We start from the raw sequence: 57,295 nt of genomic DNA, 5'->3' as shown, positions 1-57,295 counted from the left end.
TGACGCCGTGGGCCTCGTCCATCAGCCGGGCGATCACGCGCCGTTCGCCGTCGCGGAAATAGGGCTCGCCGAAGGTTTCGAAAATTTCCGGGATCGAGCGCTGGGCGGCGCGCACGATTTCCTCGTCCGCATCCACGAAGTCGCGGCCCAGCAAAGCGGCAAGCTTGCGCCCGACGGTGGATTTGCCGACCCCCATCAGGCCCACCAGCACCACGGGCCGCGTGATGCGCGCTGCCAGGGCGGCGTAATCGCGTTCATGCGGGGAGGGCGGCGCGGCGGACATTGCGGCCCGGCCTATAGATGGGCTAGGGCGGGCGCAATATGGCAAACTTGCGGCGATCCCGTCTGTCACCCGGCGGCCTTCAGGAGGCGCCTGCGCCTGATGTTCCGGCCGGGCGAGGTCGGTTGCTGCTCGCGCTCGTGGCAGCGGTCGCAGGGCTGGCGCTCGCCTGGTTCGAGGGCGGGGAAGAGCCGCTCCACCCGATTGCCGAGGCGGTGAGCCTTCCGGGGCAAGAGCAATGAGGCGGCCAGCGATCGGCTTTGGTGCAAGCGTGCTGGCCTTGGCGTTCGCCGGTGCGCTGGGGGGCGCTGGGCTGGCGGGCCTCGCTTCGGCGCAGGGCAAGCCCGAATCGCTGCTTCCGCCCGGTTTCGATGATCCCGCACCAGCCCCGACCCCGCGGCCGACGCAGGCGCCGGCACAGCCCGCTCCCGGCCCCGGTGCCCCTCCGCCGCCTGCCGGTGTGCCCGGTCTGACCCCCGGCGTTCCGGTCGATCCGGCAACGCTCCCGCCTGTCCCCACCATCACCCGCGACGATCTGGCGCGGCTGCCGAGCCTCGAAGAGCTCGAGAATATGTCGACCGAGGAGCTCGACCGGCTGCTCGGCTTGAAGCCCAAATCCGATATTCCCCCCGGCGCGCAGCGGGCGCTGACCCGTGTCGGTGTGCTGGGGGTGGATGAGGGCGGGCTGCCGCCGGTCGCGCTCGCCAGCCAGCCGGTGGCGCTGGTGCGGGCGAGCCTGCAGGGCAACAACGGCCCGCTGGTCTCGCGCTGGGGTCACATCCTGCTGCGCCGTGCGCTGGCGAGCCGCCTTGCTGCGCCGCTGGGGATGGACCCGATCGAGTTTGCCGCGCTGCGGGTCGGCCTGCTCAACCGGATCGGCGAATATGCGACCGCGCGCGCGGTGGTGCAGGATATCGACAGCGCCAACTGGTCGCCCGCGCTGACGCAGGAGGCGCTTGCCGCCTATCTTGGCAGCGGCGACATCACCGGGGCGTGCCCTGCGGTGCGCCTGCAAGGCTCCTCGCGCGAGGATGGCGAGTGGCAGATGTGGCAGGCGATCTGCAACGCCTATGCCGGCGAGGCTGCACTGGCCGCCTCGCAGCTTGATCGCGCTCTGGGCCGCGGTGTCGCGCCGCGCATCGACGTGCTGCTGGCGCGGCGTTTTGCGGGGGCGGCAGGGCGCGGGCAACGCGCGGTGCAGATCGAGTGGAAGGGGGTCGAGGACTTGAACCCCTGGCGCTTCGGCCTTGCCACGGCGCTGGGCGAGCCGGTGCCGCAGCCCTTGCTCGATGGTGCGCTGACGGCCAAGGGCGGTGCCTATTACGCCCGTTCGGCGGCGCTGCTGCCGATGCTCCCCGCAACCGCCCGCGCTCCCTATGCCGGACGCGCCGCGCGCGAGGGGATCATGTCGGCTGACGCGATGGTCGATCTCTATTCGGAGGTCTATGCCGATCCGGCAGCAAGCGGCGATCCCAAGACTCATGCCGATACCCTGCGCGAGGCCTATCTCGCCACCGAGCCTTCCGCGCGCATCGCCGCGATGGAGCGGTTGTGGGCGGCAGGTGCAGCGCTGGGCGGCGGTGACGGCTACGGCGCGCGGGTAATGACCGCCTATGCCGCCGCGCGCATTCCGGCCGAGGAAGCCCATGCGGGCGCCGCCGGTGACTTGATTGCCGCGATGCTTGCAGCCGGGCTCGATGCCAACGCCGCGCGCTGGCGCAACATCGTGCCGGAAGGCTCGTTGGGCTGGGCGCTGATCGCGCTTTCGGCCCCCAATGGCGAGGCCGTCTCGCAGGGTGCGGTCGAAAGCTTCGTCGGCGATGACGACAGCGAGGCGGCGCGCAAGTCGGCGTTTCTGGTGGCGGGGCTGGCCGGGCTCGGACGGCTCGATCAGGGCGATGCCGAGACGCTCGCGGGCGATCTCGACTTCGATCTTGGCCGCCAGACCCGCTGGACGCGGGCGATTGCGCGCGCGGCAGAGGTCGGCAATCCGGTGCTGGTGGTGCTGCTGGCCGGGCTGGGGATGCAGGGGGCGAGCTGGTCGCAGATGACCCCGCTCCACCTCTACCACATAACCTCGGCATTGAACCGCGTGGGCCTTTCCGCCGAAGCCCGGATGATCGCCGCCGAGGCGGTCGCGCGGGGGTAATGTCCGCCGCGACCGAGGCGTTCCTTGCCATGCTCGCCGCCGAGCGAGGGGCGGCGGCCAATACGCTCGCCGCCTACCGCCGCGATCTGGCGCAGGCCGAGGAAGCGGTTGGCGATCTGGCCAGTGCTGATCGCGATGCGGTGGCCAGCCTTGCAGGCGAATGGGCTGATCTTGCCCCTGCGAGCGTTGCGCGCAAAGCCTCGTCGCTCAGGCAGTTCTTCGGCTTTGCCATCGACGAGGGCTGGCGCCAGGACGATCCCTCGGGCGCCTTGCCCGCACCGCGCAGCCGCCGACCGCTTCCCAAGGTGCTGGGGCATGAGGCCATCGCCGCGCTGTTCGCGCGCGCCGAGGATGAGGCCGCCAGCGGCGAACCCAAGGCGGTGCGGCTGCTGGCGCTGATCGAGCTGCTTTACGGGTCGGGGCTGCGCGCGAGCGAGCTGGTCAGCCTGCCGATCAGCGCCGTGCCGCGCGATGCGCCGTTTCTGACGGTGACCGGCAAGGGCGGCGCGACCCGGATGGTGCCAGTCGGCGGCCGCGCGCTGGAGGCAGTGGGGCGGTGGCTGGCCGTGCGCCCACAAACACCGCCCTCGCGCTACCTGTTCCCCTCGGGCAAGGTGGGGCATCTCAGCCGCGTCCGGCTGTTCCAACTGCTCAAGGCACTGGCGGGCCGCGCCGGGCTCGATCCCGCCGCGATCAGCCCCCATGTGCTGCGCCACGCCTTTGCCACCCACCTGCTCGAAGGCGGCGCAGACCTGCGCGTGCTTCAGACATTGCTTGGTCACGCCGACATTTCCACCACGCAAATCTACACCCATGTGGACAGTGCGCGGCTGGTTGCCCTCGTCAATTCCCGTCACCCGCTTGCAACACGGGCAACATCGGACTAGCCCGCTGCCATGATTTCCTACCTCGATTTCGAGAAACCGGTCGCAGCGCTTGAAGAGCGCATCACCCAGTTGCGCAGCGTCAACGCGCTGCACGATGTCGATGTCGCAAGCGAGATCGGCAGGCTGGAGGCCAAGAGCACCGAACTGCTGGCCAGCACCTATGCCTCGCTCACGCCGTGGCAGAAGACGCAGGTCGCCCGGCACCCGCAACGCCCGCATTTCCGCGACTATGTGGCGCAGGCCTTCAGCGATTTCATGCCGCTGGGCGGCGACCGGCTCTATGCCGACGATCTGGCGATCATGGGCGGCTTTGCGCGGCTCAATGGCCGCCGGGTGATGCTGATCGGGCACGAGAAGGGCCACGACACGCAAAGCCGCATCCGCCACAATTTCGGCATGGGCAAGCCCGAAGGCTACCGCAAGGCGATCCGCCTGATGGAACTTGCCAGCCGATTCGGCCTGCCGGTGGTGACGCTGGTGGATACCTCGGGCGCGTTTCCGGGGATCGAGGCGGAAGAACGCGGGCAGGCCGAAGCCATCGCCCGCGCGACCGAGGCGTGCCTTGCGCTCGAAGTGCCGATGGTTGCCGCGATCGTGGGCGAGGGCGGATCGGGGGGTGCGGTTGCGCTCGCCTCGGCGAACCGGGTGCTGATGATGGAGCACGCGGTCTATTCGGTGATCTCGCCCGAAGGCTGCGCCTCGATCCTGTGGCGCACCTCGGAAAAGGCGGCAGACGCCGCGCAGGCGATGAAGGTGACGGCGCAGGATCTGAAGCGGATCAATGTGATCGACCGGATCGTCAAGGAACCCGTCGGCGGTGCGCACCGCGATCCCGCTGCCGCCGCGCGGCTGCTGGGTCAGGCGCTGACCGAGGAAATCGACCAGCTCTCGGGCCAATCGCCGTCTGCTTTGATCGCCCAGCGCGAGGCGCGCTTCCTCGGGATCGGCGGCTGATCGCGCCTGCCCCGCGCCATCCGGCGTTAAGCTTTCGTTTGCCAAGGCTTTGCCCCGCCGCCGTTTGCCGATAGGCTGACGGCACAGAACGATAGCGGGAGACGCCGATCATGGCCCGAATTTCACGCAAGCTGCTCTTGTGCGGCATGGCCCCTGTGGCGCTCGCCGGATGCATGGGCGCAGGGGGCGCCGTGCCCTCGGCCTCAAGCCCGATCACCCCTGCCGAGGCCCAGCAGGGCGCGCAGTATCACCCGCAATTCCTTGCCGAATTCGGCGGCGCGATGAGCGGGCCTCACGCGGCCTATGTCGAACAGGTGGGCAAGAATATCGCGGTGCAATCGGGCCTCGGCAATGCGCGCGAGAGCTTTACCGTGAGCCTGCTCAACTCGCCGGTGCACAATGCCTTCGCGGTGCCGGGCGGGTATATCTACACCACCCGCCAGCTGGTCACGCTGATGAACAACGAGGCGGAGCTGGCCGGCGTGCTGGGCCATGAAGTCGGCCATGTCGCCGCGCGCCATTCGCAGCGGCGCCAGCAGGCAGCGCAGAAGAATACGCTGCTGGGCGGGGGCTTGGCGATCCTGTCGGGGATACTCCTTGGCGATTCGCAGATCGGGCAGACCCTTTCGCGCACCTTTCTCGAAGGCTCGCAGCTGCTGACGCTGCGATTCTCGCGCCAGCAGGAACTGGAGGCGGACGATCTCGGCATCCAGTATCTGGGCAAGGCGGGGTATGACCGGCGGGCGATGTCGACCGTGCTGGCGAGCCTGGCGGCGCAGAATGCGCTCGACGCGCGGCTTGCCGGGCGCAATGCCAGCGTGCCCGAATGGGCCTCGACCCACCCCGACCCGGCAAGCCGGGTGCAAAGCGCGCGCACAAAGGCGGATGCGGCAGGCCTCGGCGGTGTCACGAATCGCGACACCTTCCTCGCCCGAATCGACGGGCTGCTTTACGGCGACGACCCGGCGCAGGGGATGATCGAAGGCAGCACCTTCATCCATCCCGACTTGAAGCTCGCCTTCACTGCGCCGCAGGGCTTCTACATGGTCAATGGCACTCGCGCCGTCAGTATCCAGGGGCAGGGCGGGCAGGCGCAGATGACCACGGCGGCCTATGCCGGCAATCTCGAAACCTATGTGCGTCAGCAGTTTACCGCAGTCGGCGGGCAGAACAGCAATCTGGCCCCGGCACAGTTGCAACGCACCACGGTGAACGGCCTTCCGGCGGTTTACGGGACGGCGCGGGTCAATAATGGCAATTCGCAGGTTGATCTGGTGGTCTTCGCCTATGAATTCGCGCGCGATCAGGCGTTCCACTTCGTCGCCATCGCGCCTGCGGGCCGGGCTTCGACCTTCAACGGAATGTTCCAGTCGATGCGGCGAATCACTGCGGCCGAGGCGGCGGCGGTCGTGCCGAAGAAGATCCAGGTGGTGACTGTCAGCCGCACCGACACCGTAGCGAGCCTTGCGCGGCGGATGGCCTATCCGGCCGCGCAGGAAGAGCGCTTCCGGGTGCTCAACGCGCTGGGAAGTGCCGACACTGTCACGCCGGGTCAGAAGGTGAAGCTGGTGGTGCGGGCGCGGTAGTCGTTCTGATTGCGCTGACCGCCCGCCTCATCGCAGGTGGCAATGTAAAGGAATACACCACACAAACAAAAACGGCGGGGATTGCTCCCCGCCGTTTCCGTTTTTCGTCTTCGCCAGAACTTAGTTCTGGTCGATGCCGGCCTGCATTTCGCTGTCGACTTCGTTGAAGGTTTCCTCGAGGGTTTCACCGAGGGTGGTCATGGCGGTGATCGCGGCGACGGCGATCAGAGCGGCGATCAGGCCGTACTCGATGGCGGTTGCACCCTGCTCGTCGCGGATCAGCTTGTTGATGAACTTCATGGTCGGTCTCCTGGTTGGTCTTCTGTATTCCTGCCCATCCCCGCTTCGGTTCGGACAATTGTTGGATTAGGGCGTATTTCTTTCGAAAACCCTAACTGTGGTCAATTTTCTATCGCCTCGACAGTACGTGATTCAACTTCACTCCACATGCGCGTCGATTCCTCAGCAACACCCCAAAGTGCACTGATCATGGCGATAGTAATCAAGGCGACGACGAGGCCGTATTCCACGGCCGTGGCACCAGAGGTGTCATGACGGAGTCTGTTCAGAAAACTGGCCACCATGCCCCCCAAAGATTGATGCGTTGTCGTCTTGACCGCCATAGAATCGGCCATGAATCTTAAGAATTGGTTGATGGCGGGCGCGAACCTGGAAAGAATACCGACATGACACGGGGATTTCTGGCAGTGGTCGCTGCGGCCATGCAGCGCGCGGATGGACGCTGGCTGATGCATCGGCGACCGGAAGGAAAGCATCACGCCGGCCTGTGGGAATTCCCGGGCGGAAAGGTCGAACCAACTGAAATGCCAGCAGAAACGCTGGTGCGGGAACTGGCAGAGGAGCTTGGGATTCACGCCCTGGCGGCCGATTGCGTGCCGCAAGGATTTGCCGAAGATCCGGGTGCCGGAGCTTCCGAAAGCGGGGGCAGGGGGCTTGTCATTCTGCTTTACACGTTGCGGCAATGGCAGGACACGCCGCGCGCGCTTGAGGGCGGCGCAATCGGCTGGTTTACGCCGGCCGAAGCCCTCGCGCTGCCCAAGCCACCGCTCGACATCGTGCTGGCGCGGCGTCTGTTTGAAAATTACTGACGGGTGCAACAAAGCCCCTTGCCAAGCCGGGCCGACCCCCCTAGATGGCGCCCCTCAGCGCGCACCCGTAGCTCAGCTGGATAGAGCACCAGACTACGAATCTGGGGGTCAGAGGTTCGAATCCTTTCGGGTGCGCCATTAAAAAAGCCGGTCCCATCGGGGCCGGCTTTTTTAATGCCGGATCATGAGAGGTTCCAACCCGTTCGGAATCGGAGCGCCGAAGGCGCGGAGATGACGGAGCCGCGCAGCGGCGGAGTAATCCTTTCGGGTGCGCCATTAAAAAAGCTGGTCCCTCGGGGCCGGCTTTTTTAATGCCGGATCATGAGAGGTTCGGATCGCGAGGGGAGCGAGTGCGGCAGTCCCGCCCCGCCAATCCGCCTTCAGTCCTCCGCCGCGTCCTCAAGCGCGTGCATATCATCATCCGACAGGCCGAAATGGTGTCCCGCCTCGTGGATCACCACATGGCGCACCAGCTCGGCAAAGCCGACCCCGGTTTCCTCCATCTCGGCAAGCAGCGGCTGGCGGAACAGGGTGATGACCGGGGGCATCACATCGCTATCCCATTGCGAGCGTTCCGTGAGGGCGACGCCTTCATAAAGCCCGGTCAGCTCATAGGGGTCTTCGATCCCGAGCGCGACGAGCTGCTCGGCGGCGGCGAATTCCTCGACCCGCAGAACCACGCCTTCCAGCTCGCGCCGAAACGGGGCAGGCAGCCGGGCCAGCACGCGGTGGGCGGCGGATTCGAATTCCTCAGGCGTGGGGGCGCGCACAATAACGCTCCTTTGGGCTGCGGCAGGGGATGCATTGCCGGGATTTCGTCCTACATCTGCTTAAGATGGGAATTGCATCCAACCGTTGCAATCGGCGTAACTTCTTGGAACGCCCGAGACGGTTGAGGGTTAACGTGTCGCGGGATCGACCGGTGAGGGGGCTCGTGCGAGCCGATGAATGAAGAAAGACATAAGGCCATGAACTACGTTTCCGCCCATGATCACGACGATGAATTCGATCCTGAGAACCCCCTCGGCAAGCCCGAGGTGCCCGAACACGTGCAGGACGCGATTCGCACCCTGATCGCCTGGGCAGGTGATGATCCCTCGCGCGAAGGCCTGCTCGATACGCCCAAGCGGGTCGGCCGGGCCTGGCTTGAATATTGCGAAGGATACCGGGAAGATCCGGCCATCCACCTCACCCGGCAGTTCACCGAGGTCGGTGGCTATGACGAGATCGTGCTGCTGAAGGACATCCCGTTCCAGTCGCATTGCGAGCACCACATGGCGCCGATCACCGGCAAGGCGGCCATCGCCTATCTGCCGCGCAACAAGGTGGTGGGCATTTCCAAGCTCGCCCGCGTGCTCCACGGCTATGCGCAGCGCCTCCAGATCCAGGAGCGGCTCACCGCCGAGGTCGCGCAGTGCATCTGGGATCACCTCGATCCGCACGGCGTGGCCGTGGTGATCGAAGCACAGCACGGCTGCATGACCGGCCGCGGCGTGAAAACACCGGGTGTCGGCATGATTACCAGCCGTATTCTTGGCTGCTTTCTTGAAGACGACCGTAGTCGCAAGGAAGTCATGAGCCTGATGGGCTACTAATCTTCTATTTTATGAATATTGGAAGATAATACTTCTGCACTTGCGTGTGTTTCTTTTGCATCACCTCCAGCTTTGCGAATCGCATCGCCGCTGCTAGGTTCTCATCATCCACGGTCATAAAGGCCGGGATGATGCAGGAGAGACCATCATGAAGAAGCTTGCTCTCGCCGGTCTGGCGCTCGGAGCCTGCCTCGCTGCCCCCGCAGCGGCGCTCGAACATGAGGTAGTGATCGACCACGCAGCCGGCCCGATTGCGGCCGATTACAAAGGCACGGTGACGATCGAGACCACGCAGGTCGGCACCGCCGGTGCCGCCGGTCGGCCCAGCACGCTGGCCTGCCGCTGGAGCGCGACGCTCAATGTCGAGCGTGTGGCCAAGGTCGGTGAGACCTTGCGTTCGCACCGCAGCCTGACGAGCGAAGATGTCGCTAGCGGATCGCGCCCCGGCTGGTGCGAAACCAGCGCCAAGGCAATCGAGGCGCTGGTCGACACGCGCAGCGAACGGATGCGCAGCGCGATGCTCGCGCTGGTCGAACAGGATCGTGCCGCGATCCTCGCCGAAGCTGAAAGCGCCGCACGCACCGGCCGCGACGGCTGACACCCGCTTCCCCGCAAGGTCGCAAACGGACGGGGCGTTCCTTCGCTGGAGCGCCCCGTTTTGGTGTTTGCGATCAGCAGGAAACCGGCATAGCTTGGCAGTGGGATCAGCCTGTTGGCCTATCGAAGGAGTTTCCCGATGCTGCGCACGTCCGCCCACCGCTTCCTTGTCGCTGCCGCTCTGGCCGGGACGCTGGCCGCCTGTTCGGGCGAAGCCGCCAGCGACGGCGCTGAAGCCGCCAAGCCCGCAGGCGAAGCGCCGCCGGTGATCAAGGAACGGCACGACAATTTCGAAGAGATCGGCGATGCCTTCAAGGCAGTGCGCGGCGAGCTGGAGAAGGACGCGCCCGATTTCACACTGATTGCGGCCAAGGCGAATGACATCAACGCCCGCGCGATGAAGATCGAGACCCATTTCCCTGCCGGCACCAGCACGGCTGACGGCTTCAAGACCGAAGCGCTTCCCGCGATCTGGGAGAAGCCCGAGGAGTTCAAGGCTGCCGCGACCAAGCTGGTCGACGAAAGCGCCAAGCTCGCCACTCTTGCCGCAGGCGGTGACAAGGCCGCCGTCGGCGCCCAAGCGATGGCGATGGGCGGGGCGTGCAAGGGCTGCCACGACCAGTTCCGGCTCGACGACAAGAAGTAACCGCGCATGACCGATCCGGCCGAGGCCGCAACCGCGCGCCCGCGCGACGTCAGCGTGTGGGACCCCTTGCTGCGCCTCACTCACTGGAGCTTTCCGCTGCTGATCCCTGCCATGTGGTGGACAGCGGAGAACTCCAAGTGGGCGCTGCACAAGCGGTTGGGGCTGGTGCTGCTCGGGGTGCTGGCGTTCCGGGTGCTGTGGGGCTTCCTCGGGCCGGAGACGGCGCGCTTTTCGCAATTCGTGAAGGGGCCGGGGGCGGTGCTCGCCTATCTCAGGGGCGACCGGAGCGCCGGGCCTGCCATCGGCCACTCGCCGCTGGGCGGGTGGAGCACCATCGCTTTGATCGGGGCGATGCTGGTGCAGGTCAGCCTCGGGCTGTTTGCGGGCGATCCCTATGACGGGATGACCGGGCCGCTCAACAGTCTGGTCGGCGTGGCGCTGGCGGACACCATCACCGAAGTGCACGAGACGTTCTTCTGGGTGGTGGCGGGTCTTGTCGGCCTGCATCTGGCGGCGATCACCTTCTATGCGGTGAAGGGCGATGATCTGCTCAGCCCGATGGTCGGCGGATCGCGCCCGCCGATGGCCGGGGTTGAGGGGATCGGTGCGATGCCATGGGGCAGGGGACTTCTCGCGGTGGCGCTCGCCGCCGGACTGGCGCTGTGGGTCACCTTTGGCGCGCCGCCACTGACATGACCCGACGCTGGCCGCGGCAGATCAAGGCCTTGTCGCTGTTAGCTTGTCTGCTCAGCGGGCCTGCCGGTGCCGATGACGAAACCTGGCGGGAAGAATTCCCGCAGAAATGCATTTTCCCGGCTGACGGCCTCGAAGAACCCGAGCCCTGCCGAAGTTTCCACCGGGTGTCCGACCGTCGCTCTGAAGATGGCGAGGTCTACACGATCTATGAATACAAGTGGATCAGCGCCGATGGCCGGGAGGTTGTCTACACGCCGGACATCGGCGGCTTTGCGATCAGCCGGTTCACCATCGGCACGCTGCACGACAACCGCTATGACGGGGGCCGCACCTTCAAGCCGGCTGTCAGTCACACATTGCACAGGGACAAGACCGTGATCGGTGCGCCTGGCGAATTGTATCTATTTGCCGTGTGCGGCGAGTACGTCGATGGGAAGCCGTATAATTGCGACTGACCCGGTTCGCGGTCCATGTCGGCTCCAACGAAAAGGGGCGCCCCCGCTGCGGGAGGCGCCCCTTCCATTGTGCCTATGGCAAGAGCCTTAGAGCTGGCCGAGCATGTGCTCCGCGCTCGACACCTTGAAATCGCCGGGCTCTTCGACGTTCAGCTGTTCCACGACGCCGTCGTTGATCACCATCGAGAAGCGCTGGCCGCGCTTGCCCAGACCAAAGCCCGAGCCGTCCATGGTGAGGCCGATTGCCTCGACGAATTCGGCATTGCCGTCCGCCAGCATGGTGATGGCATCGCTGCCGGCGGCCTTGTTCCACGCGCCCATCACGAAGGCGTCGTTGACGGCGGTGCCGACGATCTCGTCGACACCCTTGGCCTTCAGCTCCTCTGCCTTTTCAACGAAGCCCGGCAGGTGGCGCGCCGAGCAGGTCGGGGTGAAAGCGCCGGGCACGCTGAACAGCGCGACCTTCTTGCCAGCGAAGTAGTCGGACGACTTGACCGGCTGCGGGCCCTCGGCGGTGGCCTTGATCAGCGTGACTTCGGGGATCTTGTCGCCAACGGAAATGGTCATGGTGTGTGCATCCTCTTGTATGCGGGGTGTGGCGCGCTCTCTAGCCTGCGCGCGGCGGGCGGGCAACAAATAGACATATAAAGATAAGTTTATATTTGCCTCTCGCCGCGTGTGCGGCTAGGGGCAGCGGGCAATAGACAGACCATGCGCCCCCGCGTGTGCGTTTCTGTGCTCAGGAGATAGAAAAGATGGCCACCCTCGCTGCTGCCCCGACCCACGAATATGTCATCAAGGACATCGCGCTCGCCCCCTTCGGCCGCGACGAGATCATGATCGCGGAAACCGAAATGCCCGGACTGATGGCGCTGCGCGAAGAATATGGCGCGGCCCAGCCCCTGAAGGGCGCGCGCATCACCGGCTCGCTGCACATGACGATCCAGACCGCGGTGCTGATCGAGACGCTGGTGGCGCTGGGCGCGGAAGTGCGCTGGGCGACCTGCAACATCTTCTCCACGCAAGACCACGCCGCCGCCGCGATCGCCGCGCGCGGCATCCCCGTCTTCGCGATCAAGGGTGAAACCCTCGCCGAATATTGGGACTATGTCGGCCGCATCTTCGATTGGGCCTCGGAAGCCGATCCCGATCTCACCTGCAACATGATCCTCGACGATGGTGGTGACGCCACCATGTTCGCGCTGTGGGGCGCACGCCTTGAAGCGGGCGAGGAAATGGGCGAGCCGACCAACGCCGAGGAAATCGAGTTCCAGCGCGCGCTCAAGGCCTTCGTCGCCGCCAAGCCGGGCTACCTCACCAAGACGGTGAAGGCGATCAAGGGCGTTTCGGAAGAGACCACCACGGGCGTGATGCGCCTCTACCAGATCGCCAAGCAGGGCAAGCTCCCGTTCCCGGCGATCAACGTGAACGATTCGGTCACCAAGTCGAAGTTCGACAACCTCTACGGCTGCAAGGAATCGCTGGTCGACGCGATCCGCCGCGCGACCGACGTGATGCTCGCCGGCAAGGTCGCCTGCGTTGCCGGTTACGGCGATGTCGGAAAGGGCTCGGCCGCGAGCCTGCGTGACGGCGGTGCCCGCGTGATGGTCACCGAGATTGACCCGATCTGCGCCCTTCAGGCCGCGATGGACGGCTTCGAAGTCGTCACCATGGAAGACGCGGTGAAGCGCGCCGACATCTTTGTCACCGCCACCGGCAACGAAGACGTCATCACCGCCGCGCACATGCAGGCGATGAAGCCGATGGCGATCGTCTGCAACATCGGCCACTTCGACAGCGAGATCCAGATCGCCGCGCTTTCCAACTACGAGTGGAAGGAAATCAAGGAAGGCACCGACCTTGTCACCTTCCCCGATGGCAAGTCGATCATCGTGCTCGCCAAGGGCCGCCTCGTGAACCTCGGCTGCGCCACCGGCCACCCGAGCTTCGTGATGAGCGCGAGCTTCACCAACCAGACGCTCGCCCAGATCGAACTGTTCACCAAGTCGGACGAATACGAGAACGACGTCTACGTTCTGCCCAAGCACCTTGATGAAAAGGTCGCCGCGCTCCACCTCGAAAAGCTGGGCGTCAAGCTGACCCAGCTTTCGGACAAGCAGGCGAGCTACATCGGCGTGCCGCAGGCCGGCCCGTTCAAGCCGGACCACTACCGCTACTAAGTCTTGCGATTTGCCCGCTCCTGCCCCGAATAATCGCGGGGCAGGCGGCGGGCGGACGCATCCGCCGTTGCACTCCCGCGTCTGCGCGCATAGCGGTTGAGCGATGGATCTCTCGCCCCTTTCACTGGTGCTGATCGCGCTCGTTCTGGCCGCATGGGCGGTTGGAGCGGCGCTGGTTGTGCTGCGCGCCAACCGCAGTGCCCGCCGTGCCAAGGCGATGCGCACCAGTCTCAAGCGGATGCAAACCCTGCTCGATGTCGCCCCGGCGCTGCCGTTGCTGGTGCGGGTCGACGGGCGGATCGAAGCGCCAGACCGGCTCGCGCGGATGCTGGGGCTGGCCGGGATGCCCAAATACCTCTCGGAACTCGCTGCGGCGCCGGGCAATCCCAAAGCCGGCGGTCTGGCGCAGGCGCAGCTTGATCAGCTGTGGGCCAAGATCCAGGCCACGCAGAAGAGCGCCGCGCCCTTCCGCATGGCGATCAATCTGCCGAACTCGCAACGCTCGCTTGCGCTTTATGGGACGCTCGCCGATCCGCAGGTCTCGCCCGGCGGCGCTGCGCTGGTGTGGGTGTTCGATTTCACCGAAAGCCATAGCGAAATGGCCCGCCTGCGGGCGGCTGCTGCGCGTGCCACGGGTGATTTCGCCGCGCTCGTCGGATTGATCGAGGCCGCACCGATGCCGATGTGGTTCCGCGATGCCGATTTGAGGCTCCAGCTGGTCAATCAGGCCTATGTCGACGCGGTGGGTGCGATGAGTGCGGCCGAAGTGGTGCAGGGACAGATCGAGCTGCTCGAGCCGGAAGAGGGCCGTTCCCCGGCCGACATCGCCCGCACCAGTCTGCAATCCCAGGACAAGTCCGAGCGCATCGTGGCCGCCACCATCCACGGCGCGCGCCGCACGCTGCGTGTCTCCGATCTGCCGCTCGGGCAGGAGGGCGTGGCGGGCTATGCCATCGACATCGAGGAGCAACAGCAGGTCGCGCGTGACTTCCGCGCGTTTCGTGATGCGCAGCGCGCGCTGCTCGACCAGCTTTCGGTCGGTGTCGCGCTGTTCGATGCCGAGGAGCGGCTGACCTTCGCCAACCGTCCGTTCCGCCGCCTGTTCAGCCTGACCGACGATGCCGTCGAGGCGCACACGCCGTTCGAACGATTCCTCGCCGAAGCGCGCGAGCGTGGCCGCACCCCCGAAGTGCGCGACTTTCCCGAATGGCGGCGGGAACGCACCGGCTGGTTCGGGATGCGCGAGAGCATGGAGGAGGCTTGGCCGCTTCCGGGCGGCACGCATCTGCGGGTCGTTGCGCAGCCCATGCCGGATGGCGGGTTGGTGCTGATCACCGAAGACCGCACCGAAAGCCTCGCGCTCTCCGCCGTGCGCGACACCTTGCTGCGCACCCGGACAGCGACGCTCGATAGTCTGTTCGAGGCGCTGGCGATCTTTGCCCCCGATGGTTCGGTGCAGTTGTGGAACCGCAGCTTTGCAGGCACCTGGGGGCTCTCGCCCGAATTGCTCGATCAGCATCCCAGCGCTGACGAACTGCTCGGCGCGATCGGGCGCAATCTGGTGCATCCGGAAGAGGCGAGCCTGATCGGCGCGGCGGTGCGCGCGGCAACGCTCGACCGGCGCGAGAAAGAGGGCAAGGTGGAGCTCGCCGACGGGCGCACCCTGCGCTTTGCCGGGATTCCGCTGCCCGACGGCAATGGCCTGCTGACAGTGCTCGACATCACCGCCTCACAAAAGGCCGAGCAGGCCCTGCGCGAGCGCGCCGAGGCATTGGAGGAGGCCGACGCCGTCAAGGCCAAGTTCCTCGCCAACATGAGCTACGAATTCCGCACGCCGCTCACCACCATCGGCGGCTATGCTGAACTGCTGAAGAGCGGCGTGGCGGCTGACCCTGAGGCGGCGGGCGAATATGTCGATGCGATCCTCGCCGCGGTCGAACGCCTGACCGAGCAGGTCGAGAACGTCCTCGACCTGTCACAGTCCGAAGCGGGGCTGCTGCCGATCCGCAAGGAGCGGGTCGACGTGCTCGACTTCCTCACCACGCTGGTGCGCGAGCGTGAACAGGCGATCATCGCTGCCGGGCTCAGCCTTGATCTCAAGGGACGGCGTGGCCGGATCATCGAGGCCGACCCGCGCCAGATGGGCCGGGCGATCGGCAATCTGCTCGACAATGCCATCGCGGGAACGCCAGAGGACGGGCGGATCGTGATCGAGATCCGAAAGCCGCCGGTCGATGCAGGCTGGACGGTCGAGATCGGGATTGCCGACAATGGCCGCGGCATGACCTCGCAGGAGCTGGCGCGTGCGCTGGGCGGGTTGAAGCCCGACAAGGACGCACCTCCGGAAAAGCGCACAGGCCTTGGCATACCGCTGGCCCGCCAGTTGATCGAGGCGCATGACGGCACGCTCGAAATGACAAGCCGCAAGGGCGCGGGCACCACTGCGATCATCCGTCTGCCGTGATCGAGCTGCGCGAAAACCTGCCCGATCTGACCGCGATGGCAGCCTATGGCGCGCGCATTGCACAGCAGCTGCGCAGCGGGGATGTGGTGGCTCTCGAAGGCGGACTCGGTGCGGGCAAGACCACGCTCGCCCGCGCGATTCTCGCCAGCCTCGGCCATGCCGGGGAAGTGCCTTCACCCACCTTCACCATTATCGAGACGTATGATTCGCCGCCTTTGCGGCTCGCCGTCATTCATGCCGACTTCTACCGTCTGGACGACCCGTCCGAACTCGCCGAGATCGGGCTTGATGATTATCGCGAAGGTGCGGTGCTGCTGGCGGAATGGCCCGATCATGCCGGCGGCTTCGGGCATGAGCCGGGGTGCCTTGCGATCCATCTCGCCCTGGTCGGAGAAAGCGGGGAAGGCGGGCGGATTGCGATTGCCCGCGCAGGCCAGGATTGGGTAGGGCGGATGCCATGAGCGAACTGCCTGAAGGTCTTGCCGCATTTGTCGAAACCGCCGGATGGGGCGAGGCCGAAGTCGCCCCGCTGCCGGGCGATGCCTCGTTCCGCCGCTATTTCCGCCTGACGCAGGCGAGCGGCGCAACGGCGATGCTGATGCACGCCCCGCCGCCGCATGAAGACCCCGCACCCTTCCTCCATGTCGCGCACTGGCTGAACGACAACGGGATGCGCGGCCCTGCGATTCTCGCCGAAGATGCCTCTGCTGGCTGGGTGCTGACCGAGGATTTCGGCAATGACCGGATGCGCGACTGGCTCGATCTCCATCCGGGCGAGGAGCGCGCTGCCTATGACGCGGCGGTTGATGCGCTCGCCGCGCTCCACCGTCTGCCGCCGGGGCCGTTCGCGCCCTACGATATGGCGGTTTATGCGCGAGAGGTGGCGCTGCTGACCGAATGGTATTGCCCGGCACATGGGCTTGACGTCGATGTCGATGGCCATGCAGCGGCGTGGGAACAGGTGTTGGCCCCGGTGCTTGCACGTCAAAACCCCGGCGTGACGGTGTTGCGAGACTACCATGCAGAAAACATCATGCTGCTCGGCGGCCGGCCGGGCGCGCCGCAAGGGCTGATCGACTTTCAGGATGCGCTGGTGGGCCACCCGGCCTATGATCTCGTCTCCTTGCTGCAGGACGCGCGGCGGGATGTCTCCGAGGAATTGGAGGCGGCGATGCTGCGTCACTATGCTGCGGCGTCTGGCGGGACAGATCACGATTTCCTCGCCGACTATGCGACACTGGGCGCGCAGCGGAATGCCAAGATCGTGGGCATCTTCACCCGACTGAACGCGCGCGATGGCAAGCCGCGCTATCTTGCGATGATCCCGCGTGTCTGGGCGGCACTGGAGCGTGATCTCGCGCACCCCGCGCTCGCCCCGGTGGCCGCGTGGTTCGATGCCAATATTCCTGCAGAGCTGCGCGCTGCCAATGGAGCCTTTCCCGCGTGAGCCAGCTTGCCTCCGATACCGCGATGATCCTGGCCGCCGGGCTCGGCAAGCGGATGCGACCGCTCACTGCCAGCCAGCCCAAGCCGCTGGTGCGCGTCGCGGGCAAGGCGCTGATCGACCACGCGCTCGACCGGCTGAAAGACGCAGGCATTGCCAGGGCGGTGGTCAATGTCCACTATCTCGCCGATGCGCTGGAGGCTCATGTCCTTGCCCGCGCCGCGCCCCAGGTGACTGTCTCGGACGAGCGTGCGCTTCTGCTTGAGACCGGTGGCGGGATGGTCAAGGCCTTGCCGAAGCTGCCCGATCCGTTCTTCGCGCTTAACGCCGACAATATCTGGCTCGATGGGCCCAAGAGCGCCTTCCACGATCTTTCGCGCCGCTGGAACCCCGACGAGATGGACGCGCTGCTGCTGGTCGTGCCGCACGCCAGAGCGATGAACTTCAATGGGCCGGGCGATTTCCATATGGATCCGCTGGGCCGCCTCTCGCGCCGCCGCGCCGGGCGGATCGCGCCTTTCATCTACACCGGCATCCAGCTGGTCAGCCACCGTCTGATGCGCGACGCTCCGCAAGGGCCGTTCTCGACCAACCTGCTCTGGAACCGGGCGATGGAGGAGGGGCGGCTCTATGGCATCAGCTTTACCGGCTTGTGGTTTGAGGTCGGTACCCCGCAGATGATCCGCCCGACCGAGGAGGCGCTTTCGGGTGGCTGAGCCCCGCAAGCCCGGCCCGCTCGTCTATTCGATTGCCGCGCATCGCGGTTTTGCCGATGCGCTCGTCGCCGGGATCGTGCCGCGTTACCGCGAAGAGGGTTTCGGTCTCGCGCGATTGACCCTGCTGGTGCCGAGCAGCCGCGCCGCGCGCACGCTGTCCGAGGCTTTCATCCGCCACGCTGGCGAGAACGGCCAGGGCGGCTTGCTGATGCCGCGCATGATCGCGGTGGGTGATCTTGATCTCGACGAAAAGCTCGGCGCGGCGCTCGATCCGCTTGGCGCGTCCGACATCCCTCCTGCCTGCGATCCGGTGTGGCGCTGGCTGACGCTGGGACGGCTGATTGCCGAGGAGCGCAAGGCCGAAGGCATGGCGCCCCTGCCCGGACGCGCGCGGCTCAATCTCGCTCGGGAAATGTCGCGAACCATGGACCGGCTGCTGGTCGAGGAAAAGGCGCCCGAAGACCTATGGGCCGAGCCGGTGCTCGATCAGATGGGCCAGCTTGCCGAGCACTGGAAGCGTTCGATCCGGCTGTTTGCGCGGGTCAATGCGCGCTGGATCGATGAACTGGGCGCGCGCGGTGAAGTCGATGCGGCGACGCGGCGCAACCTGCTCTTCGACCGCGCGTCGCGCCGCTGGAAGGAAAGCCCGCCTGCGCACGCGATCATTGCTGCCGGTGTGACCAGTGCAGCGCCTGCGCTGGCGCGGCTCCTGCGCGTGATTGCCGAACTGCCGCAGGGCGCTGTGGTGCTCCCCGATCTTGACCTTGCGATGGACGCGCCTGCGTGGGACGAACTGGGCCTTGCCGGTGCCTCGACCACGCCGGGCGGCCCGGTTTTCGGCGCGGCCGATGCGGTCACCCACCCGCAATATCACCTCAAGCTTCTGCTCAATCGCATGGGCGTGAACCGGGCCGAGGTGCAGCCCTGGCACCGCCGGGGGATCGCCGCCGCCGACCCTGCGCGCAGCCGCGCGATTTCGGCGCTGTTCCTGCCCCCGCAGGCGAGCCGCGCGTGGATTGGCCTTGGGGCAAAAGAGCGCCGGCTCGATGGCGTGCGCCTGATGGCGAGCGCCACGATCGAGGAGGAGGCGCAAGCCATTGCCTTGCTTGTGCGTGAGGCGCTGGAGCAGCCCGAACAGCGCATCGCGGTCGTCACCGCCGATCGCGGCCTTGCGCGGCGCGTCGGTCAGCATCTCGAACGCTGGAATATCCTTGCCGATGACAGTGCCGGGCGCCCGCTCGCGCTGACCCCGGCGGGACGCCTGTTCGGTCTGCTGGCCGAGATCACTGCGAACGGCCCTGATCCCTCGAACCTTGTTGCTGCCTTTGGCCACCCCTTGGTGCGGGGCTGGGACGGCGCGGTGCGGCGGGAATGGTTGATCGGCCTGCGCGCCTTCGACCGCGAGCTGCGTGGCCCTGCGCCTGCGCCGGGCATGGAGCCCCTGCGCGATGCTGCGACAAAGGCCGGGGTGGCCGAATGGTGGGCTGAAGCCGAGGCGCTGGTGGCTGCGTTATCCGATTGGCCGCGTGAGATTGGACTTGCCGAGGCGCTTGCGCGGCTCGCGGCATCGGCCGAAGCATTTGCCCGCCTCGCCATTTGGGAGCGCGAGGATGGCCACGCGCTCGGCCAGATGGTTGAGGAACTTCGCTCCACCGCCGATGCGCTGGGCACCGTCGTCGAGACAGCTGATCTTGCCGGTATCTTGCGCGATGCGATGGAGGCGGTCGCCGTGCGCCCCGGTTATGGCGGTCACCCGCGTGTCGGGATCTATGGCTTGCTCGAAGCGCGCATGGCCCGGGCTGATCTGGTGATCTGCGCCGGGCTTAACGAAGGCAGCTGGCCGCAAACGCCCGGCGCAGACGCGCTGCTGGCGCCCGCGATCCTGCGCGCACTGGGCGTGCCGGGGGCCGAGTTCCGGATCGGGCTGGCCGCGCATGATCTTGCCGGCGCTATGGGCGCGCCGCAGGTGGTGCTATCGCGCAGTCTTCGCGATGCCGAGGGGCCGACCCTGCCGTCGCGCTTTCTGCTGCGGGTTGAAGCCTTGCTCGGCGATGATCTGGACACGGAGCACCGCGAGCGTGCGATCCCGGCGATCCTCCCGCTGCTCGACCGCGCAAGGCTGCGGGCACCGAGCTATCCGCGCCCTGAGCCAATGCCATCGCCTGACCAGCGCCGCGTCCCGATCAAGGTGACCGCGCTCGACCGGCTGCTGGGCGATCCTTACCAATTCTACGCGCTGGCGATCCTCGATCTGAGGCAATTGCAGCCGCTTGCCGCTGACCCCTTCAGCGATCCGGCGCTGCGAGGCACGCTGGTGCACGCAATCCTCGACAAGTGGCACAAGGCCAGAGCCGCAGGCGCTGACACGCCGCTTGGCCCCTTCGCTGCCGCCTATTTCGATCGCGAGCGTGTCCACCCCTTGTTCCGTGCGTTGTGGCAACCACGCCTGATCGCCGCGCTCGAGCGGTTCGAGGGCTGGCTCGAAGCCGCCGTGGCGGAAGGCCGCACCGTGCTTGCGACCGAGATTTCGGGCGAGATGGAGGTGGACGGGGTCAAGGTGCAGGGCCGCGCCGACCGGATCGACCGGCTCGCTGACGGGACGCTCGCGATCGTGGACTACAAGACCGGCCGGGTGCCTACCAAGGACGCGGTGAAGGCGGGCTTCGCGCTGCAACTCGGCCTGCTTGGGCTGATTGCCGAGCACGGCCGCTTTGCCGACAAGGAAACCGGCAAGGTGGTGCAAGGCGTGGCGAGCGACTTCGAATATTGGTCCTTCAAAAAGGACGATGGCAGCTTCGGCAAGCGAGAAACGCCAATGAAGGTGGGGCAGGCCAAGAAGGGTCTCCTGCCCGAGGAATTTCTCCCCCATCACCGCGACAAGCTCCGTTTTGCAATCCACGAATACATCAATGGCAGCGAGCCGTTCACCGCGCGCGCGAACCCCGATTATCAGGGCTACAACGAATATGACCAGCTGATGCGCCTTGAGGAATGGCTGGTGCGCTTGACCGAGCCGGAGGCGAGCCAATGAGCGGCGCGAGCGGCCTCGTTTTCCCCTTGCAGGACAACCAGCTTCCGGCAGCTGATCCGGAAGAGAACGTGTGGCTTTCCGCTTCGGCGGGGACGGGCAAGACCCAGGTTCTGTCCGCGCGCGTGCTGCGCCTGCTGCTACGCGAGGATGTCAGCCCGTCGCAGATCCTGTGCCTCACCTTCACCAAGGCCGGCGCTGCCGAAATGGCCAACCGCATCAATGCGGTGCTGGCGCGCTGGGTGCGGCTCGACGAAGTGAGGCTGGCGAAGGAGCTTGGCTATCTCGGCGCGGACATCGGCAAGGCTACAATCGAGCGCGCTCGCAGCCTGTTTGCCAGCGTCCTCGATTGCCCGGGCGGTGGCCTCAGGATCGACACGATCCACGCCTTTGCCCAATTCCTGATCGGCAACTTCCCCGAGGAAGCCAACCTCGCCCCCGGCACGAAGGTCATGGATGATCGCAGCCGGGAGTTGCTGGCGCGCGAGGTGCTGACCGACCTGTTCGAAAGCGCCGAACGCAGCGGGGATGCGCGCGTGCTCGATGGGTTGAGGCTGTTCACCACCCGCAAGGATCCGGCTGCCTTGCACACGTGGCTGATGCGCGCGGCCGAGGCGCATGATTTGTGGGAAGGCACGGGCGGCTGGCAGTCGCCAATGGCCGCGCGGGTGCGCCAGACGCTCGATATGCCGTCCGATGCGGACGAGGCATGGGCAAACGAGCCGCTCGATCCCGACCTGTTTCCGGATGAGATACTGATTTCGCTCCTTCCGGCACTTGATGGCTGGAAGGCCAAGACCGGGCAGGAGACGGCCGCCTTTATTCGCCAGTGGATCAATCTCGGCCTCGCTGATCGGGTCGTGGCGGTGGCGCAATTCCGCAAGACCCTGCTCAAGGCCGACGGCACCCCGCGCAAGATGGATGGCGCAGCCAAGCTCGATCCTGATTTCCTCCGTCATCAAGACGACATCGCAGAGGCGCTGGACGAATTCGAAACCCGCCGTGCCATGCTGGCCTGCGCCGAAATTGTCACCTCCGCGCTGGAAGTCGGCCGCGCGTTCTGGCTGGCCTGGGAGGAACGCAAGGCGCGCGAAGGTCTGCTCGATTTCTCCGACCTGATCCGCAAGGCCGCGGTGCTGCTCGGCACCTCGGAGGCGGCCGACTGGATCCGCTACAAGCTCGACCGCGCTTTCGATCACATCCTGATCGATGAGGCGCAGGATACCAACCGCAGCCAATGGGACATCGTCGAGGCGCTGATCGACGATTTCTTCACCGGCGAGGGCGCGCGCGGGGAGAAGCTGCGCACGGTCTTCACGGTGGGCGATTACAAGCAGGCGATCTTCGGCTTTCAGGGAACCAGCCCGGAAAACTTCGCCCGCGCCAAGACCCGCATTCACACGCGCATCGAGGCCGCGCGGCAAGGCATTCGCCAGAATCGGGTCAATCGGGCCGAGCCGGGATGGCGCGACCTTGACCTTGGCAACTCCTATCGCACGGCCAACATCGTCCTCACCTTCGTCAACCGGATGATCGACGCGCTGGGCTTTGCGGAGTTCGGGCTCGATACGCCGCCGCCTGAACATAAAGGCGCGGAACGGCCCGGTCTGGTGACGCTGTGGCCGCCTGTCATGCCTAGCGGGGGTGAGGGGGACGGCGATAGCGCCGATGACGACGAGGAATCCGGCAACGCTGATGCCGATCAGACCTGGCTGCCCAAACACGATACCCTGCTCGCGCAAAAGATCGCTGACCAGGTGCATGACTGGATCAGCGGCGCAGAGCCCTTCGTTCTCGAAAAGGGCAGGCGGCGCCATGCGCAGGCGGGCGATGTGATGGTGCTGGTGCGTCAGCGCAAGGAATTGGCCGCGCAGATCGTGGCCAAACTCCACGCGCGCGGTGTGCCGGTGGCAGGGGTGGATCGTCTCAGATTGGGCGCGCCGCTGGCCGTCAAGGATGTGCTGGCAGCGCTCCGGTTTGCCGCGCAGCCGCTCGACGATCTCAGCCTTGCCAATCTGCTCGCCTCGCCACTCGTCGGATGGAGCCAGGACGACATCCTTGCCTATGTCCCGCGCGACAAGGGCGTGCGGCTGTGGGATCACCTCAAGCGCAAGGACGCCCCTGACACCGTCGCCGCGACAGCCGAGCGGCTGCGCGAGCTGCTGCGCCGCGCCGATTATCAGACACCGCAGGCGTTGATCGCGTGGTTGCTGACCGGCCCGTGGCAAGGCCGCGCCCGGCTGGTTGAGCGGCTGGGGGGCGAGGCCAATGATCCCCTCGACGAATTGCTCAACGCTGCCTTCGCCTATGAAGCCGACCATTGGCCGAGCCTTGCTGGTTTCATCGCCTGGTTTGATGCCGGGACGGGCGACCTCAAGCGCGATTCCGATTCTGCCGCCGGACAGGTGCGGGTGATGACGGTGCATGGCTCGAAAGGCTTGCAGGCACCCATCGTCATTCTCGCCGATGCCACGGGCGCGCCGGGCGACAAGGCCGATCTGACGCTGGAAGACAGGGTGCTGGGCCATGATCCCGAACGCCCGCGACTGGTGCCGATCCCGCCGCTCGGCAAGGACCAGACGCTCGGCCCGCTCGCGGAGGCTGCACAAGCCAAGCTGGCGGCGCTGCGGCAGGAGCATTGGCGGCTGCTCTATGTCGCCTTGACCCGTGCGGAAGAGGCGCTGTTCATCGGTGGGTCGCTGAACAAGAAAGAAGCCAGGAAGCGCGAACCGCATGAGGAAAGCTGGTACGCGCGCTTGGCGCCGCTGTTCGATGCTGAACAGGTCGACGACCCGATCTGGGGCTGGCGGAAGGAATGGGGCGCGCGTGCGCAGCCGCTTGACGAGCAGACCGCGCCAGACCCCGCTGAACCGGCTGGCCCCGATCTGCCTCGCTGGGCAAGCGCCCCGATCGGCCCCGAGCCGCGCCCGCCGCGCCCGCTTGCGCCGTCAAGCGCGGGCGAGGACACGGGCGCCGAACCGCCGCTGCCACCCGATGCCGCGCGCCATGCGGCCCGGCGCGGGAGCCTGATCCACGCGCTGCTCGAACGCCTGCCTGATGTGGCTCCGGCCGACCGATCCGATGCCGCATTGCGCTGGCTTGAACGACAGGCCGCCGACCTTGCCCCTGATGCGCGCGCGGAAATGCTGGACGCGGCTTTGGCGGTGCTGGGTCACCCCGATTTTGCAGCAATCTTTTCCCCGCAGGCGCTGGCGGAAGTGCCGCTGGCCGCGACTGTCGATGGCGTGGTGGTGGCCGGCACGGCGGACAGGCTGCTGATCGAGGACACGCGCGTCACCGTGGTCGATTTCAAGACCACCCGTCGCCCGCCTGCCTCGGCCGAAGCCATTCCGCCGTCCACGCTCAGGCAGATGTCCGCCTATGCCGCCGCACTGGAGGCGATCTATCCGGGCCGCGAGGTGCGCGCGGGCGTGCTCTACACCCACGCTCCGGTGCTCTATGACCTCGGGCCCGAAACCCTCGCGCTGCACAAGAACGCGTTGCAGGGCGCGCAGCAATCCTTTGCGCTGCCCGATATTGAGTGAAGAACCGGGCGCACTAGATTGCATTCCTGTGACCGCCGCCCCTATGCTGCGCGGCAAAAGGAGATACCGACAATGGCGACCGTCAATGTGACCGATGCAAGCTTCAAGGCTGACGTGCTGGACAGCGATACCCCGGTGCTGGTGGATTTCTGGGCCGACTGGTGCGGCCCGTGCAAGATGATCGCGCCCGCGCTTGAGGAAATCAGCGAGGAGCTCGCCGGCAAGGTGGTGATCGCCAAGATGGACATCATGGAGAACACCGACACCCCCGCCGCGATTGGCGTGCAGTCGATCCCTCTGATGGTGCTCTACAAGAACGGCCAGCCGGTCGCGCAGAAGCTCGGCGCCGCCCCGAAGGGTGCGCTCAAGGCGTGGCTTGAAGGCGAGCTTTAAGCTCTAGGCGCCAAGCCGCGCCACGAATTCATCCCAGATTGCCGGTGACGATGCCCCGATCAATCCGGGGGCATCGTGCTGGTCGACGCGGTAAGCGCTGCCATCAAGCCGCGCCGCCTTGCCGCCCGCCTCGTTGAGCCACAGGACACCCGCAGCGTGATCCCAGGCGAGGGTGCGCTTGAAGCTCGAAATGTCGTTCTCGCCCAGGGCAAGCCGCGGATATTGCTCGGCGGCGCAGCGCGGGATGTCGACCAGCGTGTAATGGGGCGCGAGTTTCGCGTCGACCATCGCCGACTGTTCGGGCGTGAGGAAGATCCGGCTGACCGCAGTCACCGGCGGCTGCTGGCCGGTGGTGCGCGCGGCGATGCGCTCGCCGTTGACGAACGCTCCCTCGCCGCGGCGGGTGTGGCAGAAGCGGTCTTTCACGGGGTCGTAAATCCACCCGGCCACGGCGTGCCCAGCGTCAGCCAGCGCGATGATGATGCCGAAGGGCTCCTTGCCTTGAGCAAAGTTGGCCGTCCCGTCGAGCGGGTCGATGATCCAGCACTGGCCCGATAGGTGATCGAGCACCGCCTTGTCGGCATGAACCGCCTCTTCGCCCACAACCGCCACACCGGGGGCGAGCTTGGTCAGCGCTTCGGTGAGGAAGGCTTCCACCTCGCGGTCGACGATGGTGACGGGGTCGTCGTCCCCCTTCATCTCGATCTCGCCTGCGGCCAGGTTGCGGAAGCGCGGCAGCATCGAACGCTGCGCGGCAAAGCGCATCAGATCGCGGATTTCGTCATCCAGCGCGCTCAAGACCGATAGTCCGCATTGATCGCGATGTAACCGTGGGTGAGATCACAGGTCCACACGGTAGCGCGCCCCTCGCCGAGGCCGAGGTCGACCGCAATGTCGATGTCCTCGCCCTTGAGGTGGGCGGCCACCGGAGCCTCGTCATAGCCATCGACCGGCAGGCCGTCGCGCGCCGTCCACACGCCGCCGAACGCGATCGAGAGCTTGTCACGATCCGCCGGTTCGCCCGCCTTGCCGACGGCCATGACCACGCGGCCCCAGTTGGCATCCTCACCCGCGATGGCGGTTTTCACCAGCGGCGAATTGGCAATGGCGAGGCCCACGGCGCGCGCGCTTGCGTCGCTGACCGCGCCGGAGACGCGGATGGTGATGAATTTCTGGGCACCCTCACCATCGCGCACCACGGCCTGCGCAAGATTGCGGCACACATCGGCGAGCGCGGCGGCAAAGGCGTCGGCGCCTGGGCTGTCCCAATTGTCGATCCTGGCGTTACCGGCCTTGGCCGTCGCAAACACCATCACGGTGTCGCTGGTGGAGGTGTCGCCATCCACGGTGATGCACGAAAAAGTAGCAGCATTCGCGCGTTCAAGCGCCGCTTGCAGGAAGGCAGGCGCGACATCGGCATCGCTGAAGATGTAGCCGAGCATGGTCGCCATGTCGGGGGCGATCATGCCGGAGCCCTTGATGATCCCGGCCAGCTCCACCCGCGTGTCGCCCACCATCGCGCTCGCACCAGCGGCCTTGGGGAAGGTGTCGGTGGTGCCGATGGCGTGGGTCGCGTCCTCCCACCCGCAAGGCGCGGCGGCGAGCGCGGCGGCGATCCCTGCGCGGGCCTTGTCGATGGGGAGCGGTACGCCGATCACCCCGGTGGAGGAGACGAACACTTCCTCCTGCGGGCAAGCAAGCGCGCCCGAAACCTGCGCCATGATCGCCTCGACCGCCTCGCGCCCGCGCCAGCCGGTGAAGGCATTCGAATTGCCCGCATTGACCACCAGCGCCCGCGCGCGGCCCTGCGCGATGTTCTGCCGCCCGAGCTCGACCTCGGAGGAGGCGCAGGCGCTCTTGGTGAAGACGCCAGCCACGCTCGTGCCCTCGGCCAGTTCGGCAAGGGTCAGATCGCAGCGGTCCCATGTCTTGTATTGCGCGCGCGCCACACGCAGCGTGACGCCCGCAATCGGCGGCAGTGCAGGGAAGGGGCGGGCGAGGGGCGAGCGTGCGATATCCATGGCAAGCGCCCGTAATGGCCAAACCCCGCGCCTGCAATCTCGTGCTTAGGGCTTTGTGAGCCGTGGCGGGCCTGATAGCATTGCGGGCATGATCAACCGCCTCTGGCCGCTCGCCGCTTTCAGCCTTGCCATCCCCGCCACAGCGCAGGAGCCTCCACCCCCTCCGGCCAAACCCAAACCCGAAGCGCGCGGTGAAGAGCGTTATTTCGTGCCCGCTCCGCCGGGTTATCGCGGCAAGGAGGTGCCACAGCCAATCGGCTCATCCAACGACTGGGTGACCATTGCCGACTATCCGCTGGATGCCTGGCGCGCGCGGGAAGAGGGCGTGGTGCAGTATGATGTAGGGGTCGATGCGCAGGGCAAGCCCACCGGCTGCACCATCACCTACAGCACGGCTACCCCCGCGCTTGAGGCCGAGACCTGCCGCCTGCTGCTGGAGCGCGCGCGGTTCGAGCCTGCCGAGGACGCCAATGGCACGCCCCGCGCCTCGGTCTGGCCGGGCGAGACCAAATGGCAGTTGCGCGAGCCGGAGTATCCCATTCCCTTCACGGTCAAGGTCGCCTTCACGCTCGACGAGCGCGGGGAGCAGCGCGATTGCCGGATCGTCGAGCGGTCGGACAAGCTCCCGCCTGACATCCAGCGCACCCTTGAGCGGCGTCCCTGTCCGAGCAGCTACGGCACGCGCGGCGTGCCCTATCGCGACGAGGAGGGTCGCCCGATCGCGCGCGAGGTGATGGTGACCTATGTGATCACGCTCTCGCCGCCGCCAGCGGGCGATTAAGCTTCCGCACAGCTTGTCGCACTATGCTGGTGGACGAACTGACGCGGAATCCCTATTAGCTGCTACCCATGACCCGGCGTTTTCTTGCCTTTCTGGCCCTGCTGACGGGCCTTGTCGCCCTCGGCGGCCCGGCGAATGCGTCGTTGGCCGAGGCGCTGGCTTGCGGGTCAAGCATTGCGGCTGCCGCCGGTGACGAGGCGCAGGGGAGCGAGCACGTCGCGATCCAGCCCGTGCCTTCAACGGTGCAGGAAAGCCGCGAGATCGAAGCGCCCGCAAGCCGCCCTGCGGCCCCTGAGGCGCTGCGTCTGCCGGTCTTGATGGGGATCGAGCGCGCCTACGAATAGGCGCCCGATACCAATTCCCCAGTGCTTTTCCGCGCGCCACGGCCACCGGCTCTGCGCGCGCTTCGTTCCCGCAAATTCGTGTCAGGCCCGCAAAAGGGCCGTCATGCACAACAAGGGCTTCATCACGCCATGTTCAATTCACTCGCCAAGTCGCTGTTTGGCTCTGCCAATGACCGTTACATCAAATCCGCCCGCAAGATTGTCGCGCAGGTCAATGCGCTCGAACCTCAGATTCAGGCACTCTCCGACGAGGAGTTGCAGGGCCAGACCGCCAAGCTGCGCGCTCTGATCGACAAGGGCGAGACGCTCGACGCGATCCTGCCCGAAGCCTTCGCCACGGTGCGCGAGGCATCGGTGCGCGTGTTCGGGATGCGCCATTTCGATGTGCAGCTGATCGGCGGCCTCGTGCTCCACCGCGGCGAGATCGCCGAAATGCGCACGGGCGAGGGCAAGACCCTGATGGCGACGCTCGCGGTCTATTTGAACGCGCTCGAAGGCAAGGGCGTCCACGTCGTCACGGTGAACGATTACCTCGCCCGGCGCGACGCGGCCGAGATGGGCAAGCTCTACAACTGGCTCGGCCTTACCGTCGGGGTGATCGTCCCCGGGATGCCCGAGGAGTTCAAGCGCGACGCCTACAACGCCGACATCACCTACGGCACCAACAACGAATTCGGCTTCGATTACCTGCGCGACAACATGAAGCACGAGCGCAGCCAGATGGCGCAGCGCCCGTTCAACTTCGCGATCGTGGACGAGGTGGACTCGATCCTGATCGACGAGGCGCGCACCCCGCTGATCATCTCCGGCCCGACCGAGGACAAGTCCGAGCTCTACGTCCAGCTCGATCAGGTCGCGCGCGAGATTCCGAAGGACTGGCTCGACATCGACGAGAAGACCAAGCGCGTCCAGCTGACCGAGGAAGGGCTCGATCAGGTCGAACAGATCCTCGTCGAAAAGGGTCTGCTGGCGACCGACAACCTTTACGATGTCGAGAACACGCAGGTCGTCCACCATCTCGATCAGGCGCTGGTCGCCAACTTCGCCCGCAAGCGCGACACCGACTACATCGTCAAGGATGGCAAGGTCATCATCATCGACGAATTCACCGGCCGCATGATGGATGGCCGCCGCTGGTCGAACGGGCTGCACCAGGCGGTCGAGGCCAAGGAAGGCGTGCGGATCGAGCCGGAGAACCAGACGCTGGCCTCGATCACCTTCCAGAACTATTTCCGCATGTATCCCAAGCTGTCCGGCATGACCGGCACCGCGGCCACCGAAGCGGCGGAATTCTGGGACATCTACAAGGTCGGCGTGGTCGAAATCCCCACCAACCTGCCCGTCGCCCGCATCGACGAGGAAGACGAGTTCTACAAGAACACCGCCGACAAGTTCGGCGCCATCGCCAAGGCGATCAAGGAAAAGCAGCAGATCGGCCAGCCGGTGCTGGTCGGCACGGTGTCGATCGAGAAGTCCGAACTGCTCAGCCAGTATCTCGATCAGGAAGGCGTCAAGCACGCCGTCCTCAACGCCCGCTTTCACGAACAGGAAGCGCACATCGTGGCACAGGCGGGCCGCTATGGGGCGGTCACCATCGCCACCAACATGGCCGGTCGCGGCACCGACATTCAGCTCGGCGGCAATGTCGAATTCCGTATCAATGACGAACTCGCCGAGATGCCCGAAGGGCCGGAGCGTGACGCGGCCATCGCGCGCATCCGCGCCGAAGTCGCCGAGGAAAAGGAGCGCGTGAAGGCCGCAGGCGGTCTCTTCGTGCTCGGCACCGAGCGCCACGAAAGCCGCCGCATCGACAACCAGCTGCGCGGCCGTTCGGGCCGTCAGGGCGACCCGGGCCTGTCGCGCTTCTACCTGTGCCTTGAGGACGATCTGCTGCGCATCTTCGGCCCCGACACGCTGTTCTCCAAGATGATGAAGTCGAACCTTGCCGATGGCGAGGCGATCGGGAGCAAGTGGCTGTCGAAGGCGATCGAGACCGCGCAGAAGAAGGTCGAGGCTCGCAACTACGATATGCGCAAGCAGGTCGTGCAATACGACGACGTGATGAACGACCAGCGCAAGGTGGTCTACGAACAGCGCGCCGAGATCATGGATTCCGAAGCCGTTGACGATGTCGTGCTCGATATGCGCCACGACACCATCAATGCGCTGATCGGTGCCGCGTGCCCGCCGGGTTCCTACCCCGAGCAATGGGACATCGCGGGGCTTAAGGCCAAGACTGAAGCGGTGCTTGGCTTCGTGCCGCCCTATGATGAATGGCTGGCCGAGGACGAGGTCGAGCCTGAACTGCTCGAGGAAAAGCTGCGCACGCTGACCGACGCGATGATGGAGGAGAAGATGAACTCCTCCGATCCGGCGATCTGGCGGATCGTCGAGAAGGATGTGCTGCTGCGCCAGCTCGATCATCACTGGAAGGAGCACCTCGCCACATTGGATGCGCTGCGGCAGGTGATCTGGATGCGCGGGATCGCGCAGAAGCAGCCGATCAACGAATACAAGCAGGAGGCCTTCGCGCTGTTCGAGACGATGCTCGAAACGCTGCGCGAGGAAGTGACCAAGATCCTGTTCCGGGCGGAACTGCGGATCGAACCGCCGCAGATGGAATCGCTTCCCGAACTGCCCGATTTCCTCACCGGCCATATCGACCCGCTCACCGGGCTTGACGATTCTGCGGATTTCGATGGGTCGGAGACGCGGGTGCAGCAGTTCGGCTCGCTCGCGGGATCGCCTGCGGCGGAAATCGGCCCGGGCGGCGCTGCGACGGGGAATGATCCCTATGCCAATCTCGGCCTCAGCCGCAACGCGCTGTGCCCGTGCGGCAGTGGCAAGAAGTACAAGCACTGCCACGGCGCGCTGTCGGCCCGCGCGCTGGTCTGATCGCTGACGGGCGGGGGCAGGAGCGGGGCGCATGATGATCGGGGCCGTTCCCGTGCTTCTGGCATTGGCGTTCCTCGTCACCGCGCTGCTCTATGCCAGCGTCGGGTTTGGTGGCGGGTCGACCTATTCGGCGCTGCTGGCGCTGTCGGGGCTCGACTATCGCCTGCTCCCGCTGGTGAGCCTGGCCTGCAACATCGTGGTGGTGACGGGCGGCAGCATCCGCTTTGCCCGTGCGGGCCTGACACCGTGGAAGAAGGCGCTTGTCATCGTGGCGCTGGGCGCCCCCGCAAGCTTCCTTGGCGGGCTCACCCCGATCAAGGAGGCGACCTTCCTGACGCTGCTGGGCGCGAGCCTGGTGCTGACCGCAATGACCATGCTGATCCCGGTGCGCGAGGCTGCCGGCGATGCGCCCGGAAGGGTTGCCCGGTTCATGCCGCTGGCCGCCGCGCCGCTGGGCTATTTCGCCGGGCTGGTGGGGATCGGCGGGGGGATATTCCTCGCGCCGCTGCTGCATCTGGCGCGCTGGCATGAGGCGCGGGGGATTGCGGCGACGGCAAGCCTGTTCATCCTCGTCAACTCGCTGTTCGGCCTTGCCGGGCAGATGGTGAAGAACGGCCCCGGCCTGCTCGGGGCGGCGCTGGGCGCCTCGCTGCCCTTGCTGATCGCGGTGGTGATCGGCGGGCAGGCCGGCAGCCTGATGGCCGCGCGGTTGCTACCGCCGCAGTGGATCAGGTGGCTGACGGCGCTGTTGGTCGCAGTGGTCGGCGTGCGCCTGCTGGCCGGTTTCTAGACCCGCGTCCGGCGGATCAGCAGGGCGAGGAACAGCGTTCCGGCAAAGGCCGCATATCCCGTCAGCAGGTTGGGCAAGAGCAGCGGCACGCCGGTAAACAGCATCGTATCATTCCCGCCGGGCACCAGCGTTGCGCCTGCGCCCATCAGCAGGCCGCCGCCCGCTGCTCTTGTCCAATGCTGCAGCGATCCCGCCCGCAACCGGAACGTTCCGCCTACCAGCGTTGCCAGCGTCATGCCGGCCAGCAAGGCAGCAAAGCCGATCAGCCCGGCCAGCGTCCAGCCGCGGCCATAAGCGATCTCGGCGATGCGGCTGGTGTAGAGCCATTGGCGGTCGAGCGCGAACAGCAGGCCCGAAGCAGCGCCCACCACCGCCATCGCGATCAGCGGCGACCACCCGCCGCGGGGACGCTTCCAGCCGATCCGGCGGTAGATATAAGTGGCTGCGAAAGTGCCGAGGGTTCCCCCGACCACCAGAGCAAGAAGCACATGGCCGGCGAGCGGCGAGGGCAGGGTGCCGCGCTCGGGCAGCATCAGCGCCGCGCTCGACATATTGGGGCCAAGCAGCAGCGCCGCCAGAAACATCGCCGCGATTGATCCCGCACGCCACAACTCGCCCTGCGTCAGCCCGGCGAGCAGCCCCATCGCGCAGTGCCCTGCCATCAGCGACCCGAGCGCGAACAGCACCCCGCCTGCCACCGCGAGCCAATCAGGCGGCGCGCCAAGGATGGTCATAAAGGGTTCCGCCCCCAGCCAGTCGGCAAGGCCCATCACCACGATCGCGCTCGAAGCGGCCAGCGCAAAGCCTGCCAGCCGATGCACCCGCCGCCGCTCGACCACCTCGCGCACGGCCCGCACCATGCACACGCCCGCGCGCTGACTGGCATAGCCGATCAGGAACATCAGCGCGGTGGTGAGAGCCAAGGTCACCAGCCGGAGCTTAGCGTCAGCCGCGCCGGGTGCAATTGCTGCACGCACGGCAGATGGTGGGTATTGCGGGGGAAGCGTGCTAACCTGAGCCCGGATCTGGCAATGGTTCGCACAGCCAGCGGAGAGCAGCAATGATTGGGCGCAGCGCGCGGTACGTGGTTCTTGCTCTGGCTGTTTCTTCGGCGTCCGCCGCGCAGGAGGCGGTGTCCGGTCAGGCAGGTGAACCAGCCTCCACCGCGCCTGTGGCCTCAAGCGAGGCCAGCGCCGAGACGAAGACAGACACATTCAGCGCCCGCGTGACGACGGGCTACCCGACACGGGCGCTGGCCGAAAACCGGGAGGGAACGGTGCATCTGACAGTCACCGTTACGTCAGAGGGCCGCGCGACCGATTGCACGGTCACGCAGTCGAGCGGTCATGCGATTCTCGATCAGGCGGCCTGCGCGGAAATCGAAGAGAAGGCGCGCTTTGCGCCCGCGCTCGATGAAACGGGCCAGCCCATCGCCGCGCAATTCAGCACGAAGGTGACCTTCAGGATCAAGTGAGCGCTGGCGAGAAAATGGCTCCCCGAGTAGGATTCGAACCTACGGCCAAGTGATTAACAGTCACCTACTCTACCGCTGAGCTATCGGGGAGCAACTCTTCCAAGCGGTGTAAGGAAGAGCGGAAGCGCGCCTATATGGGCGGCGGAATCGGATTGCAAGAGGGTTTTGAACAAGCCTTGCAGGACGACGCGATAAGGCTGACCAGGCGAACGCCCCCGGGAGAATCCTCGGTCGCCCCGCGACCGCAAGCGCGACCGCGCGCCCGCAGCGGGCGCAGCTCTGCTGCGCGTCTAGCGAGGACCGCACGCCGGAGGGCGTGCGGAACACTAAGACGTCACAAATTGCTCGGCGACGATGCGTTCCTCAAGGCTCTGGCCCGGATCGAACAGCAGCGTGAGGTCATTGTCATGCGCGATCGTCAGGCGCACTTCGGCGATGTCGCGCAGCTCCTTCTGGTCGGCAACGGCGGCGACGGGGCGCTTCACATTGTCGAGCACCTTCAGGATGATCGGCATCCGGTCAGGCAGGATCGCCCCGCGCCAGCGCCGCGGGCGAAACGGGCTGATCGGGGTGAGGGCGAGCATCTTGCTGTCGAGCGGCAGGATCGGGCCTTGGGCTGACAGGTTGTAGGCGGTGGAGCCTGCCGGGGTCGAGACCAGCACCCCGTCGCACACCAGCTCGCGGATGCGAACGCGGTCACCCACGGTCACCTCGATCTTGGCGGTCTGGCGGGTTTCGCGCAGCAACGAGAGCTCGTTGATGGCATTGAGCACATGGGTCTCGCCGTTCTGCGTCACCGCTTCGACGCGCAGTGGCGAGATCGTCCAGTGGCGCGCCTTGTTCACCCGCGCGGCGATCAGCGCGCGCTTGTCATAGCGGTTCATCAGGAAGCCGACCGTGCCGAGGTTCATGCCATAGGCGGGGATCACCCGGCCCGCATCGAGCATCGCGTGCAGCACTTGCAGCATGAAGCCATCGCCGCCCAGCACCACGGCGGCATCGGCCTCGGCCAGCGGCACCCATTCGCGCTGGCCCAGCAGCGCCTCATAGGCCTCCTGCGCGCGCGGGGTTTCCGACGCGAGCAGCGCCAGATGCTGATAGGTCATGCCATTGCTCGCCATTCTTCCCCCTCCGGCAACACTGCGCCCGGGCCCGCTTATCCCCGACACAATGCTAGGCGTTGGCCCTGATGTGCCATTCCGGCTCGGATTGCAATTGATGCGAGGCAGGCGCGTCTGCAAAGGTTAAGGGGGGCACGGACACAAGGGAGCATGATGGACCAGGGCCGGACATCCTTGCGCGGCGGCGCGACCCGCGGGCGGTTTCCCGGCGTCAGCCCCGGCGTGCTCGAGGCCGATCTGCTGCGCGCGCTCGACCGGCGCGAGATCGAGGTGCTGTTCCAGCCGCAGTTCTCCTGCATCACGGGCGCGGTCGTCGGGGCCGAGGCGTTGGCGCGCTGGCGGCATCCGACGCTGGGGGCGATCGGCGCGCGTGACCTGTTTGCTGTCGCCGAAAGAGCAGCGCTTGTCGCGCCTTTGTCGCGCCATGTCGTCGCGCGTGCGCTGGAAGACGCGGCAACATGGCCGGACAACCTCACCTTGTCGCTCAACATCACGCCCGAAGAACTGGGCGAGGAGCGCTTCGCCGCCGATTTTGCGGCGCTGATCGGACAGTCCGAAATTGCGCCGCAACGGCTGATGCTGGAGATCACCGAGGATCTGCTGCTGCGCAATCTGCCTCAGACGGCGAGCGCATTGAAGGCGTTGCGCGGGCTGGGCTTCCGCACGGCGCTGGATGATTTCGGGGCAGGGTTCTGCAATTTCCGATACCTGCGCGAACTGCCGCTTGATGCGCTCAAGCTCGACAAGGCGATGGTGGAAGGCGTGCCGGCCGATGCCACTGCGCTCGCTGTGCTGCGCGCCATCGTCGCGCTGGCCAAAGCGCTGGGTCTTGCGGTCTATGCCGAAGGGATCGAGGACGAGATCCAGCGCGCTGCGATCACCGCGGAAGGCTGCGACTACTGGCAAGGGTTCCTGCGCGCGCAACCGATGCCGAGCGAAAGTGTGGTGGCGCTCGCCCGCACCGCCCGCGGCATGGGCCACGGCTAGAGAGCGCTCAGAAGCCGTAGCGCACGCCCAGCCAGATGGTGCGGGGCACGCCGAGGTCGATGGAGCCGCCCTGATTGCGGGTGATGATCGTTTCGTCCGTCAGGTTTTCCGCGCGTGCGATCAGCGACATACGGCCCCACAAGGGCGCGGCGATAAAGGCATCGAGTGTGGTTGCCGGAGCAAGCCGGTCGGTTTCGAGATCGTCTTCGAACTGCGCCGAGACATGGCGCAGCGTGCCCGACACGCGCCAACCGGGGGCAGGTTGCCAGCCGAGCGTCAGGCTCGCGGCGAACGCGGGTGTCTGCGCCGGGCGATTGCCATCCAGCGCGAGCGAAGCGCCCGACCCGCGCACCTCGGCATCGGTCCAGGCCAGCGCGCCATCGATGCTGACCTTGCCGAACTTGGCTGCCACGCTTCCCTCGATCCCTTGCGCCTTGACTGCGGGCAAGTTCGCGCGGCGACGCAAGTTGGGGCCAATGGTGACGTTGGCAATCGCGTTTTCGACTTCGTTGTCGAAAGCCGTGACGGCGATGACGATTTCGTTGACCGGTTGCCAGTCGAACCCGATCTCGAACCCTTGCAGCCGTTCGTTCACCAGATTGGCATTGGCCTCGGTGGTAACGGGAAACACCACGAAGGGTCGGTAGAGCTCGTTGAGGGTCGGCAGGCGCAGCCCGGTGTAGGCGGCCGCACGCAGATCGAGCCTGCGGGTGGCATAGAACAGCGCGCCCGCACGCCAATTGAGCGACCAGTCAGCGCGCGGGGCGGCGATGATCGTGCTGACCGGCGCGCCATTGGCGTTGACGGCGCGGTAGAAGCCGTCGGTTATGCTCGAGCGATCAGCACGCAGGCCGCCGTTGATGGTAAGCGGGCCGATCTGCCAGTCGTCCTCAAGGAAGATCCCGATATTCTCGGTCGTCCCCCCGGCGCGGCGGCGCTCGGTGATCGCACCGGAAACGGCGTTCAGCGCTTCCTCCTGCAATTCGCCATCAGAGCGGCGGTAGTCGGCACCAATGCGGATGTCGTGCCCTTCGAGCAGCGGCGGGCGCAGCTCGAACTTGCCGCCGATCCCGGTCGAAGGGGTGCGACGCTGGTCGAGGGTGGGGGTAAAGCGGGTCGAAGAGATCACCACATTGCCGAAATCGCGCGCCTGGACATAGGCCAGCGCATCGAACTGCCACGCCCCGCGCCCGACCAGACGGATCGAGGCTTCCTCGCCGCGGCTGAAGGAATCGGCACCTTCGAACCGCAAGGTTCGATCATCCCGGAAGGCGGCGACGCGGGCCTGCACTTCGATGACGTCGGTGAGCGGTGCGACCGCGCGCAGGGCGGCGTTCCAGCTGTCGAAACGGGCACGGGCGGTGGCCGGGACGCGCTGATCGGCAGGCGTCGTGAAAAAGCCTTGCCCCCTGTCCCAGCGTCCGCTCGCCACTGCAAAGCCTCGCCCCAGGCGCTGGGTCAGCACACCAGTCGCTTCGGTCTCGCCCCGGTCATTCACCGCCGCACTACCGAGAAAGCCCGCGGCATCGCCGGGCTCGGCGCTCTCCAGCTCGATCGTCCCCGCCAACGCGCCCGCGCCGAACGGGCCTGAGCCGCCGCCGCGCGTGACCCGGATCGTGCCGAGCGTTTCGGGAGCGATGGCCGAAAGCGGGATGTAGCCGAAGAACGGGTCGGCGAGCGGCACCCCGTCGAGCAGCACCAGCGCGCGGCTCGTGGCATTGCCGCCCAGGGCGCGCAGGGTCACGCCTTGCGCCGAGGGGTTGGATGAACGGCTGTCAGAGCGGCGGAACTGCTGAAAGCCCGCCACGCCGCGCAGCACATCCTCGATCCGGCCCGAAGCGCTGGCGACGATCACCTCCCGCTCCAGCGTGGTGGTGGCGTAGATGCCGGTCGACAGCGCCGGATCGAGACCGCGGCCGGTGACGATGATTTCGTCGGCGGCAGGTTCGTCCTCGACTGCCCATTCGTCTGCGGACAGCTCGCCATCCTGTGCCACAAGCGGTGCGGCGATGGTGAGGGCAAGGGTGCAGGCCGAGAGACTGAAAAGGGGCTTTGACATCGGGTATCCGCGTTTGTTCTGGTGACGTGGTGCCTGCAATCAGGCGGCCTTCTTTGCCTTGGCGGCTTTTCTGACGATGCCTGAAAGGCCTTTGGTCAGCTGGAACAGGCCATTGAGGCGGCTCAGTGGATCACCCCAGGCGCGGTTGATCACCAGCTTCATGTCGGGGCGCAGCTTTGCCGTGTCCTTGCCACCTTCATTGAGGCGGGCGACATAGGCGATGAGGCCCGCAGGATCGGGGAAATCGTCCTTGTGGAAGCCCACCAGCGTGCCGCGCGCGCCGACGTCGATCTTGGCGATGTTGGCGATGATCGCCTGATGCTTGATCTCGATCAGGCGGATGAGGTTCTTGGTCGGCTGCGGCAGATCGCCGAAACGGTCGATCATTTCGGCGGCAAGGCTCTCGATCTCGTGCTGCCCTTCGGCCTGGTTGAGGCGGCGATAGAGCGCCATGCGCACGGCGAGATCGGGGACGTAGTCTTCAGGGATCATGATCGGCGCATCGACCGTGATCTGCGGGGTCAGCTTGTCGCGCGGACGTTCGAGGCCCATGTCGCCCGCCTTGGCGGCAAGGATCGCCTCTTCCAGCATCGCCTGGTAGAGTTCGAAGCCGACTTCGCGGATATGGCCCGATTGTTCGTCGCCCAAGAGGTTGCCTGCGCCGCGAATATCAAGATCGTGGCTGGCGAGCTGGAAGCCCGCGCCGAGGCTGTCGAGATCGCCGAGCACCTTCAGCCGCTTTTGCGCGACTTCCGACAGGGCCACGCCCGCCTCGTGGGTGAGATAGGCATAGGCGCGCAGCTTCGCCCGCCCGACACGGCCGCGCAGCTGGTAGAGCTGAGCGAGGCCGAAGCGGTCGGCGCGGTGGATGATGATGGTGTTGGCGCTGGGAATGTCCAATCCGCTTTCGACGATGGTGGTCGAGAGCAGGACGTCATACTTGCGGTCATAGAACGCGCCCATCCGCTCTTCCACCTCCTGCGCGGACATCTGGCCGTGGGCGGACACCGATTTGATTTCAGGGGCGTGCTCGCGCAGCCATTCCTCGATATCGGCCATGTCCGAAATGCGCGGCACGACGATGAAGCTCTGCCCGCCGCGGTGGTGTTCCCGCAGGAGCGCCTCGCGGATCACCATGTCGTCCCACTCCATCACATAGGTGCGCACCGCGAGGCGGTCGACCGGCGGGGTCTGGATGGTGGAAAGCTCGCGCAGGCCGCTCATCGCCATCTGCAATGTGCGCGGGATCGGGGTCGCGGTGAGGGTGAGGACGTGAACGTCGGCGCGCAGCTGCTTCAAGCGTTCCTTGTGGGTCACGCCAAAGCGCTGTTCTTCATCGACAATCACGAGGCCGAGGTTCTTGAACTTGGTGGACTTCGAAAGGATCGCGTGGGTGCCCACGACAAGGTCGATCTGGCCGCTCTCCAATCCCTCGCGGGTCTCGGCGGCTTCTTTGGACGACACGAGCCGCGAGAGGCGCCCGACGTGCAACGGGAACCCGGCAAAGCGGTCGGCGAAGTTCTGATAATGCTGACGGGCGAGCAGCGTGGTGGGGGCAACAATCGCGACCTGCTGGCCGTTCATGGCAGCAACGAAGGCCGCGCGCAGGGCGACCTCGGTCTTGCCGAAGCCGACATCGCCGCACACCAGCCGATCCATCGGGCGACCGCTTTCGAGATCGGACAGAACGTCGGCGATGGCGCGTTCCTGATCCTCGGTCTCGCTCCAGGGGAAGCGGTCGGTGAACTGGCCGAGCGTGGCAGGATCGGCGGGCAAGGCGGGCGCCTGACGCAAGGCGCGCGCGGCGGCGACCTGCATCAGCTCGCCGGCGATGGCGGTGATGCGCTCCTTGAGCTTCGCCCGGCGGCGCTGCCATGCCTCGCCGCCCAGCTTGTCGAGGGCAACGACCTGATCGGATGAACCATAACGGGTGAGGACGTCGATATTCTCAACAGGAATGAAGAGCTTGTCCCCGCCCGCATATTCCAGCGCGACGCAATCATGCTTGCTCTTGCCCACCGGGATCGCCTCAAGCCCCAGATAGCGGCCGATCCCGTGTTCGATGTGAACCACCAGATCGCCCTGCGACAGCGCCTGAAGTTCAGCGAGGAAAGCGTCGGAATCCTTGCGCTTCTTCTTGCGCCGCACCAGCCTGTCGCCGAGGATGTCGGCCTCGGTCAGCAATTCCAGCGTGTCAGATGCGAACCCGGTTTCGAGCGGCAGGACGACCACTGCGGTCTTCGACTTGGCCGCCAGTCCCAAGGCCTGCTGCCACGTCTCGGCCAGCGCCGTGGGCGCGCCTGCCTCATCCAGAATTGCCGCAATGCGCCGCGCACTGCCGGTCGAATAGGTGGCGACAACCGACTTGCGGCCTGCCTTCGACACGCCAACCAGATGCGTGGCGGCCGCTTCGTAGACGTTCTCGCCCCGGCCACGTTCGGGCGCAAAGTCGCGGGCTGAGCGGAAGCCGAAATCGATCACATTGCCGCTGGCATCCGATGCAAAGCCACTGGCCCGGTGGGCGGGCTGGCTGGCGAGCGCCGCGTCGAGTTCGTCCCGCGTAAGATAGAGCGCATCGGGGGCGAGCGGGCGATAGCTGCCCTTCTTCTCCACCGCCGTCCGCCCGCGCTGTTCATGGTAATCGGCGATGTCGGTAAGGCGCTCTTCGGCCGCGCCAAGCGCGCTCTGGTCGATCACCACCACGTCATCCTTGCCGAGATGATCGAAAAGGGTGGCGAGCCTGGTTTCGAACAGCGGCAGCCAGTGCTCCATCCCCGCCAGCCTGCGCCCATCGGACACCGCCTCGTAAAGCGGATCCTGCGTCGCGTTGGCCCCGAAAAGCTCGCGGTAGCGGCTGCGGAACCGCTTGATGCTGTCCTCATCCAGCAGGGCTTCGGAAGCGGGGAGCAGCAGGTGGCTGTCGATCCGTTCCACGGTCCGCTGCGTGGCGGGATCAAACAGCCGCAGGCTCTCCAGTTCGTCTCCGAAGAAATCGAGCCTGAGGCCGCTTTCCAGTGACGAGGGAAAGATGTCGACAATCGACCCGCGCACAGCGAACTCGCCGTGGTCGATCACCGTGTCCGTGCGGCTGTAGCCCTGCCGGGTCAGCAGCGCGGCGAGGCTTTCGTGCCCGATCTGCGTGCCGACGCGGAACTCGCGTACGCTTTCTCGCACCCGGAATGGGGTAAGCACGCGCTGGAGCACCGCATTGACCGTAGTCACCAGCAATTGCTGCGCGGCGCCCGGTTGCTGAAGCTTGTGGAGCGCTGCCAGCCGTTCGGCACTGATCGAGAGAGCGGGGCTGGCGCGGTCATAGGGAAGGCAGTCCCACGCCGGGAAAGTCACCACTTCGACCTCGGGCGCAAAGAAACGCGCCGCATCGGCCGCTGCCCGCATGGCCGCATCGTCGGGCGCGATGAACACCGCGCGGCGTTTCGCGGCGCGCGCGAGATCGGCCAGCACCAGCGGCACGCCCCCGCGCGGCAGAGAGGCGAGGGTCAGCGGATCGCGCGCTGAAAGGATGCGGTTGAGATCGGGCATGGGATCACTTCAACAGGAACGGAGCAAAGCAGATACGCCCCCAACTCGCATCGAGCAGGGGGTCACACAGGGAGATAATGCGCCTACGGCAAACCGCAGGGACGCGCGATTTGTTCCGGGCCTTAAACGTGCGCGGCGCAGTTGTCGAACAGGTCGCTGCTCAGCGCGGAATGTCGACGTAATCGAGCTTCTGCATCGCCGCCAGCAGGTCGCCTGCAAGGTGCTCGGGCGGGTTTTGCGAGCCCAAGGCCCAGGCCATCACGTCGACATCATCCTCGTCGAGCAGCGCCTCGAACCACGCCAGTTCGGCCTCGCCCCACTGGGCATGGTAGCGGTCGTAAAAGCCGCCAATCATGTAATCGGCCTCGCGCGTGCCGCGGTGCCAGCTCCGGAATTTGGCGCGGGCGAGGCGTTGTTCGAAGGATGGGGCATCGGTCATTGCGGTGGTCTAGCCACAGGTTCCGGCGCCTTCAACTCGCAAAGACGCAAGTCAGATGTTAGCGAGTGCATCATGCGCCCCGAGGCTCTCAATCCGCTGTTTGCCGAAGTCACCACGCTAGGCGGCGTTGGCCCAAAGCTGATGAAGCCGCTCGAGAAGCTCGGCCTCGCGCGGGTCAAGGATGTGGCCTATCACCTGCCCGAACGCTTTGTCAGCCGCCGGGCGGTGGCCAATTTAGATGAAGCGAGCGAGGGCGAGCAGGTCATCATCGCACTGACCGCGATCGAACATCGCGCCCCCCGGGCCGGGAGCCGCGGGCCGTATCGCGTGCTGGCGCAGGATGCGGCGGGCAATGTCTGTTCATTGAACTGGTTCGGCAAGGCAGCCTATTCCGCCAAGAAGCTCGTGCCGGAGGGTGAGACGCGCTGGGTGGCCGGCCGTCTCGACCGCTATGGCGATATGCTCCAGATCGTCCATCCCGACCACATCGAGGCGGAAAGCGCAGCGCACATGGCGCGGCTATCCGAACCGGTCTACCGCCTGTCCGAAGGCCTGGTGCAGCCCCGGGTTGCCGATTTCGTAGCTCAGGCCTTGGCGCGGCTGCCCGATCTTCCCGAATGGATCGAACCCGGTCAGCTGGCGCGTTCCGGATGGCCGACCTGGCGCGAGGCGCTGAAGCTGGCGCATGAGACCACCGATGCCAAGGCGCGCGATCGGCTCGCCTATGACGAATTGCTCGCCAACAGTCTCGCTCTGCTGCTGGTGAAAGCCGATGGGCGGCGCAGGCGCGGGCAGGCATTGGTGGGCGACGGTGGGCTGAGGGCGCGGCTGCAACTGCCCTTTGGCCTGACCGGCGCGCAGACCCGCTCCATCGCCGAGATCGCGGGCGACATGGCGCAGGAGGCGCCGATGCTGCGATTGCTGCAAGGCGATGTCGGTGCGGGCAAGACCGTGGTGGCCTTGAACGCCATGCTGATCGCGGTTGAGGCAGGCAAGCAGGCGGCGCTTCTGGCCCCTACCGAAATCCTCGCCCGCCAGCATTTCGAGACACTGCGCAAGATGCTCGGGCCGACGGGGGTCGAGATCGCGCTGCTGACGGGCCGCGCCAAGGGGCGCGAGCGCGAGTCGATCCTGATGGGATTGCTCGATGGCTCGATCCAGCTGCTGGTCGGCACCCATGCGATCTTTCAGGACACGGTCAATTACCGCGATCTGGGGCTTGTGGTGATTGATGAGCAGCACCGCTTCGGCGTGGCGCAGCGGTTGGCGCTGGCCGCCAAGGGGCGGCGCGCGCCGCATACTCTCGCCATGACGGCAACCCCGATCCCGCGCTCGCTGACGCTGGCGCAATATGGCGAGATGGACGTGAGCCGCCTCGATGAACTGCCGCCCGGGCGGCAGGCGATCGACACCCGCGTGGTGGCGATGGAGCGGCTGAGCGAGGTGGTGGACGGACTGGCACGGCACATCGCGAGCGGACAGCAGGCCTATTGGGTGTGCCCGATGGTGCGCGAGATCGACGGCGCGCCCGATCTTGCCGACATTGCCGCTGCCGAAGCGCGGTTTGCGGCTTTGCGGGAGCGTTTCGGCGATGCCGTCGTGCTGGTTCACGGCCAGCTTCGCCCCGAGGTCAAGGACGCGGCAATGGAGCGTTTTGCCACTGGCGAGGCGCGGTTGCTGGTGGCGACCACGGTGATCGAGGTGGGTGTCGATGTGCCGTCGGCAACGCTTATGGTGATCGAGCAGGCCGAGCGTTTCGGCCTTGCACAACTGCACCAGCTGCGCGGCCGGGTGGGGCGCGGGGCGGAGAAATCAACCTGCCTGCTGCTGCGCTCGGCTCAACTGTCCGAGACGGGCCGCGCGCGGCTTGCCCTCATGCGCGAGACGCAGGATGGGTTCCGGATCGCCGAGGAAGATCTCGAATTGCGCGGCGGGGGCGAATTGCTCGGCACCCGGCAATCGGGCGAGGCGGGGTTCCGGGTGGCTGATCTGGAACAGACTCAGCGCTTGCTGCCGGTGGCGCATGGCGATGCACGCCTGCTGATGGAGCGCGATGGTGGGCTCACCAGCCCGCGCGGTGAGGCGGCGCGGATATTGCTCTACCTGTTCGAACGCGACTGGGGTGTGCAGCTGCTACGCGGCGGATAGCCTGTCTGATGACTTCGGGGTCAGACGGTTTGCCGGGTGCCTTCACGCAGCAGCTTGTCGACCCAGGCATTGGCGCCAAGGTTGATGATGCTCCATGCGGTTTCGAATGCAGCCAGGTCGCCATAATAGGGATCAGCCACAGGCTCGCCCCTGCGGCCCTCGACGGCATCAAGCAGCATGGCAAGCCGCGCCGTCCCATCGCGCGGCGCCTTTCCACGCAGAGCTTCGAGATTGGCGCGGTCCATCGCGATGATGTGGCTGAAGCGATAGAAATCGTCCCGTTCGACTTGCCGGGCCGCCTGCGTTGCGATGTCGATGCCCTGACGGCTCGCCACCCCGATGGCGCGCGGATCGGGTTGTTGCCCAACGTGGTAGGACGCAGTTCCCGCTGAATCGACCAGGCACGCCAAGCCGCGTTCCTGCGCTACAGCGCGAAACGCTCCTTCAGCCATTGGTGACCGGCAAATGTTGCCAAGGCACACAAACAGCACACTAAATCGGTGATCGATCCCCCCGTGCATCCGTGCGCCGTATTACAACTTTGCAAGCCTGTCCACAGGCTATCTCGTTGGTTTTAGGTGAAAGAAATCACATTTACGCGTCAGGGCAGGTTAACAAAGCGACTAACGGCGTTAACGTGCGTGCTGCAAGCGACAACGGCGGCACAAGCTAGGCTGCGCGAACCGGCATCGGCGCGGTGCTTGCCAGAACCTCTTCGGTGATCCGCCGGATATTGACCTTTGCCTTCAGCCGCGCGCCCAGCAGCGCTGTGCCGCTGACCTTGCGCTGCACGAACAGCGTCTCGATCGGCGGAAAGGCCCAGGTGTCCTTGTCCTGCGCGATCGCCCAGCCTTCGTCGCGCAAGAGCGGGATGAAGGCGCGGTCGCCGAAATCGAACGGGGCATCCTCGCGCATTTCGTTGATGACGATATCGATCATCCGGTTCACCCGCTCGGGGTGCTTTTCGGCGACGATCGGCATCATGAACCCGGCCTCGATCGTGGCCTTGAGCACGTCCTCGGCCTTGCCCTCAAGACCCGCCAGCAGCATCTTGCGGTAGCCGTTCGCCACCGCCGGATCGACCGGACGGCACGCGCCGAAATCGAGCAGCACGATCTCGCCGGTCTCGCGCCGGTAGCGGAAATTGGCGAAGTTTGGGTCGGTCTGCATCACCCCGAAGTCGAACAATTCGCGCGCCACCAGCCGGATCAGCCGCGCGAAGACTTCGTCGCGGCGCTCGGGACTTTCGTTGCCGAGTTCCTCGATGCTGACCCCCTCCTCGAAGCTCATCGCCAGGATCGAACCGCGCGTCAGGCCTTCGTGGAGGCGCGGAACCACAAACCCCGGCACGCCCGCCAGCTGTTCGCGATAGAGCGCCATCTGCCGGCCTTCGCGTTCATAGTCAGCCTCTTCGTGGAGCTGCTGCTTGGCCGCTGCCATCAGCTTGTCCATCTCGAGTTCGGGAGGCGCAAAACCGGCGACCTTCAGGAGCGTCATCACGTTGTCGACGTCCGAATCGATCGACTTGGCGACGCCGGGATATTGCACCTTGATCGCCAGTTCCTCGCCGTCGCGGGTCAGCGCCTTGTGCACCTGGCCGATGCTGGCGGCGGCGATCGGGCGGGGGTTGAACCAGCGGAACTGCTTGCGCCAGTCCGGCCCCCATTCGGCTTTCAGCACCTGATCGAGCTGACGGGTCGGCATGAAATTGGCCTGATCGCGCAAAGTGGCGAGGATCTTCGACAGTTCCTCTGGCAGGAAATCGCCCGCATCGAGGCTGATCATCTGCCCCATCTTCATCGCCGCGCCGCGCAGGTGCGATAGCCGGTCGGTCATGCGCTGGACATTGCCGGGGGTGAGGATGAGGTCGCGCGCCGAAATGCCTTCGCCGCTCGCCAGCCGGCGCGCGCCTTCGGCCACCATGCCGCCGGCAACGCCGCCGACCAAGCGCCCGAAGGTGCCCAGCCGTGCAACGCGCCCCGACGGCACCGCGCGCTGGCGGGCGCGGTCTTCCTTGCGGTCGGCGAATTCGGGGGTCTGGTCGTCGTCGGACACGGGAGAGGGTGGCTTTCCGAAGGGAGGAGGGGGTTGAAGGCTAACGGTCAGGCAGGTTCGTCGTTCCCCTCTCAGGAGATGCACAGCCCCCCGTCGACCGGCAGACACTGCCCGGTGATGTAGTCCGAGTGGGACGAGGCGAAGAACACCGCCAGCCCCTCGAGCCCCGCATGATCGCCGGGCCGGCGCAGCGGGATTCGCCGTGCCATCCACTCGGCAAATCTGGGGTCGGCCTTGGCGGTGATGTCGGTCTCGTAATAGCCGAAAAGCAGCGCGTTGGCGGTGATCTGATAGCGCGCCAGTTCGAAGGCGGCGGCGCGGGTGAGGCCGTTGAGCGCGGCCTTCGAGGCGGCGTAATCGGACGAGCGATTGACCCCCATGATCGACTGGCCAGACGATGTCGCGATCAGCTTGCCGCCCGGATCGCCGTTCTTGGCGCGATCGATCATGTGGCGCGAGACGTGCTTGTACACCAGCGCCGCGCCGCGGGTGTTGATCGCCATGGTGTGATCCCAGCCATCGGCGGTGATGTCGGGGATGGCCGTCCCCGCGCCCGATATGCCCGCATTGGCGAAGCAGATGTCGACCCTGCCCAAGACGTCGAGCGTCATCGCCAAGGCATCTTCGACGTCCCGTTCCACCGACACATCGCATTGCGTCACAAGCGGGTTTCCGCCTCCCAGCGCACAAAGTTCCTCGAACGCGGCCGCGTTCTTGTCCGCATTGCGCGCCCAGATCGCGACATTGGCGCCCGCCTTGGCGAGCCCGCGGGCCATCGCCAGCCCAAGCCCGCCATTGCCGCCGGTGATGATGGCCGTCCGGCCGGTAAGATCGAACAGGGTCATAGCCAGCCAAGTGGCGCAAAGCCGCGATGCTCGCAAGCTATCTGAACAACCATGGACACCATGCGGGAACCGGCGCGGGTGACAGGCTTTGTGCCGCCATGGATGGACAAAACACCCTTACGCCCACGGCCCGGGCGCTCGGCTATGCCGGGCTTCTGCCGCAGGTCTTCTGCATCGCCATGATCCTGACCGGCCACGAATGGCGCTACTCCGCGCTCGCCGGGGGATTTGCCTATGCGGCGGCGATCTTCAGCTTTCTGGGAGGCGTGTGGTGGGGTCAGGCGATCCAGAGCGGGCGCGCCGGGGCCGGGGCCTATGGTCTGGCCGTGCTGCCCAGCCTGATCGCGGTGGCCTTGTTTCTGCCCTGGACCTTCGGGTGGGAATGGCCGGGGCCGGCGCTGCTCTATCTCGGCGCGCTGATCCTTGGCTCGCCGATGATCGACCGCGCGCTGGGTTTTGCGCAAGCCGATTTCCTGCGGCTGCGCTGGCACCTTTCGCTGGGGCTGGGCAGCTTGACGATCGCGCTCGGGCTGCTGTCGGCACGGGTGATCTGATGCGCCGCAGCGCGCGGCGGCGAACCGTCTGGGGCTGCGCGTTTGCGATGAATTAACCACCATTCCCTAGGGAGAAGCTTGGCTTTCGCCTCGGGAACCCGTGCTTGATGATTTCGTCGATTAACAAACTGGCCGGCAAGTGGCGGCGTGCGTTCGGCGCGGTCGACGACGAAGTTGCTGTATTCGCAGCGCGAACGGGACTGCGCTCGGGCAATGCGCTGCTGCGTCGCAAGCGCGTGAAAGTGGCAATTCTCGCGATCCTGTTCGGGGTTGTCTCTGCCGCCATCGAACTGCCGCTCCCGGCCGAAGATTTCTACCGCGCCGCCCGCGCCCAATTGCGCGACCGTCCTGCGCCGCAGGACATTGCCTTGATCGCGGTGGATGACCGGACGCTCAATGCGTTCCAGCGAAACCTGCCGAGCAGGGTGCACGATTCCAAGGTGCTCGACATCATGTTTGCCGCTGGCGTGCAGCGCGTCGTGTTCGACCGCGCCCATGCCGATCCCGAAACGCCAGAGGCGGATGCGATGTTTGCGCAGACCTTGCGCCGCCATTCCGGCAAGATCTGGCTCGGCCTAGCACCGGCGCATGAAATCGGCTTCCAGCGTGTCGACGAGATTGCGCCGCTTCCCGTATTTCGCCCGCTCGCAGGCCTTGCGGCCATGAACGGCAGGGGCAGTCCTTTCGGCCTGTCGGTCAGTTTCCCGACCGAGGTGGCCTTCGCCAACAAGAGCGAACCGTCGATCTCGGCTGTGCTGGCGGACTATTCGGGGCCGTCGCGGCTTTACCGCCCGGACTATGCGTTCGATCCCGCAACGGTGCCGACCTTCAGCTACATCGACGTCCTCGAAGGCCGGGTCACGCCCGATCAGCTGCGCGGCAAGAAGGTTGTCATCGGCAAGACCTATTTCGAATCTGCCGATTATTTCCTGATGCCCCTTAAGATGAGCGGGCGCGTGCCGGGCGCCTATTTCCATGTTCTGGGCGCGCACACGCTCAAGCGCGGCACGCCTGTCGATCTGATGTGGTTCCCGGCCATGCTGCTGGTTGCCGTGGTGATCATGGTGCAGGCGCTCAATCACAATCGGTCCGGCAAGGCGCTGTGGGGCGGCACGTTCTTTCTGATGGCCGTGCCCTTCGTGTTCGACGAGACATCGATCCATATCGACATCATGTCGGCACTGCTCGCGGTCGGCTTTGCCGCGATCGGCTTCTATCGCATCAACCGCAGATATTTCAGCAGCGATGTCGATGCGATGACCACCAGTGCGATCAGCTCCGACCGGCCCAGCGAGGCGCGCGATGTCTACGCTCTCAAGATCACCAATCTGGCCGAGCTGTCCGAGGATTGGTCCGCGCGCGAGATCGGCGATTTCGTCAACACCCTGATCGCCTATGTCAAAGGCCCGGGCGAAGTCGGGGACGTGGCGTTCGAGCGGGACATCCTGGTGTGGCTCGCGCCGCGCATGGACACCGATGAACTTGAACGGCACGCCGATGGCCTGGCGCTGATGCTCAAGACCGCCATCAGTTATGAATGGCAATCGTCCAACGGCTCGCCCGCCTTGGGGATCGATACCAATTATGACCTGCCGGTTGCCTTGCGGATCAAGAAAGCGATGCAGGCGGCCGAGGAGGCCGCGCTGCGGGGTCTGCGCTACATCATCAATGACGCTGCTCATCTGGAAGCCCGCAACAACCGGCTCGAACTCATCAGGGTGCTTGAAAAGGGGCTGCGCGACCGCAGCATCGGCGTGGCGTTCCAGCCCAAGATCGACCTTGCCTCAGGCCGCATAGTCGGGGCCGAAACCCTGATTCGCTGGCAGCCCGACGGGCGCGAATTCGTCAATCCGCAGGATCTGGTGCTGGCTGCCGAAGCAGGCGACCGGATCAATGAGCTCACGCTGGTGGTGATGGAAAGCGCGCTGGTCGGCGGCAAGCAGGCGATTGCGCTTGACCCGCGTTTCAAGCTGGCGGTCAATATGTCGGCCAAGAGCCTCTCGGACACGCACCTGCTGTTCGACATCATGACGATGCTGGGCCGCTACAATTTCCCGCCTGAAAACCTGACGCTCGAACTGACCGAAACGGCAAAGCTCGAAGATCACCGCATCGCGCCGCAGATTGCAGCACTCAAGGCGCGCGGGATCGGGTTGTCGATCGACGACTTCGGCACGGGCCAGTCGAACCTTGAGTATATCGAAAAGCTGCCGAGCTCCGAATTGAAGATCGACAAGCGATTCGTGCAGCACATGGCAACCTCCGAAGAAAGCCGCGCCGTGGTGCGTGCGACGATCGAGATCGCGCACTCGCTCGGCAAGGTGGTCGTGGCGGAAGGCGTGGAGGATCTGTCCGTGGCCGCCGCTCTCAGAGCCATGGGCTGCGATCAGGCGCAGGGCTATCTGTTTTCCCGCGCGATCACGATGGACGAGCTGCTCGCGATGATGGGTGGGGGAAGAACCGCAATTTACGGTTGATTAAGGTTAATAAAGTGTTAAACGGATCCTACAGCAGTTTGGCGCTGATAGGAGACAAAACATGTGGGGTTACTTCTCGCACCTGTTCGGCAGCCGCTAAGACGGTCTCGCCTTAGATGATTGAAAAGCCCCGGGAAACCGGGGCTTTTTTTATGCCCGCAATCCCGCCGGGGTCATCCCTGGAGCCCAGTCCGGCAGAGCGGCGGCTGTGCCCCGCCACGAATCATGGTTAAGGCCAAGTGCTGCGGTCGGCGCTCTGGCACTCCCGGTTGCAGCATTCAATCACGGATTGGCCCAATTTGGCACAATTCTTTGCCGAATGTTGTTAAGCCGGAAAACCATGCCGAGGCGTTCAGTCGAGAATTGGCCTGGCCGAAAGCCTTGCCTTGCGCGCGCCCCGCGCTTTTTTCCGCATCAGCGATCCGGCCTTTGCTATTAATCGCACCCGCCGTCTCTTGCGGTCCCGACTAGCCGGGCGCCCGGTCATAGGCGAGGCGGAAGCCGACATTGCTGGCGCCGAGACCCGGGTCGCGACCTTGGCGGCTTTCGGGCCGGTAGCGCTGGCAATAATTGGGAGCACACAGATAGCTCCCGCCTTTCATCACCCGGCTGGCAAGTCCCCGATGCTGCGGGTCATAGGAGTCGTTCTCGCCCGGGCCGCGCGGATTGTCGCGCTCGGCAGGATCATGGCCAGGACGGTAGAAGTCCGCCGTCACTTCCCAGACATTGCCGACCATGTCGTGCAGGCCAAAGCGATTGGGCTTGAAGCATCCGACCGGAGCAATGCCCTTGAACCCGTCGAGACCCTCGTTGACGAGGGGAAAGGCGCCCTGCCAGCTGTTGGCACGATCCGGGCCGGGCTGAGCACGATCATCCAGCGTTCCGGCGCTGGCAGCATACTCCCACTCCGCCTCGGTCGGCAAGCGTCCGCCCTTCCACCGCGCAAAGGCCTGCATATCTTCCCAGGCGAGATGCACGACCGGCTGATCGGGAACGGCTGCCGGCCCGTGCGGACCATAGGGGCGTTTCCAGCTGGCACCGGGCACGTAGACCCACCAGTCGGCATAGCTGCGCGACGGACGCGCGGGCGGGGTGAACACGGCCGATCCGGGTTCGAGCATGAAGGCCGGGATCTGTTCGATCGGCACGCCGAAAGCCGCCGGATCGACGGGTCTTTCGGCCACGGTCACATGGCCGGTCGCCACGATAAAGGCTGCGAACTGACGGTTCGTGACTTCGTGGCGGTCTATCCAGAAGGCCGATACCTGCGTGATGCGCGGCGGGCCTTCTTCGGGATAGACCGCATCGCTTCCCATCACGAAGCGGCCGGCGGGGATCGCGACAGGAGTGTCGGGCGGTGCCGGGCACCGCGCAAGCGTCGCAAAATCTGCGGCTGTGGCTTGCAATGCGGTTGCCTCAGGCGCGCTGTCGCAGCCTGCCAGCGCGGCAAGGATCGCATAGGCGAATGCGCCTCTCACGGCTGCGGAGATCGCGGACTGCAAGCCTAGTTCTATCCGGCGAGCCCTGCGACAAAGGCAAGCACTTCGCCGGTGACCACATCGCCTGACTTGCCGAATTCCTGATTGATCGAAGCGTGGGTCTTTCCTTCTGCCGCGACCACCTTGGCCGAACCGCCAGCGCGGGTGATCGCATCGGCCAGACCTTGGGACTGGCGGCGTGACGCTTCGCGGCTGGCGACATGGTGGATCAGGAAAGTCGGCCCGTCGGAGGCGCCTTGCGCATAGGTCAGCGGCGAGAGCCGCGCCCAAGCCTTGGGATCCTCGCCGAAAATCGTTCGGTAGAGCTGCGCATTGCCGCCACTTGCGATCTGTCCCGGCACGTCATAGCCGGCCCCGTCGAGCAGCGAGACACCCGTGATCCGGTCTGATGGCACACCAGCTGCGGCAAGGTAGCGATCATCGAGCGCCACCAGCGCGGCCAGATGGGCACCGGCAGAATGGCCCATCAGCACCACTGTCTTCGGAATATGTCCGTCACGTTCGCTCGCCGCGAGCGCTGCTGCTACGGCGGACGCAACATCGGCAGCCTGCTGCTCGACACCGGCGGCGGGATAGAGCCTGTAGTTGACTGTTGCGAAGCTGAAACCTGCGGCGTTGAAGGTCGCAGACTTCATCCCATTGGCGGAGTCCATGTCGCCCTTGGCCCAGCCGCCGCCATGGACAAACACCACCAGCACCGCGCCGCCGCCAGCAGCGGGGAAGTATCGGAGTTTCTGCTTGGGATCATCGCCATAGGTGACGATCCGGCCTTCGGCGGTGGTCGCAGCGCTCTGGCGAACGGCGCGGTCGGCGGGCGAACCGCCACCGCTCGCCCGCGCCTCGCGCAGGTCTTGCAAGGCGCTGCGGCAATCGCGCGAGAGCGACCGACGATTTTCGCGCAGACAGCGTCCGGCAGCGCGCAGGTCACTGGTGGCACTGTCGGTGTTGCAATGACGTTCCAACTCGGCACGGCAGGCGCTGCGCACCGCATCGAGCGAAGGCGTGCTCTGGGCAGCGACAGCGACGGCACCGGCAAGCAGACCAAGGCCAAGGACAAGCGGGGCTTTCATCATCGTCGAACTCCTTTGGGTCATGGCTGCGCGCCGACGCGCTCCAGCCGGTGCTCGGCCAGCGCATCGGCAAGAGCGGCGACGGCGGCGGGGTTCTCGCGGTCAGGCATGGTCGGGCGCACCAGCAGAAAGCCGCGGGGCGAGGGCAGGACGACATCATGCACGCCCGGGCCGGGGCGCGGGTGATGGGCGAGGCGAAGGCGCACCATGATGGTCTTTCCTTCGGGCACTTGCGAATCGTTGCGAACGAACAGCGTGTCGGTGTTGTGGGCGAAGACCGACACCGACCAGTAATCGACAAGCTCGCGCGGCGGGGTGGCGGTGAATTGCAGCGGGCCTTCCGACAGGTCGAGTATCGCCGAGCGTGCGAGAATGTCGGCGTTGGCCATCGGCACAATATTGCCCTTGGCATAGCGCATCACGGCTTTGCCAAGAACATTGGGGCGCGCGCCTGCCGCTTCCATCCGGGCGAAAACGGCATCGGTCATCAGATAGGGAATGCGCTCGATCGTCACGAACCAGCCGGCCGCTGCGCTGATCAGGCCCACCGCGACGAAGGGCACAAGACGGGTCAGTCGGCGCATCAGCGGCACGCCTGACGTCGCACCGTGGGGAGCGGCACGCTTTCGGGGTTCGCCATGATGGCCGGATCGGGCTGGTATAGCCTGACGAGGAGCGTGATCCTGCCCTCGCGCTCGCCCAGCGGTAACCAGTTGCCCTGCGTCGGCGTGCCCGAGACCGTCACCGTGTATCCGCCTTCAGGCAGGCGGCGAATGGTCGAGCTGGTGAGGCTGTAGCGATCAATGGCATTGTCGATCCAGAAATAGTTGCGATAGACCCCGATCGACCACCACCGGGCGGCGGGCTCGGCGCGGGCTTCGAGCCGATAGGTGCAGCCAGCGCGCAAAGGGTCGCCGTTGCTGTCGCTCTCGGTGTTGAAATAGATCACCTCGCTATCGGGCAAGGCCCAGATCCCGACCCGCGCGACGATCGCGCGCTGGAGCCGGCCTGCGGCGGCGCTGCCCGTGCCCGCCATGGTCTTCCACGGGGTAGGCCCACGCCCAGCGCGCGCGTCGACCTGCCCTGTCACCAGCCATGCCGCTGCGACCCCGACCGTCGCTCCGGCGAGCGCGGTGGCAAGGAGGCCTGCCAACCAAATTCCCCGCTTGCGCATGACGGCGACCTATCGGCGCACCATGAGGGCCGCAGCATTGCTGCACTGCGGCTTGTTCGGGCGCAGGTGTCGTGCCGTACCTGGTATGCTGGCAGGCAAGTGCCGGTCTGCGCGATTCGCCATGCCTTTATTCCCCGCGCTTGCGTGCATCATCAGGTCTCGACTGCATTTGATTACCGACCGGTAGGTAACTAATTTCGATATGGCTGTCCATAGTGGGTGGAGGCGCCTCGAAAGTTATGCTACCGACCGGTCGGTAATCTGAGATGAGGGGGCCTATCTTGCCGCGCATGACACGCAGAAGCCTCAGGCTGGCAAGCTTCGTCGGGGCGTTGGTGGCGCTGCACCAGCCCGTCCATGCGACCGCGGCGACCGAGCCGACCGCGGCAGCGGGCGAGCAGCGCTGCCGCGACAGCGCTGACGGCACCGGCGCGCTGTTCGAGCGCGCGGACATTCCCGGCATCACCGATCTTGCCGACGGCACGGGCAGTGCCGCGCTGGTCGATCTCAACCAGGACGGACGGCTCGACATTATCGTTGTCGGCGACAATCGTGACCGCGCTGATCGCGCTGGGGGCGGGGAGCTGCGCCTGTTCGTCAACAAGGGCTGCTGGCAGTTTGATCGGCACCCGATCACGATAACGGATTCGGGCTTCACCGCCGAAGCGATGGGGCAGCGCACCCAGATCATCAACCTCGCCGACTTCAACAAGGACGGTTGGCTGGACATCTTCCTGACCCGCAACCGCGGGCCGATCGACGATCCTTCGGGCGGCAACAACCTGCTTGTCAGCAACGGCAGCTGGGATCGCTTTCGCGATGTCGGCAAGGCGATGGGGCTGGCCAATGACCAGGCCTATAACCGTCAGTCCTCGATTGCCGATGTCGATGGCGACGGCTGGCTCGACATTGCGCTGGCGGCCGACAATATCGGCAACACCCAGCGCCTCGGCATTCCGCGGCACCGCTTCTACCGCTTCGTGCCGCCGGCGAGCGGCCGGTTCGAGGACGGGCGGTTCGAGGATCTCTCGACCAGCGGGCTGATCCCCGAGTTTCCCGGCGAGTTCACCTGCAACCCCAATATCGACCGCGCCGGCCCCGGCATCATGTTGCGCGACATCGACAATGACGGCGATCAGGACCTGATCCAGTCCTACCACATCGACATGAACATGGCCCGCCCGCAGGATCCTTGCGCGACCGGCGAATACCGCACCGGCGTGTGGACGTGGCGCAACCGGCTGAAGGAAGACGGACGGTTCCATTTCGAACTGCTGACCGACAACGGCCTGTCCGAACGCGGGCAGGCAAGCTTCAACCGCAAGGAAAAGCGCTACGACACCTTAGCCAAGGGTATCAGCCTGCCCTACCTCGCGGCCGCCGATGTCGACAATGACGGCTTGCTCGATATGCTCGCCGTCGGCCCCAATGACCTGAGCTGGACAGTCAAGACCGATATGTCGGTGGCGCGCTTCTGGCGCGGCGAGGGTAGCTTCCGTTTCCGCGAGGCGACGGCCGAGGCCGGGCTCGCCCCGCTCAACCAGACCTATCGCGAATGGCAGGCGTTTTTCGGGGTCAACCTCGACGTGCCGGACGGCGTGATCCACAACAAGTGTCCGGATTTCACCCCCAATTACCCGCTGTGCAAGGACTTCTCGCGGCTCGATTACAGCTTCTACGGGGCCGACGCGCTGTTCGAGGACTTCAACAATGACGGCCATGTCGATCTGCTGGTGGCCGACCGGCACGAGCTCGACGGATCGTGGGATGATCTGCGCAACGTGCTGTTCCTCAATCAGGGTGACGGCCGCTTCGCGCCGGTCAAGGTGCCGCTCTCGGGCATCGACCGCAATTCGATCGCGATGGAGGCGGGCGACCTTGACGGGGACGGGCTGATCGACCTGATGTTCATGGCCGACCCCGGTCACAGCTATCCCGAGGGACGCTTCGGCCTGCAGCCGATTCCGGCCAATCGCTTTCTCGATACCGTGTGGCGCAACCGCGGCGCCTTTGGCGGCAAGGACAATCACTGGATCGCTCTGACTTTCGCCAATGTCGATCACGCGCGGCTGGCAGGGGCGCGGGTGATTGCCCGGGCTGACGGGCGGATCATCGGCTCGCGCCAGCTGTCCTCCAGCCAGTCCTACAAGAGCTCATCGGCGCTTCGGGCGCATTTCGGGCTCGGCAAGCGCCGCCGCGTCGATCTCGAGATCATCCTTGCAGACGGCACGCGGCTGGCGTTCGACAGGCTGGCCGCCGACCAGACACTCGAAGTCGATGTGGCTGCCGGCACGACCCGCGAGTTGACACCATGAACGCCATCGGCTGGTGTGCGCCGCTATCCCGCGACACAGTGAGTCCGGGCGAGGGGAGCTGTCACCAATGCCGTTCGATCCATCAAAGCGTCTGATCGTGGGAGACACGATCATCGAAGCGCCTGGAGAGGATCGCCGGGAGCAGATATTCTTCCACGCCGCGCGCCTGTTCGTCGAGAAGGGCACGGGCAATACGTCGATGGCTGACATCGCAAAGGCCGTTGGGATCACCAAGGCGGGCCTCTATTATTTCGTCGAGAGCAAGGAAGACCTGCTCTACACTCTGATGCGCTGGGGCATGGAGGTGCTCGAGCGCGATGTGGTTCTGCCTGCACAAGACATTGCCGATCCGGCGGAACGGCTGGCGACGATCATCCGCAACCACCTCATCAACATTGGCCGGGTGCAGGGGCCGTTCGGTAATCCGATCACCATTCTGGTCGACGAACCGGGCCTGCTGGGCGCCGAGAACCAGGCCGATATCGACGCCCGCAAGCGCGCGTACTTCCTGTTCGTGCGAAAGGCGCTGGAAGACCTGCGAGAGGCCGGCAAGCTGGCTGATGTCGACGTCAACGTCGCGGCCTTCTCGATCATCGGGATGATCGTGTGGATGGCCCGCTGGCGTCGTCCGGGCGGGCCGATGGAGCTGGACGCTATCGTCGAGCAGATCACCCGGATCGCGCTCGGCGGGGTGCTCAAGGACGGATAGTGGCCCGGCTGCATCGGGCGCTGCTGGGGGCATGGCTTGGGGCGGCGAGCGCGGCGCTTTTGCAGGTGGGGGTCGCCCGGGCCGATACTGGTGCGGCGCTCCATGCCGATGTGGCAGCCTATGTCGCCAAGGGCGATCATCTGGTCGGAACGCAGGGCGCCGAGAGCACGGCCCTTTGGCTGGTGCAGCGCCTTTCGCAACTGGGCTACACGGTAGAACACCAGACCTTCGAACTGCGACAATATCGACGCACAAAGCTCGCATTGATGGCGCAGGGCGAGCCGATCGCGGCAGCGCTGCAATGGTGGCCGCCCGACGCGCCCAATGGGTTGACTGTCAAAGGCACTCCCGGGTCGGGGGCGGGGCGGTTTGCCATTCTTCCGGTCAAGGTCGGCGATCAAAGCTATCTGGGCGGAGCGGTTGAGGCTCGGATCCAGGCAGCGATAGCGCAAGGCGCATCGGCGGTGTTGCTGGCAACCGAGACATCGCTTGGCGCTGACGGCCCCTACCTGTTCAATGCCCGTGCGCAGGCCGAGCCGTGGCCGGTTCCCGTGCTGGCAATCAGCGCAGGAGAGGGCGCGCGCCTGATGTCCGCCCCGGTGGGGCTGGAGCTGCGGTTGGCGGGGCACCATGAGACGATCAGGGCCGCCAACATCGTCGCGCGCCTGGATCGGCCTGGCACCGACACGGCAGTCGTTATCTCGACACCCTATACCGGCTGGGGGCCATGTGGCGGCGAGCGTGGGCCGGGCATCGCCATGTTCCTTGCGATCGCGGCATGGGCGCGCGAGCACGTGCCGCACGACATTGTGATGGTTGCCACCGCCGGACATGAGGTCGGCCATTCGGGGATGGCCCGCTTCCTTGAATCGGATTTGGCCCCTGCACCGGAAGCGACCGCCCTGTGGCTGCATCTTGGGGCCAGCATTGCCACATATGCCCGCGCCGGAGCGGTCGATGCCAACAGCGCGACACGCTACGCGCTGTTCTCAGGCACGATTGCGCCCATTGCGCAGCCTCATCTGGCGAGTGCCTTCGTGCCGGTTGATACATCGCAAGCTGTCTTTGGCGAGATCGCCGATGTGGCCCGCGCGGGCTATCCGCACCATCTCGGTTTTGCAGGCTACGGCCCGCACCATCACCTGCCGAGCGACACGGCCGATTCGACCGCTCCGCACCTGCTGTCCGACGCGTGGCAGCGGCTGCTCATCACCGTCCGCGAGGTGCTGGGCGTGCCATAGGCGCGTAAAGGTGATTGACACCTACCGTCCGGT

49 protein-coding genes and 2 tRNA genes (1 of these 51 cut by a window edge) are annotated in these 57,295 nt (G+C 65.8%); 31 read left to right on the top strand and 20 right to left on the bottom strand.

Features of this window, described 5'->3' with window-relative positions; genetic code table 11:
- On the bottom strand, window positions 1-283 hold the beginning of the coding sequence (locus tag PS060_RS15145; RefSeq protein WP_273984310.1) for a shikimate kinase. Its footprint begins 287 nt before the window's first position; 283 of the gene's 570 nt are visible here — the first part of the coding sequence; the start codon lies at window positions 281-283; its stop codon lies off the left edge, out of view.
- Between the two features lie 235 nt (window positions 284-518).
- On the opposite strand from PS060_RS15145, the gene PS060_RS15140 reads away from it, so the two are divergent.
- From PS060_RS15140 to PS060_RS15125, 4 genes are all read left to right on the top strand, one after another.
- A complete protein-coding gene (locus tag PS060_RS15140; RefSeq protein ID WP_273984308.1) occupies window positions 519-2,429 on the top strand; it encodes a hypothetical protein in 1,911 nt (636 codons plus the stop codon).
- Window positions 2,429-3,316, top strand: coding sequence for a tyrosine recombinase (locus tag PS060_RS15135; protein WP_273984306.1), 888 nt, complete (start codon window positions 2,429-2,431; stop codon window positions 3,314-3,316). Before PS060_RS15140 ends, PS060_RS15135 begins: the two co-directional genes overlap by 1 nt.
- A 9-nt stretch (window positions 3,317-3,325) precedes the next feature.
- Entirely contained in the window at window positions 3,326-4,270 is a 945-nt protein-coding gene (locus PS060_RS15130; protein WP_273984305.1) for an acetyl-CoA carboxylase carboxyltransferase subunit alpha, read from the top strand.
- A 110-nt stretch (window positions 4,271-4,380) separates the two neighbouring features.
- Window positions 4,381-5,856, top strand: coding sequence for a M48 family metalloprotease (locus PS060_RS15125; RefSeq protein ID WP_273984304.1), 1,476 nt, complete (start codon window positions 4,381-4,383; stop codon window positions 5,854-5,856).
- Window positions 5,857-5,976: 120 nt separating this feature from the next.
- On the opposite strand, the gene PS060_RS15120 is transcribed toward PS060_RS15125, so the two are convergent.
- Window positions 5,977-6,156, bottom strand: a complete 180-nt coding sequence (locus PS060_RS15120) for a Flp family type IVb pilin (protein ID WP_273984302.1) — start codon at window positions 6,154-6,156, stop codon at window positions 5,977-5,979.
- 101 nt (window positions 6,157-6,257) lie between these two features.
- On the bottom strand, window positions 6,258-6,491 hold the full coding sequence (locus PS060_RS15115) for a Flp family type IVb pilin (RefSeq protein ID WP_337960224.1): 234 nt from the start codon (window positions 6,489-6,491) through the stop codon (window positions 6,258-6,260).
- A gap of 51 nt (window positions 6,492-6,542) precedes the next feature.
- Between PS060_RS15115 and PS060_RS15110 the strand changes: the two genes are divergently transcribed.
- Together PS060_RS15110 and PS060_RS15105 are read left to right on the top strand one after the other, a co-directional pair.
- Window positions 6,543-6,965, top strand: coding sequence for a (deoxy)nucleoside triphosphate pyrophosphohydrolase (locus tag PS060_RS15110; RefSeq protein ID WP_273984301.1), 423 nt, complete (start codon window positions 6,543-6,545; stop codon window positions 6,963-6,965).
- Window positions 6,966-7,026: 61 nt separating this feature from the next.
- Window positions 7,027-7,103: transfer RNA gene (locus PS060_RS15105), tRNA-Arg, on the top strand.
- Window positions 7,104-7,345: 242 nt separating this feature from the next.
- Here the strand turns inward: PS060_RS15105 and PS060_RS15100 are convergent.
- Window positions 7,346-7,735 carry a metallopeptidase family protein gene (locus PS060_RS15100; RefSeq protein WP_273984300.1) on the bottom strand — a complete coding sequence of 130 codons (390 nt, stop codon included), beginning with the start codon at window positions 7,733-7,735 and terminating at the stop codon, window positions 7,346-7,348.
- Between the two features lie 198 nt (window positions 7,736-7,933).
- On the opposite strand from PS060_RS15100, the gene folE reads away from it, so the two are divergent.
- The 5 genes from folE to PS060_RS15075 all read left to right on the top strand — a co-directional run bounded on the left by folE (window position 7,934) and on the right by PS060_RS15075 (window position 10,954).
- A complete protein-coding gene (folE, locus tag PS060_RS15095; protein WP_273984298.1) occupies window positions 7,934-8,560 on the top strand; it encodes a GTP cyclohydrolase I FolE in 627 nt (208 codons plus the stop codon).
- 148 nt (window positions 8,561-8,708) lie between these two features.
- On the top strand, window positions 8,709-9,158 hold the full coding sequence (locus PS060_RS15090; RefSeq protein WP_273984297.1) for a hypothetical protein: 450 nt from the start codon (window positions 8,709-8,711) through the stop codon (window positions 9,156-9,158).
- A 138-nt stretch (window positions 9,159-9,296) separates the two neighbouring features.
- Window positions 9,297-9,803, top strand: coding sequence for a c-type cytochrome (locus PS060_RS15085; protein WP_273984295.1), 507 nt, complete (start codon window positions 9,297-9,299; stop codon window positions 9,801-9,803).
- A 6-nt stretch (window positions 9,804-9,809) separates the two neighbouring features.
- Complete coding sequence (locus PS060_RS15080; RefSeq protein ID WP_273984294.1) at window positions 9,810-10,499, top strand: cytochrome b/b6 domain-containing protein; 690 nt, start codon at window positions 9,810-9,812, stop codon at window positions 10,497-10,499.
- The gene (locus PS060_RS15075) at window positions 10,496-10,954 is read left to right on the top strand and encodes a hypothetical protein (RefSeq protein ID WP_273984292.1); all 459 of its coding nucleotides are present in this window, start codon (window positions 10,496-10,498) and stop codon (window positions 10,952-10,954) included. The genes PS060_RS15080 and PS060_RS15075 overlap by 4 nt, the downstream gene beginning before the upstream one ends.
- A gap of 87 nt (window positions 10,955-11,041) precedes the next feature.
- On the opposite strand, the gene PS060_RS15070 is transcribed toward PS060_RS15075, so the two are convergent.
- A complete protein-coding gene (locus PS060_RS15070; protein WP_273984290.1) occupies window positions 11,042-11,521 on the bottom strand; it encodes a peroxiredoxin in 480 nt (159 codons plus the stop codon).
- A gap of 188 nt (window positions 11,522-11,709) precedes the next feature.
- Between PS060_RS15070 and ahcY the strand changes: the two genes are divergently transcribed.
- The 8 genes from ahcY (at window position 11,710) to trxA (ending at window position 24,724) form a co-directional block, all read left to right on the top strand.
- Window positions 11,710-13,134: an adenosylhomocysteinase gene (ahcY, locus tag PS060_RS15065; protein WP_273984288.1), complete on the top strand. Its 1,425-nt coding sequence runs from the start codon at window positions 11,710-11,712 to the stop codon at window positions 13,132-13,134.
- Window positions 13,135-13,237: 103 nt separating this feature from the next.
- The gene (locus PS060_RS15060; RefSeq protein WP_273984285.1) at window positions 13,238-15,598 is read left to right on the top strand and encodes a PAS domain-containing sensor histidine kinase; all 2,361 of its coding nucleotides are present in this window, start codon (window positions 13,238-13,240) and stop codon (window positions 15,596-15,598) included.
- A 5-nt stretch (window positions 15,599-15,603) separates the two neighbouring features.
- Entirely contained in the window at window positions 15,604-16,059 is a 456-nt protein-coding gene (gene tsaE, locus PS060_RS15055; RefSeq protein ID WP_273986938.1) for a tRNA (adenosine(37)-N6)-threonylcarbamoyltransferase complex ATPase subunit type 1 TsaE, read from the top strand.
- Window positions 16,056-17,045 carry an aminoglycoside phosphotransferase family protein gene (locus PS060_RS15050; protein ID WP_273984283.1) on the top strand — a complete coding sequence of 330 codons (990 nt, stop codon included), beginning with the start codon at window positions 16,056-16,058 and terminating at the stop codon, window positions 17,043-17,045. Before tsaE ends, PS060_RS15050 begins: the two co-directional genes overlap by 4 nt.
- On the top strand, window positions 17,042-17,758 hold the full coding sequence (locus PS060_RS15045) for a nucleotidyltransferase family protein (RefSeq protein WP_273984282.1): 717 nt from the start codon (window positions 17,042-17,044) through the stop codon (window positions 17,756-17,758). Before PS060_RS15050 ends, PS060_RS15045 begins: the two co-directional genes overlap by 4 nt.
- Complete coding sequence (locus PS060_RS15040) at window positions 17,751-20,789, top strand: PD-(D/E)XK nuclease family protein (protein ID WP_273984281.1); 3,039 nt, start codon at window positions 17,751-17,753, stop codon at window positions 20,787-20,789. Before PS060_RS15045 ends, PS060_RS15040 begins: the two co-directional genes overlap by 8 nt.
- Window positions 20,786-24,331 carry a double-strand break repair helicase AddA gene (addA, locus tag PS060_RS15035; protein ID WP_273984279.1) on the top strand — a complete coding sequence of 1,182 codons (3,546 nt, stop codon included), beginning with the start codon at window positions 20,786-20,788 and terminating at the stop codon, window positions 24,329-24,331. The genes PS060_RS15040 and addA overlap by 4 nt, the downstream gene beginning before the upstream one ends.
- Window positions 24,332-24,403: 72 nt before the next feature.
- On the top strand, window positions 24,404-24,724 hold the full coding sequence (gene trxA / locus PS060_RS15030; RefSeq protein WP_273984278.1) for a thioredoxin: 321 nt from the start codon (window positions 24,404-24,406) through the stop codon (window positions 24,722-24,724).
- A 3-nt stretch (window positions 24,725-24,727) separates the two neighbouring features.
- Here the strand turns inward: trxA and PS060_RS15025 are convergent, their stop codons facing one another.
- Window positions 24,728-25,522, bottom strand: coding sequence for an inositol monophosphatase family protein (locus PS060_RS15025; RefSeq protein WP_273984277.1), 795 nt, complete (start codon window positions 25,520-25,522; stop codon window positions 24,728-24,730).
- The gene (gene argJ, locus PS060_RS15020; protein WP_273984275.1) at window positions 25,519-26,745 is read right to left on the bottom strand and encodes a bifunctional glutamate N-acetyltransferase/amino-acid acetyltransferase ArgJ; all 1,227 of its coding nucleotides are present in this window, start codon (window positions 26,743-26,745) and stop codon (window positions 25,519-25,521) included. Before argJ ends, PS060_RS15025 begins: the two co-directional genes overlap by 4 nt.
- A gap of 88 nt (window positions 26,746-26,833) precedes the next feature.
- On the opposite strand from argJ, the gene PS060_RS15015 reads away from it, so the two are divergent.
- The 4 genes from PS060_RS15015 to PS060_RS15000 all read left to right on the top strand — a co-directional run bounded on the left by PS060_RS15015 (window position 26,834) and on the right by PS060_RS15000 (window position 31,555).
- Complete coding sequence (locus PS060_RS15015; RefSeq protein ID WP_273984274.1) at window positions 26,834-27,526, top strand: TonB family protein; 693 nt, start codon at window positions 26,834-26,836, stop codon at window positions 27,524-27,526.
- Window positions 27,527-27,594: 68 nt separating this feature from the next.
- Window positions 27,595-27,870, top strand: a complete 276-nt coding sequence (locus PS060_RS15010) for a hypothetical protein (protein WP_273984273.1) — start codon at window positions 27,595-27,597, stop codon at window positions 27,868-27,870.
- Window positions 27,871-27,999: 129 nt separating this feature from the next.
- On the top strand, window positions 28,000-30,765 hold the full coding sequence (gene secA, locus PS060_RS15005; RefSeq protein WP_273984271.1) for a preprotein translocase subunit SecA: 2,766 nt from the start codon (window positions 28,000-28,002) through the stop codon (window positions 30,763-30,765).
- A 34-nt stretch (window positions 30,766-30,799) separates the two neighbouring features.
- Window positions 30,800-31,555, top strand: coding sequence for a sulfite exporter TauE/SafE family protein (locus PS060_RS15000; protein ID WP_273986937.1), 756 nt, complete (start codon window positions 30,800-30,802; stop codon window positions 31,553-31,555).
- Here the strand turns inward: PS060_RS15000 and PS060_RS14995 are convergent.
- Complete coding sequence (locus PS060_RS14995; protein WP_273984270.1) at window positions 31,552-32,484, bottom strand: YeeE/YedE thiosulfate transporter family protein; 933 nt, start codon at window positions 32,482-32,484, stop codon at window positions 31,552-31,554. The two genes, PS060_RS15000 and PS060_RS14995, sit on opposite strands and share 4 nt — an antisense overlap.
- A 131-nt stretch (window positions 32,485-32,615) precedes the next feature.
- Between PS060_RS14995 and PS060_RS14990 the strand changes: the two genes are divergently transcribed.
- Complete coding sequence (locus PS060_RS14990; RefSeq protein ID WP_273984269.1) at window positions 32,616-33,029, top strand: energy transducer TonB; 414 nt, start codon at window positions 32,616-32,618, stop codon at window positions 33,027-33,029.
- Window positions 33,030-33,044: 15 nt separating this feature from the next.
- Here PS060_RS14990 and PS060_RS14985 read toward each other — a convergent pair.
- Together PS060_RS14985 and PS060_RS14980 are read right to left on the bottom strand one after the other, a co-directional pair.
- A tRNA-Asn gene (locus tag PS060_RS14985) sits at window positions 33,045-33,119 on the bottom strand.
- Between the two features lie 236 nt (window positions 33,120-33,355).
- Complete coding sequence (locus tag PS060_RS14980) at window positions 33,356-34,135, bottom strand: NAD kinase (protein ID WP_273984267.1); 780 nt, start codon at window positions 34,133-34,135, stop codon at window positions 33,356-33,358.
- A gap of 165 nt (window positions 34,136-34,300) precedes the next feature.
- Here PS060_RS14980 and PS060_RS14975 point away from each other — a divergent pair, with 165 nt between their 5' ends.
- Window positions 34,301-35,137, top strand: coding sequence for an EAL domain-containing protein (locus PS060_RS14975; protein ID WP_273984266.1), 837 nt, complete (start codon window positions 34,301-34,303; stop codon window positions 35,135-35,137).
- Between the two features lie 7 nt (window positions 35,138-35,144).
- On the opposite strand, the gene PS060_RS14970 is transcribed toward PS060_RS14975, so the two are convergent.
- The 3 genes from PS060_RS14970 to PS060_RS14960 all read right to left on the bottom strand — a co-directional run bounded on the left by PS060_RS14970 (window position 35,145) and on the right by PS060_RS14960 (window position 41,175).
- The gene (locus tag PS060_RS14970) at window positions 35,145-37,196 is read right to left on the bottom strand and encodes a TonB-dependent receptor (protein ID WP_273984265.1); all 2,052 of its coding nucleotides are present in this window, start codon (window positions 37,194-37,196) and stop codon (window positions 35,145-35,147) included.
- 39 nt (window positions 37,197-37,235) lie between these two features.
- Window positions 37,236-40,736 (bottom strand): transcription-repair coupling factor, encoded by a 3,501-nt coding sequence (gene mfd / locus PS060_RS14965; protein WP_273984264.1) that lies wholly within the window; start codon window positions 40,734-40,736, stop codon window positions 37,236-37,238.
- Between the two features lie 160 nt (window positions 40,737-40,896).
- On the bottom strand, window positions 40,897-41,175 hold the full coding sequence (locus PS060_RS14960; protein WP_273984263.1) for an FAD assembly factor SdhE: 279 nt from the start codon (window positions 41,173-41,175) through the stop codon (window positions 40,897-40,899).
- A gap of 72 nt (window positions 41,176-41,247) precedes the next feature.
- On the opposite strand from PS060_RS14960, the gene recG reads away from it, so the two are divergent.
- Window positions 41,248-43,323: an ATP-dependent DNA helicase RecG gene (gene recG / locus PS060_RS14955; protein WP_273984262.1), complete on the top strand. Its 2,076-nt coding sequence runs from the start codon at window positions 41,248-41,250 to the stop codon at window positions 43,321-43,323.
- 20 nt (window positions 43,324-43,343) lie between these two features.
- Here the strand turns inward: recG and PS060_RS14950 are convergent, their stop codons facing one another.
- The 3 genes from PS060_RS14950 to PS060_RS14940 all read right to left on the bottom strand — a co-directional run bounded on the left by PS060_RS14950 (window position 43,344) and on the right by PS060_RS14940 (window position 46,223).
- Entirely contained in the window at window positions 43,344-43,844 is a 501-nt protein-coding gene (locus tag PS060_RS14950) for a low molecular weight protein-tyrosine-phosphatase (protein WP_273984261.1), read from the bottom strand.
- A 148-nt stretch (window positions 43,845-43,992) separates the two neighbouring features.
- The gene (locus tag PS060_RS14945) at window positions 43,993-45,378 is read right to left on the bottom strand and encodes an ABC1 kinase family protein (protein ID WP_273984259.1); all 1,386 of its coding nucleotides are present in this window, start codon (window positions 45,376-45,378) and stop codon (window positions 43,993-43,995) included.
- Between the two features lie 71 nt (window positions 45,379-45,449).
- Window positions 45,450-46,223: an SDR family NAD(P)-dependent oxidoreductase gene (locus PS060_RS14940; protein ID WP_273984258.1), complete on the bottom strand. Its 774-nt coding sequence runs from the start codon at window positions 46,221-46,223 to the stop codon at window positions 45,450-45,452.
- Window positions 46,224-46,321: 98 nt separating this feature from the next.
- Here PS060_RS14940 and PS060_RS14935 point away from each other — a divergent pair, with 98 nt between their 5' ends.
- A complete protein-coding gene (locus tag PS060_RS14935; RefSeq protein WP_273984257.1) occupies window positions 46,322-46,777 on the top strand; it encodes a DUF3429 domain-containing protein in 456 nt (151 codons plus the stop codon).
- A gap of 107 nt (window positions 46,778-46,884) precedes the next feature.
- Complete coding sequence (locus tag PS060_RS14930) at window positions 46,885-49,254, top strand: EAL domain-containing protein (RefSeq protein WP_273984256.1); 2,370 nt, start codon at window positions 46,885-46,887, stop codon at window positions 49,252-49,254.
- 467 nt (window positions 49,255-49,721) lie between these two features.
- Here the strand turns inward: PS060_RS14930 and PS060_RS14925 are convergent, their stop codons facing one another.
- From PS060_RS14925 to PS060_RS14910, 4 genes are read right to left on the bottom strand one after another with little or no spacing between them, the layout of a single operon-like run.
- Window positions 49,722-50,732, bottom strand: coding sequence for a formylglycine-generating enzyme family protein (locus tag PS060_RS14925; RefSeq protein ID WP_273984255.1), 1,011 nt, complete (start codon window positions 50,730-50,732; stop codon window positions 49,722-49,724).
- 32 nt (window positions 50,733-50,764) lie between these two features.
- Window positions 50,765-51,826: an alpha/beta hydrolase gene (locus PS060_RS14920; protein WP_273984254.1), complete on the bottom strand. Its 1,062-nt coding sequence runs from the start codon at window positions 51,824-51,826 to the stop codon at window positions 50,765-50,767.
- 17 nt (window positions 51,827-51,843) lie between these two features.
- The gene (locus PS060_RS14915) at window positions 51,844-52,407 is read right to left on the bottom strand and encodes a DUF1254 domain-containing protein (protein ID WP_273984253.1); all 564 of its coding nucleotides are present in this window, start codon (window positions 52,405-52,407) and stop codon (window positions 51,844-51,846) included.
- Window positions 52,407-52,976 (bottom strand): DUF1214 domain-containing protein, encoded by a 570-nt coding sequence (locus tag PS060_RS14910; protein WP_273984252.1) that lies wholly within the window; start codon window positions 52,974-52,976, stop codon window positions 52,407-52,409. Before PS060_RS14910 ends, PS060_RS14915 begins: the two co-directional genes overlap by 1 nt.
- A 311-nt stretch (window positions 52,977-53,287) precedes the next feature.
- On the opposite strand from PS060_RS14910, the gene PS060_RS14905 reads away from it, so the two are divergent.
- The 3 genes from PS060_RS14905 (at window position 53,288) to PS060_RS14895 (ending at window position 57,262) form a co-directional block, all read left to right on the top strand.
- Window positions 53,288-55,312 (top strand): CRTAC1 family protein, encoded by a 2,025-nt coding sequence (locus PS060_RS14905; protein ID WP_273984251.1) that lies wholly within the window; start codon window positions 53,288-53,290, stop codon window positions 55,310-55,312.
- A 67-nt stretch (window positions 55,313-55,379) separates the two neighbouring features.
- On the top strand, window positions 55,380-56,021 hold the full coding sequence (locus tag PS060_RS14900) for a TetR/AcrR family transcriptional regulator (protein ID WP_273984250.1): 642 nt from the start codon (window positions 55,380-55,382) through the stop codon (window positions 56,019-56,021).
- Window positions 56,021-57,262: a hypothetical protein gene (locus PS060_RS14895; protein ID WP_273984249.1), complete on the top strand. Its 1,242-nt coding sequence runs from the start codon at window positions 56,021-56,023 to the stop codon at window positions 57,260-57,262. The genes PS060_RS14900 and PS060_RS14895 overlap by 1 nt, the downstream gene beginning before the upstream one ends.
- Window positions 57,263-57,295 lie beyond the last annotated feature (33 nt).

The organism is Erythrobacter sp. BLCC-B19, from assembly GCF_028621955.1.
GTDB lineage: Bacteria > Pseudomonadota > Alphaproteobacteria > Sphingomonadales > Sphingomonadaceae > Erythrobacter.
Note: the sequence above shows the minus strand (reverse complement) of the source record. Positions and strands in the feature narration are given on the sequence as shown.

Bases quoted from the DNA above. Each gene is read 5' to 3' on its own strand.
- PS060_RS15075 (WP_273984292.1), top strand. From the start codon at position 10,496: ATGACCCGACGCTGGCCGCGGCAGATCAAGGCCTTGTCGCTGTTAGCT.
- PS060_RS14980 (WP_273984267.1), bottom strand. From the start codon at position 34,135: ATGACCTATCAGCATCTGGCGCTGCTCGCGTCGGAAACCCCGCGCGCG.
- argJ (WP_273984275.1), bottom strand. From the start codon at position 26,745: ATGGATATCGCACGCTCGCCCCTCGCCCGCCCCTTCCCTGCACTGCCG.
- recG (WP_273984262.1), top strand. From the start codon at position 41,248: ATGCGCCCCGAGGCTCTCAATCCGCTGTTTGCCGAAGTCACCACGCTA.
- PS060_RS15010 (WP_273984273.1), top strand. From the start codon at position 27,595: ATGACCCGGCGTTTTCTTGCCTTTCTGGCCCTGCTGACGGGCCTTGTC.
- PS060_RS15110 (WP_273984301.1), top strand. From the start codon at position 6,543: ATGACACGGGGATTTCTGGCAGTGGTCGCTGCGGCCATGCAGCGCGCG.
- PS060_RS15090 (WP_273984297.1), top strand. From the start codon at position 8,709: ATGAAGAAGCTTGCTCTCGCCGGTCTGGCGCTCGGAGCCTGCCTCGCT.
- PS060_RS15015 (WP_273984274.1), top strand. From the start codon at position 26,834: ATGATCAACCGCCTCTGGCCGCTCGCCGCTTTCAGCCTTGCCATCCCC.
- PS060_RS14915 (WP_273984253.1), bottom strand. From the start codon at position 52,407: ATGCGCCGACTGACCCGTCTTGTGCCCTTCGTCGCGGTGGGCCTGATC.
- PS060_RS15080 (WP_273984294.1), top strand. From the start codon at position 9,810: ATGACCGATCCGGCCGAGGCCGCAACCGCGCGCCCGCGCGACGTCAGC.
- PS060_RS15050 (WP_273984283.1), top strand. From the start codon at position 16,056: ATGAGCGAACTGCCTGAAGGTCTTGCCGCATTTGTCGAAACCGCCGGA.
- secA (WP_273984271.1), top strand. From the start codon at position 28,000: ATGTTCAATTCACTCGCCAAGTCGCTGTTTGGCTCTGCCAATGACCGT.
- PS060_RS15115 (WP_337960224.1), bottom strand. From the start codon at position 6,491: ATGGCCGATTCTATGGCGGTCAAGACGACAACGCATCAATCTTTGGGG.
- PS060_RS14900 (WP_273984250.1), top strand. From the start codon at position 55,380: ATGCCGTTCGATCCATCAAAGCGTCTGATCGTGGGAGACACGATCATC.
- PS060_RS15085 (WP_273984295.1), top strand. From the start codon at position 9,297: ATGCTGCGCACGTCCGCCCACCGCTTCCTTGTCGCTGCCGCTCTGGCC.
- PS060_RS15130 (WP_273984305.1), top strand. From the start codon at position 3,326: ATGATTTCCTACCTCGATTTCGAGAAACCGGTCGCAGCGCTTGAAGAG.
- trxA (WP_273984278.1), top strand. From the start codon at position 24,404: ATGGCGACCGTCAATGTGACCGATGCAAGCTTCAAGGCTGACGTGCTG.
- PS060_RS15140 (WP_273984308.1), top strand. From the start codon at position 519: ATGAGGCGGCCAGCGATCGGCTTTGGTGCAAGCGTGCTGGCCTTGGCG.
- PS060_RS15000 (WP_273986937.1), top strand. From the start codon at position 30,800: ATGATCGGGGCCGTTCCCGTGCTTCTGGCATTGGCGTTCCTCGTCACC.
- addA (WP_273984279.1), top strand. From the start codon at position 20,786: ATGAGCGGCGCGAGCGGCCTCGTTTTCCCCTTGCAGGACAACCAGCTT.
- PS060_RS14950 (WP_273984261.1), bottom strand. From the start codon at position 43,844: ATGCACGGGGGGATCGATCACCGATTTAGTGTGCTGTTTGTGTGCCTT.
- PS060_RS15125 (WP_273984304.1), top strand. From the start codon at position 4,381: ATGGCCCGAATTTCACGCAAGCTGCTCTTGTGCGGCATGGCCCCTGTG.
- PS060_RS14905 (WP_273984251.1), top strand. From the start codon at position 53,288: ATGACACGCAGAAGCCTCAGGCTGGCAAGCTTCGTCGGGGCGTTGGTG.
- PS060_RS15060 (WP_273984285.1), top strand. From the start codon at position 13,238: ATGGATCTCTCGCCCCTTTCACTGGTGCTGATCGCGCTCGTTCTGGCC.
- PS060_RS15120 (WP_273984302.1), bottom strand. From the start codon at position 6,156: ATGAAGTTCATCAACAAGCTGATCCGCGACGAGCAGGGTGCAACCGCC.
- PS060_RS14935 (WP_273984257.1), top strand. From the start codon at position 46,322: ATGGATGGACAAAACACCCTTACGCCCACGGCCCGGGCGCTCGGCTAT.
- PS060_RS14960 (WP_273984263.1), bottom strand. From the start codon at position 41,175: ATGACCGATGCCCCATCCTTCGAACAACGCCTCGCCCGCGCCAAATTC.
- mfd (WP_273984264.1), bottom strand. From the start codon at position 40,736: ATGCCCGATCTCAACCGCATCCTTTCAGCGCGCGATCCGCTGACCCTC.
- PS060_RS14990 (WP_273984269.1), top strand. From the start codon at position 32,616: ATGATTGGGCGCAGCGCGCGGTACGTGGTTCTTGCTCTGGCTGTTTCT.
- PS060_RS14940 (WP_273984258.1), bottom strand. From the start codon at position 46,223: ATGACCCTGTTCGATCTTACCGGCCGGACGGCCATCATCACCGGCGGC.
- PS060_RS15070 (WP_273984290.1), bottom strand. From the start codon at position 11,521: ATGACCATTTCCGTTGGCGACAAGATCCCCGAAGTCACGCTGATCAAG.
- PS060_RS15135 (WP_273984306.1), top strand. From the start codon at position 2,429: ATGTCCGCCGCGACCGAGGCGTTCCTTGCCATGCTCGCCGCCGAGCGA.
- ahcY (WP_273984288.1), top strand. From the start codon at position 11,710: ATGGCCACCCTCGCTGCTGCCCCGACCCACGAATATGTCATCAAGGAC.
- folE (WP_273984298.1), top strand. From the start codon at position 7,934: ATGAACTACGTTTCCGCCCATGATCACGACGATGAATTCGATCCTGAG.
- PS060_RS14930 (WP_273984256.1), top strand. From the start codon at position 46,885: ATGATTTCGTCGATTAACAAACTGGCCGGCAAGTGGCGGCGTGCGTTC.
- PS060_RS14920 (WP_273984254.1), bottom strand. From the start codon at position 51,826: ATGATGAAAGCCCCGCTTGTCCTTGGCCTTGGTCTGCTTGCCGGTGCC.
- PS060_RS14975 (WP_273984266.1), top strand. From the start codon at position 34,301: ATGATGGACCAGGGCCGGACATCCTTGCGCGGCGGCGCGACCCGCGGG.
- PS060_RS14970 (WP_273984265.1), bottom strand. From the start codon at position 37,196: ATGTCAAAGCCCCTTTTCAGTCTCTCGGCCTGCACCCTTGCCCTCACC.